General features: G+C 71.6%; 57 protein-coding genes (1 of these 57 only partly in view). 16 read left to right on the forward strand and 41 right to left on the reverse strand.

The window, feature by feature from the left end:
• Window positions 1-246: 246 nt before the first annotated feature.
• A complete protein-coding gene (locus tag ASF53_RS22125; RefSeq protein ID WP_056203958.1) occupies window positions 247-918 on the reverse strand; it encodes a GntR family transcriptional regulator in 672 nt (223 codons plus the stop codon).
• Between the two features lie 163 nt (window positions 919-1,081).
• Here ASF53_RS22125 and dctP point away from each other — a divergent pair, with 163 nt between their 5' ends.
• The 7 genes from dctP to ASF53_RS26065 all read left to right on the forward strand — a co-directional run bounded on the left by dctP (window position 1,082) and on the right by ASF53_RS26065 (window position 6,848).
• Complete coding sequence (dctP, locus tag ASF53_RS22130) at window positions 1,082-2,104, forward strand: TRAP transporter substrate-binding protein DctP (RefSeq protein WP_056203963.1); 1,023 nt, start codon at window positions 1,082-1,084, stop codon at window positions 2,102-2,104.
• Window positions 2,101-2,826, forward strand: coding sequence for a TRAP transporter small permease (locus tag ASF53_RS22135; RefSeq protein ID WP_056203965.1), 726 nt, complete (start codon window positions 2,101-2,103; stop codon window positions 2,824-2,826). The genes dctP and ASF53_RS22135 overlap by 4 nt, the downstream gene beginning before the upstream one ends.
• Window positions 2,823-4,175 carry a TRAP transporter large permease gene (locus ASF53_RS22140; protein WP_056203969.1) on the forward strand — a complete coding sequence of 451 codons (1,353 nt, stop codon included), beginning with the start codon at window positions 2,823-2,825 and terminating at the stop codon, window positions 4,173-4,175. Before ASF53_RS22135 ends, ASF53_RS22140 begins: the two co-directional genes overlap by 4 nt.
• A gap of 167 nt (window positions 4,176-4,342) precedes the next feature.
• Window positions 4,343-4,540, forward strand: coding sequence for a hypothetical protein (locus ASF53_RS22145; RefSeq protein WP_056203971.1), 198 nt, complete (start codon window positions 4,343-4,345; stop codon window positions 4,538-4,540).
• Window positions 4,541-5,232: 692 nt separating this feature from the next.
• A complete protein-coding gene (locus ASF53_RS22150; protein WP_056203974.1) occupies window positions 5,233-5,466 on the forward strand; it encodes a hypothetical protein in 234 nt (77 codons plus the stop codon).
• Window positions 5,467-5,533: 67 nt separating this feature from the next.
• Window positions 5,534-6,580, forward strand: a complete 1,047-nt coding sequence (locus ASF53_RS22155; protein WP_056203977.1) for a cysteine synthase A — start codon at window positions 5,534-5,536, stop codon at window positions 6,578-6,580.
• A gap of 112 nt (window positions 6,581-6,692) precedes the next feature.
• Complete coding sequence (locus ASF53_RS26065; RefSeq protein ID WP_156635778.1) at window positions 6,693-6,848, forward strand: DUF3309 family protein; 156 nt, start codon at window positions 6,693-6,695, stop codon at window positions 6,846-6,848.
• 16 nt (window positions 6,849-6,864) lie between these two features.
• On the opposite strand, the gene ASF53_RS22160 is transcribed toward ASF53_RS26065, so the two are convergent.
• Complete coding sequence (locus ASF53_RS22160) at window positions 6,865-8,340, reverse strand: trypsin-like peptidase domain-containing protein (protein ID WP_056203979.1); 1,476 nt, start codon at window positions 8,338-8,340, stop codon at window positions 6,865-6,867.
• Window positions 8,341-8,519: 179 nt separating this feature from the next.
• On the opposite strand from ASF53_RS22160, the gene ASF53_RS22165 reads away from it, so the two are divergent.
• From ASF53_RS22165 to sugE, 4 genes are all read left to right on the forward strand, one after another.
• Window positions 8,520-8,966, forward strand: coding sequence for a DMT family transporter (locus ASF53_RS22165; RefSeq protein WP_056203982.1), 447 nt, complete (start codon window positions 8,520-8,522; stop codon window positions 8,964-8,966).
• 112 nt (window positions 8,967-9,078) lie between these two features.
• Window positions 9,079-14,385: an alpha-2-macroglobulin family protein gene (locus tag ASF53_RS22170; RefSeq protein WP_056203984.1), complete on the forward strand. Its 5,307-nt coding sequence runs from the start codon at window positions 9,079-9,081 to the stop codon at window positions 14,383-14,385.
• A 1-nt stretch (window position 14,386) separates the two neighbouring features.
• Window positions 14,387-16,606, forward strand: a complete 2,220-nt coding sequence (gene pbpC / locus ASF53_RS22175; RefSeq protein WP_286134639.1) for a penicillin-binding protein 1C — start codon at window positions 14,387-14,389, stop codon at window positions 16,604-16,606.
• A 140-nt stretch (window positions 16,607-16,746) separates the two neighbouring features.
• Window positions 16,747-17,067 (forward strand): quaternary ammonium compound efflux SMR transporter SugE, encoded by a 321-nt coding sequence (gene sugE, locus ASF53_RS22180; RefSeq protein WP_056203987.1) that lies wholly within the window; start codon window positions 16,747-16,749, stop codon window positions 17,065-17,067.
• A gap of 9 nt (window positions 17,068-17,076) precedes the next feature.
• Here sugE and ASF53_RS22185 read toward each other — a convergent pair whose 3' ends face one another.
• From ASF53_RS22185 to ASF53_RS22195, 3 genes are read right to left on the reverse strand one after another with little or no spacing between them, the layout of a single operon-like run.
• Window positions 17,077-17,868 carry a helix-turn-helix domain-containing protein gene (locus tag ASF53_RS22185; protein WP_056203992.1) on the reverse strand — a complete coding sequence of 264 codons (792 nt, stop codon included), beginning with the start codon at window positions 17,866-17,868 and terminating at the stop codon, window positions 17,077-17,079.
• Window positions 17,869-17,919: 51 nt separating this feature from the next.
• Complete coding sequence (locus ASF53_RS22190; protein WP_056203995.1) at window positions 17,920-18,543, reverse strand: class GN sortase; 624 nt, start codon at window positions 18,541-18,543, stop codon at window positions 17,920-17,922.
• A complete protein-coding gene (locus ASF53_RS22195; protein ID WP_056203998.1) occupies window positions 18,540-20,756 on the reverse strand; it encodes a marine proteobacterial sortase target protein in 2,217 nt (738 codons plus the stop codon). The genes ASF53_RS22190 and ASF53_RS22195 overlap by 4 nt, the downstream gene beginning before the upstream one ends.
• A 244-nt stretch (window positions 20,757-21,000) precedes the next feature.
• Between ASF53_RS22195 and ASF53_RS22200 the strand changes: the two genes are divergently transcribed.
• Window positions 21,001-21,612, forward strand: a complete 612-nt coding sequence (locus tag ASF53_RS22200; RefSeq protein ID WP_056204001.1) for a histidine phosphatase family protein — start codon at window positions 21,001-21,003, stop codon at window positions 21,610-21,612.
• On the opposite strand, the gene ASF53_RS22205 is transcribed toward ASF53_RS22200, so the two are convergent.
• The 8 genes from ASF53_RS22205 to ASF53_RS22240 all read right to left on the reverse strand — a co-directional run bounded on the left by ASF53_RS22205 (window position 21,603) and on the right by ASF53_RS22240 (window position 30,502).
• Entirely contained in the window at window positions 21,603-22,334 is a 732-nt protein-coding gene (locus ASF53_RS22205) for a hypothetical protein (protein ID WP_056204004.1), read from the reverse strand. The two genes, ASF53_RS22200 and ASF53_RS22205, sit on opposite strands and share 10 nt — an antisense overlap.
• A 62-nt stretch (window positions 22,335-22,396) precedes the next feature.
• Window positions 22,397-23,410: a nickel/cobalt transporter gene (locus ASF53_RS22210; protein ID WP_056204007.1), complete on the reverse strand. Its 1,014-nt coding sequence runs from the start codon at window positions 23,408-23,410 to the stop codon at window positions 22,397-22,399.
• A complete protein-coding gene (locus ASF53_RS22215; RefSeq protein ID WP_056204011.1) occupies window positions 23,401-24,078 on the reverse strand; it encodes a DUF1007 family protein in 678 nt (225 codons plus the stop codon). Before ASF53_RS22215 ends, ASF53_RS22210 begins: the two co-directional genes overlap by 10 nt.
• Window positions 24,079-24,190: 112 nt before the next feature.
• Entirely contained in the window at window positions 24,191-24,649 is a 459-nt protein-coding gene (locus ASF53_RS22220) for a cytochrome c-type biogenesis protein (protein ID WP_056204014.1), read from the reverse strand.
• On the reverse strand, window positions 24,646-26,646 hold the full coding sequence (locus tag ASF53_RS22225; protein WP_056204017.1) for a heme lyase CcmF/NrfE family subunit: 2,001 nt from the start codon (window positions 26,644-26,646) through the stop codon (window positions 24,646-24,648). The genes ASF53_RS22220 and ASF53_RS22225 overlap by 4 nt, the downstream gene beginning before the upstream one ends.
• 46 nt (window positions 26,647-26,692) lie before the next feature.
• On the reverse strand, window positions 26,693-27,214 hold the full coding sequence (gene ccmE / locus ASF53_RS22230; protein ID WP_056204020.1) for a cytochrome c maturation protein CcmE: 522 nt from the start codon (window positions 27,212-27,214) through the stop codon (window positions 26,693-26,695).
• Window positions 27,215-27,376: 162 nt separating this feature from the next.
• Window positions 27,377-28,939 (reverse strand): c-type cytochrome biogenesis protein CcmI, encoded by a 1,563-nt coding sequence (gene ccmI, locus ASF53_RS22235; protein ID WP_056204024.1) that lies wholly within the window; start codon window positions 28,937-28,939, stop codon window positions 27,377-27,379.
• Between the two features lie 147 nt (window positions 28,940-29,086).
• A complete protein-coding gene (locus ASF53_RS22240; protein ID WP_056204026.1) occupies window positions 29,087-30,502 on the reverse strand; it encodes an ATP-binding protein in 1,416 nt (471 codons plus the stop codon).
• Window positions 30,503-30,606: 104 nt separating this feature from the next.
• Between ASF53_RS22240 and ASF53_RS22245 the strand changes: the two genes are divergently transcribed.
• The gene (locus ASF53_RS22245) at window positions 30,607-30,843 is read left to right on the forward strand and encodes a type II toxin-antitoxin system VapB family antitoxin (protein WP_056204030.1); all 237 of its coding nucleotides are present in this window, start codon (window positions 30,607-30,609) and stop codon (window positions 30,841-30,843) included.
• Window positions 30,843-31,241, forward strand: a complete 399-nt coding sequence (locus tag ASF53_RS22250; protein ID WP_056204034.1) for a type II toxin-antitoxin system VapC family toxin — start codon at window positions 30,843-30,845, stop codon at window positions 31,239-31,241. The genes ASF53_RS22245 and ASF53_RS22250 overlap by 1 nt, the downstream gene beginning before the upstream one ends.
• Before the next feature lie 4 nt (window positions 31,242-31,245).
• Here ASF53_RS22250 and ASF53_RS22255 read toward each other — a convergent pair whose 3' ends face one another.
• The 18 genes from ASF53_RS22255 to ASF53_RS22340 all read right to left on the reverse strand — a co-directional run bounded on the left by ASF53_RS22255 (window position 31,246) and on the right by ASF53_RS22340 (window position 44,693).
• Entirely contained in the window at window positions 31,246-31,923 is a 678-nt protein-coding gene (locus ASF53_RS22255; RefSeq protein WP_026105562.1) for a response regulator transcription factor, read from the reverse strand.
• A 38-nt stretch (window positions 31,924-31,961) separates the two neighbouring features.
• Window positions 31,962-32,333, reverse strand: coding sequence for a PepSY domain-containing protein (locus ASF53_RS22260; RefSeq protein ID WP_056204037.1), 372 nt, complete (start codon window positions 32,331-32,333; stop codon window positions 31,962-31,964).
• Between the two features lie 190 nt (window positions 32,334-32,523).
• On the reverse strand, window positions 32,524-32,763 hold the full coding sequence (locus ASF53_RS22265) for a hypothetical protein (protein WP_056204042.1): 240 nt from the start codon (window positions 32,761-32,763) through the stop codon (window positions 32,524-32,526).
• Between the two features lie 20 nt (window positions 32,764-32,783).
• Window positions 32,784-33,137 carry a hypothetical protein gene (locus ASF53_RS22270; RefSeq protein WP_056204045.1) on the reverse strand — a complete coding sequence of 118 codons (354 nt, stop codon included), beginning with the start codon at window positions 33,135-33,137 and terminating at the stop codon, window positions 32,784-32,786.
• Window positions 33,138-33,185: 48 nt separating this feature from the next.
• Entirely contained in the window at window positions 33,186-33,785 is a 600-nt protein-coding gene (locus tag ASF53_RS22275; RefSeq protein WP_056204048.1) for a hypothetical protein, read from the reverse strand.
• 33 nt (window positions 33,786-33,818) lie between these two features.
• Complete coding sequence (locus ASF53_RS22280; protein WP_056204051.1) at window positions 33,819-34,382, reverse strand: lysozyme; 564 nt, start codon at window positions 34,380-34,382, stop codon at window positions 33,819-33,821.
• A gap of 138 nt (window positions 34,383-34,520) precedes the next feature.
• Entirely contained in the window at window positions 34,521-35,603 is a 1,083-nt protein-coding gene (locus ASF53_RS22285; RefSeq protein WP_056204054.1) for a DUF2793 domain-containing protein, read from the reverse strand.
• A 24-nt stretch (window positions 35,604-35,627) separates the two neighbouring features.
• Complete coding sequence (locus tag ASF53_RS22290; protein WP_056204057.1) at window positions 35,628-39,536, reverse strand: baseplate multidomain protein megatron; 3,909 nt, start codon at window positions 39,534-39,536, stop codon at window positions 35,628-35,630.
• A 26-nt stretch (window positions 39,537-39,562) separates the two neighbouring features.
• On the reverse strand, window positions 39,563-40,027 hold the full coding sequence (locus ASF53_RS22295; protein WP_056204059.1) for an NlpC/P60 family protein: 465 nt from the start codon (window positions 40,025-40,027) through the stop codon (window positions 39,563-39,565).
• A gap of 7 nt (window positions 40,028-40,034) precedes the next feature.
• Entirely contained in the window at window positions 40,035-40,928 is an 894-nt protein-coding gene (locus ASF53_RS22300) for a phage/gene transfer agent baseplate hub protein (protein WP_056204062.1), read from the reverse strand.
• Between the two features lie 10 nt (window positions 40,929-40,938).
• Window positions 40,939-41,580, reverse strand: a complete 642-nt coding sequence (locus tag ASF53_RS22305) for a DUF2460 domain-containing protein (protein WP_056204065.1) — start codon at window positions 41,578-41,580, stop codon at window positions 40,939-40,941.
• Window positions 41,581-41,715: 135 nt separating this feature from the next.
• Window positions 41,716-42,342 (reverse strand): phage tail tape measure protein, encoded by a 627-nt coding sequence (locus tag ASF53_RS22310; protein WP_056204068.1) that lies wholly within the window; start codon window positions 42,340-42,342, stop codon window positions 41,716-41,718.
• On the reverse strand, window positions 42,342-42,572 hold the full coding sequence (locus ASF53_RS22315; RefSeq protein ID WP_056204070.1) for a phage tail assembly chaperone: 231 nt from the start codon (window positions 42,570-42,572) through the stop codon (window positions 42,342-42,344). The genes ASF53_RS22310 and ASF53_RS22315 overlap by 1 nt, the downstream gene beginning before the upstream one ends.
• A complete protein-coding gene (locus ASF53_RS22320; protein WP_056204828.1) occupies window positions 42,569-42,895 on the reverse strand; it encodes a gene transfer agent family protein in 327 nt (108 codons plus the stop codon). Before ASF53_RS22320 ends, ASF53_RS22315 begins: the two co-directional genes overlap by 4 nt.
• A gap of 2 nt (window positions 42,896-42,897) precedes the next feature.
• Window positions 42,898-43,308 (reverse strand): phage major tail protein, TP901-1 family, encoded by a 411-nt coding sequence (locus ASF53_RS22325; RefSeq protein ID WP_056204074.1) that lies wholly within the window; start codon window positions 43,306-43,308, stop codon window positions 42,898-42,900.
• Window positions 43,309-43,338: 30 nt separating this feature from the next.
• On the reverse strand, window positions 43,339-43,758 hold the full coding sequence (locus ASF53_RS22330) for a DUF3168 domain-containing protein (RefSeq protein WP_056204077.1): 420 nt from the start codon (window positions 43,756-43,758) through the stop codon (window positions 43,339-43,341).
• Complete coding sequence (locus ASF53_RS22335; protein WP_056204080.1) at window positions 43,755-44,096, reverse strand: head-tail adaptor protein; 342 nt, start codon at window positions 44,094-44,096, stop codon at window positions 43,755-43,757. Before ASF53_RS22335 ends, ASF53_RS22330 begins: the two co-directional genes overlap by 4 nt.
• 21 nt (window positions 44,097-44,117) lie before the next feature.
• Window positions 44,118-44,693, reverse strand: coding sequence for a head-tail connector protein (locus tag ASF53_RS22340; protein WP_056204083.1), 576 nt, complete (start codon window positions 44,691-44,693; stop codon window positions 44,118-44,120).
• Window positions 44,694-44,725: 32 nt separating this feature from the next.
• Here ASF53_RS22340 and ASF53_RS22345 point away from each other — a divergent pair, with 32 nt between their 5' ends.
• Window positions 44,726-45,505, forward strand: a complete 780-nt coding sequence (locus tag ASF53_RS22345) for a trypsin-like serine protease (RefSeq protein ID WP_056204087.1) — start codon at window positions 44,726-44,728, stop codon at window positions 45,503-45,505.
• Between the two features lie 147 nt (window positions 45,506-45,652).
• Window positions 45,653-46,501, forward strand: coding sequence for a S1 family peptidase (locus ASF53_RS22350; RefSeq protein ID WP_056204091.1), 849 nt, complete (start codon window positions 45,653-45,655; stop codon window positions 46,499-46,501).
• Window positions 46,502-46,507: 6 nt separating this feature from the next.
• On the opposite strand, the gene ASF53_RS22355 is transcribed toward ASF53_RS22350, so the two are convergent.
• The 10 genes from ASF53_RS22355 to cobN form a co-directional block, all read right to left on the reverse strand.
• Window positions 46,508-47,773, reverse strand: a complete 1,266-nt coding sequence (locus ASF53_RS22355; protein ID WP_056204831.1) for a phage major capsid protein — start codon at window positions 47,771-47,773, stop codon at window positions 46,508-46,510.
• 31 nt (window positions 47,774-47,804) lie between these two features.
• Entirely contained in the window at window positions 47,805-48,275 is a 471-nt protein-coding gene (locus ASF53_RS22360) for an HK97 family phage prohead protease (protein ID WP_056204094.1), read from the reverse strand.
• Window positions 48,276-48,333: 58 nt separating this feature from the next.
• Window positions 48,334-49,506: a phage portal protein gene (locus ASF53_RS22365; RefSeq protein ID WP_056204097.1), complete on the reverse strand. Its 1,173-nt coding sequence runs from the start codon at window positions 49,504-49,506 to the stop codon at window positions 48,334-48,336.
• A gap of 47 nt (window positions 49,507-49,553) precedes the next feature.
• On the reverse strand, window positions 49,554-50,819 hold the full coding sequence (locus tag ASF53_RS22370; RefSeq protein ID WP_056204102.1) for a DNA-packaging protein: 1,266 nt from the start codon (window positions 50,817-50,819) through the stop codon (window positions 49,554-49,556).
• Complete coding sequence (locus ASF53_RS22375) at window positions 50,782-51,210, reverse strand: hypothetical protein (RefSeq protein WP_056204104.1); 429 nt, start codon at window positions 51,208-51,210, stop codon at window positions 50,782-50,784. The genes ASF53_RS22370 and ASF53_RS22375 overlap by 38 nt, the downstream gene beginning before the upstream one ends.
• A 423-nt stretch (window positions 51,211-51,633) precedes the next feature.
• A complete protein-coding gene (gene cobJ, locus ASF53_RS22380) occupies window positions 51,634-52,395 on the reverse strand; it encodes a precorrin-3B C(17)-methyltransferase (protein WP_056204107.1) in 762 nt (253 codons plus the stop codon).
• Complete coding sequence (locus ASF53_RS22385; RefSeq protein ID WP_056204110.1) at window positions 52,392-53,189, reverse strand: precorrin-2 C(20)-methyltransferase; 798 nt, start codon at window positions 53,187-53,189, stop codon at window positions 52,392-52,394. Before ASF53_RS22385 ends, cobJ begins: the two co-directional genes overlap by 4 nt.
• Window positions 53,189-53,821 carry a precorrin-8X methylmutase gene (locus ASF53_RS22390; protein ID WP_056204113.1) on the reverse strand — a complete coding sequence of 211 codons (633 nt, stop codon included), beginning with the start codon at window positions 53,819-53,821 and terminating at the stop codon, window positions 53,189-53,191. Before ASF53_RS22390 ends, ASF53_RS22385 begins: the two co-directional genes overlap by 1 nt.
• The gene (gene cobG, locus ASF53_RS22395) at window positions 53,818-55,101 is read right to left on the reverse strand and encodes a precorrin-3B synthase (protein ID WP_056204116.1); all 1,284 of its coding nucleotides are present in this window, start codon (window positions 55,099-55,101) and stop codon (window positions 53,818-53,820) included. The genes ASF53_RS22390 and cobG overlap by 4 nt, the downstream gene beginning before the upstream one ends.
• Window positions 55,098-55,629, reverse strand: the 3' end of a protein-coding gene (cobN, locus tag ASF53_RS22400) for a cobaltochelatase subunit CobN (protein WP_056204121.1). 2,900 nt of this gene lie beyond the right edge of the window; the window shows 532 of its 3,432 coding nt (coding positions 2,901-3,432); its start codon lies beyond the right edge, outside the window; its stop codon occupies window positions 55,098-55,100. The genes cobG and cobN overlap by 4 nt, the downstream gene beginning before the upstream one ends.

The raw sequence follows: 55,629 nt of genomic DNA on the forward strand, positions 1-55,629 counted from the left end.
GCACGGTTATGCTGCCGGCGAGTGGTCGGGGTCCACATGGCACGTCCAGATCAGGCTTCAGCACCCTTCTGGAATCACCGCCATCCCGGCCACTCAACCCCGGCCAGACATTATCGGACGGGCTCTTAGCCCGGCCAGAGAACCAGCGGTAGAACTGCCGCTATCCGGCCCCGCGCCTCGCGCCTCGCGCCTCGCGCCTCGCGCCTCGCGCCGGGATTCAGGATCGGACGGCTTCGAAACAACCCGTCACGCCGCGCTGTGATCCAGCGCCCGCAGGTTCGCCACCAACTCCGAAAACCCGTCGCCCTGGATCAGCACGTGGCGGCGGAGCTGATCGGCCGCCGCGGCGCCGTCGCTGGCGAGGATCGCGGCGACGACCGCCTCGTGCTCGGCGAGCGACTGCGCCACCCGGTGGCGGGTGCGCAGTTGCAGCCGCCGGTAGGGCGAGAGGCGGCGGTGCAGCGCCAGCGACTGCCCGCACAGGAAGTCGTTGCGGCAAGCGCGGTAGATCACCGTGTGGAAGACGTAGTTCTCGCCGTAATAGGCCTCCGGATCGCCCGCGGCGGCGGCCCGTGCGCAGGCGGCGAGCGCCCCCGTCAACTCCGCTTCGAGCTCCGGCGTGAGGCGGCGCGCGGCGAGCCGGCCGCAGGCGGCTTCCAGCTCAGCCATCGTCTCGAACATCTCAAGGAGATGGCCCGGCTCGGGCGCGCTCACCACCATGCCGCGGCGCGGCTTGGTCTCGACGAGGCCGGTGGCGGCCAGTTGCAGCAGCGCCTCGCGGATCGGCGTGCGCGAGACGCCGAAGCGCTCGGCGAGTTGCGTCTCGTCGAGGCGCGCGCCGAGGGCGAGGCGCCCCTCGACGATCTCGTCCTCGATCGTCTGCCGGAGGCGCTGGGTCTGGTTCATCGGTCGAGTCATCGGCGATTTCCTGCCGATCCATATTCACGGGCGTTGACAAAATATGCAAGATGGCGCGATCTTGCATTAAATGCTGCGCTGAAACGTATATTGTGCGCTGCACAAAAGTCCGCACGAACGGACGAGCAGAATTCCGCGAAAGCGGTATTGGGAAGGAAACGCCATGACGCTGAACCGCCGCCACCTTCTCGCGGCCGGGCTCGCTGCGCCCGCGCTGCTCAAGCTCGGAACCGGCCCGGCCCGGGCCGCCACGACCCTGAAGCTCTCGCATCAGTTCCCCGGCGGCTCGATCGACGAGGGCGACTTCCGCGATCGGATGTGCCGGAAGTTCGCGGCGGCCATCAAGGAGCGCTCGAAGGGCGGGATGGAGGTGCAGGTCTATCCCGGCTCCTCACTGATGAAGACCAACGCTCAGTTCAGCGCCATGCGCAAAGGGGCGCTCGATCTCTCGCTCTACCCCTCGCCCTATGCGGGCGGCGAGGTGCCGGAGATGAATATCGGCCTGATGCCGGCCCTGGTCTCCTCCTATTCCCAGGCGCTCGCCTGGAAGGATGCGCCCGTCGGCCGCAAACTCACCGAGATCCTGGATGCCAAGGGCATCGTGCTGGTGTCCTGGGTCTGGCAGGCCGGCGGCATCGCGAGCCGCGAGCGCCCGCTGCTGACGCCCGACGACGCCAAGGGCATGAAGGTCCGCGGCGGCTCGCGCGAGATGGACCTGATGATGAAGCAGGCCGGCGCGGCCACGCTCTCGCTGCCGTCGAACGAATCCTACGCCGCGATGCAGACCGGCGCCTGCGACGCCGTGCTGACCTCCTCCACCAGCCTGATCTCGTTCCGCCTGGAAGAGATCTCGAAGGCCCTGACCTCGGGCCGCGAGCGCTCCTACTGGTTCATGCTGGAGCCGATCATGATGTCGAAGATCGTATTCTCCGGCCTGCCCAAGGACCAGCAGGATCTTATTATGGCCGTCGGCGCCGAGCTCGAGAGCTTCGGCCAAGAGGGCGCCAAGGCCGACGACACCCGCGTCGAGGAAGTGTTCGGCAAGGCCGGCGCCAAGGTGGTGCAGCTCGACGAGGTCAATCTCGGCAAGTGGCGCGACATCGCCCGCGACACCGCCTGGAAGGACTTCGCCAACAAGAACGCGAGCTGCGCCGAGTTGCTCAAGCTGGCGGAGAAGGTCGGATGAGCCACGCCTTCGACGCGGCCTCGGCCGCCTCCGAGACGAAACGCGCCGAGGAGCCGCGGATTCCGGGCCTGCTCGGCGTGATCGAGCGGACCACGCGCCGGCTCAACCACGTCATCCTGGTCTGCGGCGGGGTGGCGCTCGTCGCCGCCTGCCTCGTGCTCAGCTACTCCGTCCTGACCCGCTACGTCTTCCACGAGCCGACCGAGTGGCAGGACGAGACCGCCGTGTTCCTCATCGTCGGCGCGACCTTCCTGTCGGCGGCGGGCGTCCAGGCCAAGCGCGGCCATGTCGCCATTGAGGCGCTCACCGGCCTGCTGTCGCCGGGCGTGAACCGGGTGCGGCTGATCTTCGTCGACATCGTCAGCCTCGCCTTCGTGACCTTCTTCGCCTGGAAGAGCTGGAGCCTGTTCCATGAGGCCTGGGAAGACGGCCAGATCTCGCAATCGACCTGGGGGCCTCCGCTCTGGATTCCCTACCTGCTGATGGCTGCGGGCATGAGCCTGCTCGCCGTCCAGTTCGTCCTGCAGATCACCGAGGCCGTCCTCTACGGCCCCCGCGCCGCCGGCTGGGCCAAGCCGAAGATCGGCATCGGGGCGGACGTCAACCGCGACATGCGCGACCGCCCGGATCTGACGCCCGAGGAGCCGGATCCCCTGGAGAGCACGATCACACCGACAGCGGCCCCGGTTCGGCCGATCACGACGAGGGGAGGCAAGGCATGAGCACCGCCGCGATCGGCTTCCTCTATGCCGGGGCGACCCTGGGGGCGATGCTCTCGGGGATTCCCATCGCCTTCGCCCTCGGCTTCGTGGCCTTGGCCTTCATGTACGTGTTCATGCCCGCCGCCTCGCTCGATACGGTGGCGCAGAACGTCTACGAGGAGATGGCCTCGATCACGCTGCTCTCGATCCCGCTCTTCATCCTGAAGGGCGCGGCGATCGGGCGGAGCAAGGCGGGCCAGGATCTCTACTCGGCGATGCATGCCTGGATGCACCGCATCCCCGGCGGCCTCGGCATCGCCAACGTGTTCGCCTGCGCCCTGTTCGCGGCGATGGCCGGCTCCTCGCCGGCCACCTGCTCGGCGATCGGCTCGGCGGGGATTCCGGAGATGCGCCGCCGTGGCTACTCGCCGGGCTTCGCCGCCGGGATCATCGCAGCGGGCGGCACGCTCGGCATCCTGCTGCCGCCCTCGATCACCATGATCCTCTACGCGGTGGCCGCCGAGCAGTCGCTCGGGCGCCTGTTCCTGGCCGGCATCGGGCCGGGCTTCCTCCTCGTCGTGCTGTTCGCCAGCTGGTCGGTGTTCCGCTTCCGCTCCGAATTCGCGGCGGCCAAGCTCGCCTACGAGCGGACGGGCACGCAGCATCCGATCCTCAAGGAGGACAGCTACAGCATGCGCGAGCGCTTCTCGACGCTGCCGCGGGTGCTGCCCTTCGTGGTGCTGCTCACCGGCGTCATGGTCGCGCTCTACGGCGGCTACGCCACGCCCTCCGAGACCGCCGGCCTCGGCGGCCTGCTGGCGCTGGCGCTGATCGCGGTGATCTACGGCGTGTGGCGCTTCCGCGATCTCGACCCGATCCTCACGGCGACGCTGCGGGAATCGACCATGCTGATGCTGATCATCGGCATGTCGCTCCTCTACGCCTACGTGATGAGCTACCTCCACATCAGCCAGGCGGCGGCCCAGGCCCTCGTCGCGATGCAGCTCTCGCCCTGGCTCCTGCTCGCGACCATCCTGGCGCTCGTCATCGCGCTCGGCTTCTTCCTGCCGCCGGTCTCGATCATCCTGATGACAGCGCCGATCATCCTGCCGCCGCTCAAGGATGCCGGGTTCGATCTCGTCTGGTTCGGCGTGGTGATGACGATCACCATGGAGATGGGGCTGATCCACCCGCCGGTGGGCCTGAACATCTTCGTCATCAAGAACATCGCCCCCGACATCCCGCTCAAGGACATCATCTGGGGCACCCTGCCCTTCGTGATCCTGATGGGTGTCGCGATCGTCCTGCTCTGCCTCGTGCCGGGCATCGCCCTCTGGCTGCCGGACCTGCTCCTGCCCACGACCCGGTAAGACCCGCGCCCGCACGCGGAAAGATGTTTTCGCGGAAGAAAAACCCTCCGTGCCCCGGCGCGGAGGGTTAATCGTTTCTTGGCGGCTTCAGTAAAACTCGCCTTAACTTTCCCGCGCGCAGGATCGCCGCCTCACAGCCGCTTCCGGCACCGGACGGGAGACGATCCGTGACGAAGCCCATCGCCGACACGAAGCCCGCTGAGGATGCCGCGGCTGCGCCGCCGCTGAGCCCGAGCGTGCGCCGCCATCTCGGCAAGAGCCTGCGCAACCACTACGCCGACAGCCTCACCGAGCCGGTCGGCGAGCGCCTCGAAGCGCTCATCGGCCGCCTGGACATGCCGCAGGATCGGGCGACGCGCGGCTGACGCCCCGAACACGGTCCCGCCAAGCCGAAAAACCCCGACCGCAACGGGCGACCGGGGTTCTTGAACGCTGTGGTGCGGGTTTGCGCGGGAGCGCGGCGCTCAAAAGCGCCTCACGAAACGCCCGGTTGCCGACCGTGGGCCTTCGCTCAGGACGGCACGGCGGGTGTCGTCTCGGGAGGTCCTCAGTCGAGGGCGACGGCGACCAGGGAAAACAGGCCGGCCAGCAGCAGGTTGCAGGCGATGAGGGCGACGACCGTCATGGATGGGGTTCGCGACTGAGAGAGAATGGGGCAGGCATCGAAGGCGGCGGAGGAAGCCGCCGCGCGAGAAACGTCTAGCGGGTGAAGCTTGACGGAGTGCTCATCCTGCCTGATTGCGGCGCCGAAGCGGCTCGGTTCGCCAAAACCGGTGCAGGAACATCACAGTTCTCGACCTGCGGCCAAATTGCACCGTCGCGGTTGAACCGGACCTGAACCGAAAGCACGTGGTGATCGCCGGAGCCGGCCTCCGATTCTCCCGGATCAATATCCCGAAAAGCGGGCGCTGCGCGGCCTGATCGGCTTCTGCCCTGCCCTCGACACCCCGGAGCGATGAAGGCCGACACGCTGTTTCGGGCACCGCTTCTCAATATTGCTAAGATTTCGTTAACCGATTAGGCTGGCGGCGTCCCGTTTTCGAGACAGGAGCCGGCCATGATCTCCCTGAACGAGACCTTCCTCACCGCGGCCGGCCTTTTCGGGCGCGGTGTATCTGCGGCATCGGCAGGCAACCCGGCAGACCCGCAGGACTTTCGGGATTTCGACGGGAGCGAGATCGCGCCGCATGGCGAGGACGGAACGCCGTCGCAGGACGACGCCGAGGCGGATGATCCCTTCTTTACCGCGGTTGCCGACGCCTTGCGCGAGGCGGGCTACCTGGATTCCTGAAAATCGGTTGGTTAAGCCTGCCTGATCCGCCGCCCCGCGCGGGCGCTCAGGAAGGCCGCCGCACCGCATGTCCGCATCCCCTGCCGTCTCGCCCGACGTGCTCGCCGCCATCGGCGGCACGCCCCTGATCCGGCTGCGCCGCGCCTCTGAGGAGACCGGCTGCACCATCCTCGGCAAGGCCGAATTCCTCAATCCCGGCCTCTCGGTGAAGGACCGGGCGGCGCTCTCGATCGTGCGGGATGCCGAGGCGCGCGGCCTGATCCGGCCCGGCGGCACCATCGTCGAGGGCACGGCGGGCAATACCGGGATCGGCTTGGCGCTGGTGGCCTCTGTCCGCGGCTACCGCACGGTGATCGTGATTCCGGAGACGCAATCGGCGGAGAAGAAGGAGACGCTGCGGCTCGCCGGCGCCCGGCTCGTCGAGGTGCCCGCCGTCCCCTTCGCCAACCCGAACAACTACGTCCACGCCGCCCGTCGCCTCGCCGAGCGGCTGGCGCAAACGGAAGAGGCCGGCGCCTTCTTTGCCGACCAGTTCGACAACACCGCCAACCGCCGCGCCCATATCGAGGCGACCGGCCCCGAGATTTTCGCGCAGACCGGCGGCGCGGTCGATGGCTTCGTCTGCGCGGCGGGCACCGGCGGCACGCTCGCGGGCGTGGCCGAGGCGCTGCGGGCGGCCAAGCCCGGCGTCAAGATCGCCCTGTCCGATCCCGAGGGCTCGGCGCTGTACGCCTATTACAGCACCGGCACGCTCAAGGCCGAAGGCTCCTCGATCACCGAGGGCATCGGCCAGGGCCGGGTGACGAAGAATCTCGAAGGCTTCACGCCCGATCACGCGTTCCGGATTCCCGATGCGGAAGCGCTCGGCATCATCTTCGCCCTGATGCGCGAGGAGGGCCTGTCGCTGGGTGGGTCGTCGGGCATCAACGTGGCGGGCGCGATCCGACTCGCCCGCGAACTCGGGCCCGGCCACACCATCGTGACGATCCTCTGCGACGGGGCCGCGCGCTACGCCTCGAAACTGTTCAACCCCACCTTCCTGAGCGAGCGCGGCCTGCCGATTCCCGCATGGCTTGCAGAGACCGGCGGCGCTTTACCGGATTGGCGGGCCTGAGGCCCGAGACCCTCCGGATAAGTCCCGAGCCGGCTGAACGAAATCGCCGGCAGAAGCGTTGCTGTTGGCGCTCAGGCAAAGGGGTCTGGGCGGACCAACGAGGCTTCCGCCGATGACCATCACCACCATTCTCCTGATCCTGCTGATCCTGTTGCTGTTCGGCGGCGGCAACTTCTACGGCGGCGGTCGTTTCCGCGGACCCGGATTCGGCCTCGGCGGCCTCCTGATCATCATCCTGATCGTGCTGCTGGTGACCCACCGGATCTAAGGTCCGGCCCCACGCCTCATCGGGCGCAGGTGATCGCGACGACCGCGCCGAGAACGGGCGCGGCCGCCCCGCCCAGCGTGGTCGCAGCCCCCTTGCCGGCATCCGTCGACGCGTCCTTGCCCACTCCGGCGGGCAGGCCGCTTTCGCTCAGGAACGCCGCGACGGCCTTCCCCGGCACGACGGCGTAGCGCGTCGGCGGCATCACCCCGGCGATCAGGCGGGGCGCGGTGGGAAAGCGGGCGACGAGTCCGACGACCCGGCCCGACCGGTCGAGCACCGGCGCCCCACCGGCGCCGGGCTGGAGCGGGGCGTAAACGCCTTCAGACGCGGCGCTGGCGGGCGCGACGCTCGGGCGCCCCTTAGCCTGCGCGCCGAGCACGAGCAGGGCCTCGCCCTCGCTCACCGGCTCGGCGCGGAGTTGCGGCGGCGCGCCGCCCGCGAGCCCCTCGGCGGACAGCAGCGCAAGGCTGCCCGCCGCGTCCCGCCGCTCGATCCGGGCCGCGGCACCGCCGATGCGCGGCGCGGCGCAGGATTCGAGGGCAGAGGCTGCCGTCAGCACCCGCCCACCGCCCAGCAGCAGGCCGGTCGCGGCCGGGCGCGCCTCGGCCTGCGCGGCGGGCAGCGGCATTGCTGCGGGCGCGGCCGCCAAGCCGGCAGCGGGCGCGCGAGGGGCCGGGGCGGTGGCCGCCGTCGGCGCGGTGGAAGCCGGCGCGTCCTCAGGGAACGGTGAAAAGTTGTTGGCCACCGCGATGACGAGACGATCGACCATATCCGCCAGTGCCCTGTCATAGCCGAGGGTGAAGCCGCGGATGCCCTGGGGGCCTTCGGCGTAGCGGATATAGGAGCGCCCGCCCGCGGTCTCGGCGGTGATGACGATGAAATCCGGCTTCTTCAGCTTGTAGGTCACCTTGCGGCCGGGCATCGCGGCAATGGCGCGCTCGAACAGGGCGTCGAGGCTGGTCTCCCTTTGCGGGAACGACTTGGTGTCGAGGGTCACCCGCCCGTCGGCGCTCTGCCAGCGGGTACCGCCGGGGATCGCGCTCTTTCTCGGCAGCAGCGCTTCCGGCACGCCGACCACCACGCCGCTCGCCGGATCGGGCTGGACCCTGAAGCGCGCCGCCCGCCGGGCCTCCTCCGCCTCGCGCTTGAGCGCCGCGCGCTCCGGCGGCGTGAGCAGGCCGGTCGGAGCGCCGCTCGTGCGGGTCTGGTAGGTCTGAATCCCGTCGAAGCTACGCTTGCCGAAAGCCCCGGTCGTCACGCCGTTATAGTCGCCGGTCCAGACGAGCGAATCTTGCAGCCCCCGCCGCTCCGCCTCGGGCAAAGCCTCGAAGGCGGTGCGCGCCGCCTCGAAGGCAGGATCGGGCGCGGGTTGGGGGGCAGCGGGGGGCTTCGGCCGGGCCGGGGCGGCCGGTGGGAGGGGTCCTTGCGCGAGTGCGCCCGTCGCAAGTCCGGCGGCGAGCAGGGCCGGCAGGCCGGTGCGAAAAGCTTTCATCCGTCCCGTCATCACCACTGCCCGATTCGCCGTAGGGGCGATGATGCCAGCCGGAGCGGGCTCCCCACAAGCCGCGGCGCACCGCCGTCCTGCGGGATCGTGATCGCAGGCCGGTGGACGGACCGGCCGCGGGCCACAGCTTTGGCGCAGGAGTTCACGGCTTTCGGAAGGGCGCGGCTTTGCTGCAGATCGGATTGTACGGTGCGGCGGCGCTCGCGGGTGTCGCCTTCGTGGTTCAGCAGGCGGTCAATGCCGGGCTGAGGGGCGGACTCGGCTCCGGTCTCTGGGCCGGCTTCGTCAATTTCACCGTCGGCGGCCTCGCCGTGGGCCTCCTCGCGCTGACCTTGCGCGAACCCCTGCCCTCGCTCGACGCGGCCGCCCGCGCCCCCTGGTACGCCTGGACCGGTGGCCTCCTCGGCGCGGTCTACGTCGTCGGGGCGATCTTCCTGATTCCGCGCATCGGCGCCGCCGCGGTCGTCGCCCTCCTCATCGTCGGGCAGATGCTGATGTCGCTCGCCCTCGACCATTTCGGGCTGCTCGGCGTGCCGGTCCATGAGGCGAACCTGCCGCGGCTCGGCGGCGCGCTGCTTATGCTGGCCGGCGTCGCCCTGATCTGCCTCTTCTGAGGTCTGTCCTCGCCGATGGCTCGGAGTGAGCGTTGCGGCCGGCGCGGCAAGTGATAGCGTGCCGGCCGCGGGCGCCCCTGCTTCGGGCGCACCGGTCGGAGGAGACGCGCGCATGTCCCAAGGCAACAGTCTCGGGCCCCTCGGTGCGACGTTGATCGGCGCGATGCTGCTCGGTGTCCCGGCCCTGGCCCAGTCTCCGCGTCCGGCCGCGCCCCCGAAATCGGCGACCGCACCGGTCGCGAAAACCTTCGTGCGCGAGGCGCTGGCGAGTGCGGGCGTCCGGTTGGAGACGGCGCTCAAGAGCGAGGCGCCCCCCGGCGCAAAGAACGCCGCGCAATGGCGGCGCGAGGCGGAGGTCGCCGCCCAGAGCGAGGGCGGGGAGCCCGACGCCGAACTCAACGCCCGCGCCGCCGCCGTCGCGGCCGACCCGAACGATGTCCGCAACTGGCTCGACTACGCCAACGCGGCCATCGCCGCCGGCAACGACGAGGAGCGCGCCGACTATTCCGCCCGGTACAAGCTGAAGGGCCGGGCGAGTGCCGCCGCCTATCAAGGCTATCTCCGTGCCCGGAACCCGGCGGACGAGGCGCGGGCGCTGGCCCGGCTCGGCGAGATCCAGGCGGCCCAATCCGAGTGGCGATCCGCCTTGGAGGCCTACCGGGCGAGCCTCGCGATCCGGGACGAGGCGCAGACCCGCGCGGCTTACGAGAAGCTGCGCGAGGAGCACGGCTTCCGCATCCTCGACTACAAGGTCGATTCGGATGCCGCCGCGCCGCGGGTCTGCTTCACCTTCTCGGAAAGCCTCGTCCCGAAGACCGACTACGCGCCCTACATCGCCGTCTCCGGCGCGACCAACGCCGCCGTCACGGCGGACGGCGCCCAGGTCTGCGTCGATGGGCTGAAGCATTCCGAGCGCTACGCCTTCGTGGTGCGCCAGGGCCTGCCCTCGTCGGTCGGCGAGAATCTGCTGAAATCGGCCGATTACGAGGTCTACGTTCGCGACCGCTCGCCCCAGGTGCGCTTCACCGGCCGCAACTACGTCCTGCCGCGCACCGGACAGGCCGGCGTGCCGCTGGTCTCGGTCAACGCCGACAAGCTCGATGTCGAGGTGCTGCGCATCGGCGACCGCGGCCTGCTGCCCGCGCTCCGCTCGGAGGACTTCCTGAGCCAGCTCAGCGGCTCGACGGCCAAAACCATCGCCGACCAGAAGGGCCAGCGCGTCTGGAAGGGCACCCTCGACACGGCCAAGGCCGAGACCAACCGCGAGGCGGTGACCGCTTTCCCCGTGCTGCAGGCGGTCGTCAAGCTGGAGCCCGGCCTCTACCTGATGCTGGCCAAGCCCACCGGCACGACGGATTCGTCGGACGAGGAAAACGGCGGCTACGAGACCCAGGCGACGCAGTGGTTCGTCGTCTCCGATCTCGGGCTCACCGCCTTCAAGGGCCGCGACGGCGTGCACGTCTTCGCCCGCTCGCTCGCCAGCGCCAAGACCGTGTCCGGCGCCGAGATCCGGCTCGTTGCCCGCAACAACGACGTGCTGGCGGTCGCCAAGACCGACGGCCAGGGCCACGCCGCCTTCCCCGCCGGCCTCGCCCGCGGCGAGGGCGGGCTCGCGCCCGGCCTCGTGGTGGCGCAGGTCGGCGACGATTACGGCTTCCTCGATCTGGCGCTCGGCGCCTTCGATCTCTCCGACCGCGGGGTGAAGGGCCGCCCGGCGCCCGGCGGGGCCGAGGCCTACGTCTTCCCCGAGCGCGGCGTCTACCGTTCGGGCGAGACGGTGCAGCTCACCGCCCTGTTGCGCGACCCGCAGGGGGCGGCGGTGGCCGGCCTGCCGCTGACGCTGGTGGTGAAGCGGCCCGACGGCGTCGAGTATCGCCGCGCGGCGGTCGCCGACGAGGGGCTCGGCGGGCGCTCGCTCGCCCTGCCGCTGATGGCCGGCGCGATGCATGGCACATGGCGGGTCTCGGCCTATACCGATCCGAAGGCGCCGCCGGTCGGCGAGGCGAGCTGGCTCGTCGAGGACTACGTCCCCGAGCGGCTGGAGGTGAGCCTCACGCCGAAGACGCCGACGCTGACCCGCGGCGAGCCGGCGACCATCGACGTCGCCGCGCGCTACCTCTACGGCGCGCCAGGCTCGGGGCTGGAGGTCTCGGGCTCGGTCGCGGTGCAGGCCGCGGCGAATCCCGGCATCAAGGGGCTCGACGGCTTCTCCATCGGCCTCGACGACGAGGCGGTGGAGGCAACGACCGCCGAGATCGATGCCAAGGCCACCACCGACGCGCAGGGCAAGACCAGCATCACCGTGCCGGTGCAGGAGGTGGCCGCCCCCCGCGCGCTGGAGGCGAAGATCACCCTCGCCGTCGGCGAGCCGGGTGGCCGGGCGCTGAGCCGCAGCGTGACGCTGCCGATCCTGCCGGCCCAGCCCGTGCTGGCGATCCGCAAGAACTTCGGCGGCGATCTCGCCGAGAACGCGACCGCCACCTTCGACGTGGTCATGGCCGCGCCCGACGGTCGGCGTCTGCCCCAGGACGGCGTGACCTGGACGCTGTCGAAGGTGGATCGGACCTATCAATGGTACCGCGCCGACGGGCGCTGGAGCTTCGAGCCGGTGAAGTCGAGCCGGCGCATCGCCGACGGGCGCGTGGCGATGGCCGCCGACGCCCCCGCGCGCATCGCCGTGCCGGTGGGCTTCGGCCATTACCGCCTGGAGGCGAGCGTGCCGGGCCAGCCGCAGGCGGCAGCCAGCGTGTCCTTCACCGTGGGCTGGGGCGGCGCCGAGAGCGCCGACGTGCCCGACCTGCTCGACCTCACCCTCGACAAGGGCGCCTACGCGGCCGGCGAGCGGCTGCGCGCCCGGCTCGCACCGAAATTCGCCGGCACGGCGACGCTCGCCATCGTCAGCGACCGGGTGCACGAGATCCGCGACGTGACGGTGGCGGAGGGCGGCACCACCGTCGATATCCCGGTCAAGGCGGAATGGGGCGCGGGCGCCTACCTCGTCGCCACCGCCTATCGACCGCTCGACCAGGCGGCGAAGCGCATGCCGGGCCGGGCGCTCGGGGTGGCGTGGTTCTCCGTCGACAAGGAAAAGCGCGGCCTCTCCGTCTCGATCGAGGCGCCGGAGAAGGTGCGCCCCCGCGGCACGCTCACCGTTCCGGTGAAGATCGCCGGCCTCAGCTCCGGCGAGGAGGCGCGGGTGACGCTGGCGGCGGTCGATGTCGGCATCCTCAACCTGACCCGCTACGAGGCGCCGAACCCGTTCGGCTACTTCTTCGGCCAGAAGGCGCTCGGGCCCGAGATCCGCGATCTCTGGGGCTACCTGATCGACGGCATGCAGGGCACGCTCGGCGCGATCCGCTCCGGCGGCGACGGCGGCGCGACCGAACTCGCCGACGCGCCCCCGACCCAGGCGCCGCTCGCGCTCTATTCAGGCGTGGTCACGGTGGGCGCCGACGGCACGGCCAAGATCCCGCTGGACCTGCCGGCCTTCAACGGCACCGCCCGGCTGATGGCGACCGCCTGGACCAAGGCCAGGGTGGGCCAAGCGCAGGCCGACGTGATCGTCCGCGATCCCGTGGTGCTCACCGGCACCCTCCCGCGCTTCCTCAATGTCGGCGACCGCTCGCGCTTTTTCGTCGCCCTCGACAATGTCGAGGGGGCGGCCGGCGACTACACCGTCGATCTCGACCTCACCGGCCCCGTCGTGGTGGCGGGCGAGGCGGTGCACGCGACGATGCGGCTGGAGGCCGGCGCCAAGGGGCAGCTCGTGATCCCGATCACCGCCGCCGGCCCCGGCACGGCCCGGCTTGACCTGAGCCTGACCGGCCCCGGCATTCAGGGCAGCGCCGGCCAGTCCTTCGCGCTTGGGATCAATCCCGGCACCGGCGCGCTCGTGCGCCGCACCCTTCGCCCGCTGGAGCCCGGCGCCGGCCTCGACCTGACGCCGGACCTGCTCGCCGACATCCTGCCCGGCACCGGGGCGGTCTCCGTCTCGGCCAACCGCCTCGGCGGCATCGATGTCGCCGCCCTGCTCCAATCGCTCGACCGCTACCCCTATGGCTGCTCGGAGCAGATCGTCAGCCGGGCGATGCCGCTGCTCTACGTCAACGCGCTCGCCGCGACAGAAAAGCTCGGCCTCGACGGGAAACTCGACGAGCGGGTGCGCGGCGCGATCGAGCGGGTGCTGGCGCGCCAGGATTCGAGCGGCGCCTTCGGTGCGTGGTCCACGGAAAATGCCGGCGATACGTGGCTCGACGCCTACGTCACCGACTTCCTCACCCGCGCCCGCGAGCGGGGCTTTGCCGTGCCGCAGACGGCCTTCAACAGCGCCCTCGACCGCCTGCGCAACACGGTGGCCAACACCAGCAACATCGAGAGCGGCGGGATGGACCTCGCCTATGCCGCCTACGTGCTCGCCCGCAACGGCCGGCCGGTGATGGGCGATCTGCGCTACCTCGCCGACACCAAGCTCACCGAGTTCACCACGCCGCTGGCCCGCGGCCAGCTCGCCGCCGCGCTGGCCCTGTTGGGTGATCGCGGCCGGGCGCAAAAAGGCTTCGAGGCGGCGCTGCAATCGCTCCGGGCCGAGCGCGACAAGGGCACTTATCGCTCCGATTACGGCTCGCGCCTGCGCGACGGCGCCGCCCTGCTGGCGCTCTCGGCCGAGACCGGGTTCTCGGGCGAGACGCTGCAACCGGTCGCCGCCGTGCTCGGCCAGGAGCGGGCGGAGGGCCGCGCCACCAGCACCCAGGAGAATGCCTGGATGGTGCTGGCCGCGCAAAGCCTCGCCAAGGAGTCGGACAGCCTTTCCCTGACCGTCGACGGCAAGACCGAGACCGGACCGCTCTCGCGGCTGTATCGGGCGCCCGCCCTGGAGGCGCGGCCGGTGCGGATCGTCAATGCCGGCCGCGAGGCGGTGCCGGTCGCGATCGGCGTCCAGGGCAACCCGATCGCCCCGGAGCCAGCGGCCTCGCAGGGCTTCACCGTCGAGCGCAGCTTCTACCGGCTCGACGGCAGCCCCGTGGATCTCGGCAAGCCGCTGCGCCAGAACGACCGCCTCGTCGTGGTGCTGAAGGTGACCGAGGCCAAGGCCAGCGACGGGCGCCTGCTGCTGGTCGATCGCCTGCCCGCAGGGCTGGAGATCGACAACCCGAAGCTCCTCGATGCCGACGCGCTCGCGGGCCTCAGCTTCGCCAAGTCCGAAGTGGCGCCGGTCCATACCGAGTTCCGCGACGACCGGTTCGTAGCCGCCTACGACCGTAGGTCGGAGCAATCCGCCTTCTTCTCGGCGGCCTACACCGTGCGCGTGGTCTCACCCGGCAGCTACGTCCATCCGGCCGCGAGCATCGAGGACATGTACCGCCCCGAACGGTTCGGACGCACCGCGTTCGGATCGATCGAGGTGACCTCGGCGAAGTGAGATGAGCCGCCGGCAACCGAACCCTCCCCCCTCTGCGGGGGAGGGTGCCTGCGGAGCGGGCGGGAGAGGGGCCGGCGCGACCTCTCCGGAAAGCGTGCTCCCCTCACCCGACCCCCTTCGGGGGCCACCCTCTCCCGCGGAGGGGAGAGGGAAGCGTGTCGGCGCTGTCTTTGCCGCCGTCTTCACCGTTGTGCTTCTGCTGGCGGGCGCCCTCTGGCGCTACGCCGCCACGCTCCCGCCCCTCGACCTGACCCAGGCCTCGCTCCGCTCCACCGTCATCCTCGACCGGAAGGGCCAGTTGCTGCGCCCCTTCGCCACCGCCGACGGGCGTTGGCGCCTGCCCGTCACCGCGGACGCGATCGATCCGCGTACCCTCGCCATGCTCAAGGCCTACGAGGACCGCCGCTTCGATCACCATCCCGGCATCGATCCGGCGGCGACGGCCCGCGCCGCGTGGCAGTGGCTGGCGCACGGAAAAATCGTGTCGGGCGGCTCGACGCTGTCGATGCAGGTGGCCCGCCTCGTCGAGCCGCGCACGGAGCGCTCGCTTCTGGCCAAGCTCCGGCAGATGGTCCGCGCGGTCGAACTGGAGCGCAGCCTCGGCAAATCCGGCGTGCTCGACCTCTATCTTGCGCTCGCCCCCTATGGCGGCCCGGTCGAGGGGATGCGGGCGGCAAGTCTGGCCTATTTCGGCCGCGAGCCGGCCCGGCTGTCATTTGCCGAGAGCGCACTCCTCGTCGCCCTGCCGCAGTCACCGGAGGCGCGCCGGCCCGACCGCTTCGCCGCCAACGCGCGGCGCGCCCGCGACCGGGTGCTCGACATCGCCGCGGAGCGCGGCGTGATGACCGACGCCGAAGCGCAGGCCGCCAAGGCCGAGCCGGTTCCGGCACTTCGAAAGCCGTTCCCGATGCTCGCGGCCCACGCCGCCGAGCAGGCTCACGCCGCCGACCCGGAAGCGCGGGTGCAGCAGCTGACACTCGACGCGCGCCTTCAGGCGAGCCTGGAAGCGTTGGCGACGGAGCGCACGGCGGCCGCCGGCCCGGCGCTCTCCGCCGCGATCCTTGCCATCGACAACCGCACCGGCGCGGTGCTCGCCCATATCGGCAGCGCCGGCTATCTCGACGCCGCCCGCGCCGGCGCGGTCGATGCCACCCAGGCGGTGCGCTCGCCGGGCTCTGCGCTCAAGCCCTTCATCTACGCGCTCGCCTTCGAGAACGGGCTCGCCCACCCCGAAACCCTCCTCGATGACCGCCCGGCGCGCTTTGCCGCGAACTACGCCCCGGAAAACTTCGACATGGGGTATCGCGGCACGGTGACGGCGCGGGTCGCGCTCCAGCAATCGCTGAACCTGCCGGCGGTCGAACTCCTGGACGCGGTCGGCGCCGCCCGCTTCGTCGCGCGGCTGCGCGGGGCCGGCGCGACGATCCTGCTGCCGCGCGACACGGCGCCGGGCCTGCCCGTGGCGCTCGGCGGGCTCGGCATCACGCTCACCGATCTCGCCCGGCTCTATGCGGGGCTCGCCCGCGCCGGCACCGTGCCGGTGCTGACCCATCGCCTCGACGGTCCGCCGGCCGCGCCCGAGCCGGAGCGGCGGGTCGCCGACCCGGTCGCGGCTTGGTACGTCGCCGACACCCTGCGCGGCGCCCCGCCCCCGGAGAACGCCCTGCCCGGCCGGATCAGCTTCAAGACCGGCACCTCCTACGGCTACCGCGACGCCTGGGCGGTGGGGTTCGATGCCCGCGTGACCATTGCCGTCTGGATCGGCCGCCCGGACGGCGCCTCTGTGCCGGGCCTCGTCGGGCGCAGCCACGCCGCGCCGATCCTGTTCGACGCCTTCGCCCGGTTCGGCGGTGAGCCGGAGGCCCTGCTCCGCCCCCGCGACGCGCTGGTCGTCTCCACAGCCGCCCTGCCCCCGCCGCTGCGCCACATCCGCCGCGACGCCCCGAAAACCTTCGCGGCGACCCTCGGCGTGCCCCTCAAGATCGCCTACCCGCCGGACGGGGCACGGGTCGATCTCGGCCTCACCGAAGGCGCGCAGGCGCGCCTCGCCCTCAAGGCTTTGGGCGGCCAGCCGCCGCTGACCTGGATGGTCGATGGCCTGCCGGTGGCGGAGGCGATGCGCCGGCAATCGGAATGGAGCCCGGACGGCGCGGGCTTTGCCCGGATTTCGGTGATGGACGCGGCGGGCGCCAGCGACAGCGTGGTGGTGCGGCTGGAATAGCGCCCGGCGATGTTTTCGCGCGGCCCCGCACGTGACTCTTCGATCCTCCGCTTTAGGTGACCCGCCTGCGAGGCAACGTCCTCCCCCATCCAGGGGCCGAAGTCCGGGACGGCCCGGCTCATGCGCCCCATGAGGTTGCCGTGGCCTGGATCGTTCTCGTCGTCGCCGGTTTGCTGGAGGTCGTCTGGGCCTTCGCGATGAAGCAGTCGGAGGGCTTCTCCCGCTTCTGGCCCAGCGTCGTCACCCTCGTCGCGATGCTGCTGAGCGTCGTCTGCCTCGCATGGTCGATGCGCAGCCTGCCGCTCGGCACCGCCTACACGATCTGGACCGGCATCGGCGCCGTCGGTGCCTTCATCGTCGGCATCGCCTTCCTCGGCGAGGCGATGAGCGCCACCCGCATCCTGGCGGCACTGCTGATCGTCAGCGGGCTCGTGCTGATGAAGCTGTCGAGCACGGCCTGAGGCCGAGTCTCAGCCTTCGCAACCGGGAAACACCGCGAACACATCCTCGCGCACCCGGTCGAGGATGCGCCGATAGGCCGGCTCGCAGGCCATGTCGGCGGTGATGCGGCCATACTGCGCGCCCTCGGCCAGCGCCCCGCGCTCCGGCACCAGAGCGAGCGGGGTCGCGGCCGGAGTGAGCTGCGTGCCGCGGCCGGAAAACAGGGTCGTCAGGATGCCGAACATCTCCCCCTGGATCGTCGGACGCCCGAGCACGGCGAGGCGGTACTGCCCCTGGAAGTTCGTGACGAGGTAGATCTGGCCCGATTGGTTCGGCACCGAGACGGTGCCGGATTGGGCGAATGGCGCGTCGAGCCGCTCGGCCTCGCGGAAGACGAGCCGGGCGCTGTCGGTATCCCAGGCGATCTCGGTGCGGTAGGCGAAGATCGCCCCCGCCTGCCCGAAGGAGGGGCGGAGCGTCAGGTAGCGCCCGGTCAGGAAGGCCACCGCCTCACGGGTATAGGAGCCGAACTCTTCCGGCGCGTGCCGGGCCTTCTCCGGGGAAGCGACCGGCGGTGCGGGGGCTTGCACCCGCAGGGGAAGGCCGAGCGCCTCTTCCAGGCGCAGGGTGGTGGCCAGCGTGAAGGGCCGGCGGCCCGACAGCGCCTTTTCGAGGGTCGAGATGCTGATGCGGGCCGCGTCCGCCAGCGCTTGGCGCGACATCCGGCGGCGGGCGAGCGCCTCACGCACAGCGTCCGCGATGGCGCGGCTCTGCCCGGCGGGCAGTTCGGTCTCGGGGTGATCGGCCTCGATCAGCGACATCGCGTGCGGTTCCGGACGGATCCGCACAGAACCGCACGGGTGAGGGAGGCGTCAAGGCTCGGCGGTCTCGTCGAGCACCGCCTCCACTAGCAACCGTTCCGGTCCCGGCGTCACCGCGTCGAGCGGCCAGCAGGTGGCGAGCACGAGGCGGTGGCCCGGCGCATCCGGATCGAGGCCGGAGGCGTCCCAGCGCACGACGCGTTTCCCCGTAACCCGGAAGCGGGCGGTAACCCCATCGCGGCGCGCCACTTCGATGGGATCACCGACGGCGAGCCGGCCGAGGCTGCGGAACTGGGTGTCGCGATGGGCAGCGTAGACCGCCGTTCCCGGCTCGCCCGCCTCCGGCGTGCCCTCGACATGGCCGGGCCCGAAGGCCAGCGCCTGCCCGCTCGATCCGGCCAGCACCACGTAATGCTCGCCGAGCCGCGGGAAGCCGATGCGGGCAACCGGCACCGTGTCGGCCCAGGGCCAGGGGCGGGCCGGCACGCCCTCGGCCAGGGTGCGGGCGAAGGCCCGCTCCAGCAGCACCTGCGCCAGAGCCGCCTTGGCCGGAATCCAGGCGGCCTGCACCAGGAGAACCAAGCCGGCCGCGACGAACAGGAGGGCCGGAAGGGCGGCAAAGCCCCTCCGACCCGAGCGCCGCGATGCGGCGCCCTGTCGTGCGATCCCGTTCACGCTGCGACCCGGCGGCGGGAGAGGACGAGACCGAGCGCCAGCAGCAGCGCCCCGAGCCATGCGCGGATCTCGAAATCCGTCGCAGTCTGCGGCAGCGCCACCGCGTGCGCGGCGGCCATCTGCGTGGCCGGGGCCGCGGCGCGGCGCTGGCGCGGCGGCGGGGGAAGCTGCGGAGCCTCATCCTGCGTGCCGAACACCGTCTCGAAATCCCAGCCGGCCGGCAGGTTGAGCGGCAGTTCGGTGCTGGCGAGGCGCATCCCGGCCGGCCGGCGCGGGGTGGCGTCCACCGCCACCAGCGAGGTCAGGCGCGTCGTCAGCCCATGGTCGAGGGCCAGCCGCAGGATCGCCGCGTCGGCCGCCTCCGCGTTAAGCCCGCCGGTCAGACGCGCGGTCTCGGCCTCGGCGATCTTCGCCCGCGCCCAGAGCTTGCCGATGCCGGTCCCCTCCTGCGCCGCATCGAGGTGCAGGCGCGTCTGCCAGGGCTGGCCGCCGATCCGGCCGGTGAGGGTCAGGGTGCCGCGAGCCTGCCCCATCCGGGCCGAGAGGGTGAGCGGCTCGCCGCGGTACAGGTCGGGCAAGCGGGCCGGCGTCACGTCGATGCCGGGCTCGGAGAAGGTCGCGGTCAGGTCGGTGACGGCGGGGCTTTCCAGCTTCACCAACAGGGCGCGCATCCGCTCGGTCACCTGATCGGGCGTGTCGATCTGGGTGAAGCTGCCCTGCCCGAGTTCGGCGGCGTGGCGCATCAGGTAGCCGTTCGGGGCCGAGCCGATGCCGACCATGAACAGCCGCGAGCGCCCGCGCTCCGTCGCGATGGCGGAGAAGATCTGCGCCTCGTTGCCGATGGCGCCGTCGGTGAGGAACACGACCTGGCGCAGGCGCCCCGTCTCCTCCGGCGTCGCGTCCCGCAGGGCGGCCTGGAGCGGCGCCAGCATCTCCGTGCCGCCGCTCGCCTGGAGCCCCGCCACGAAGCTCTTGGCGCGGGCCAGATGATGCGCGTCGGCGGGCACCAGATCCGGGAACAGCGTGTCGAAGCTGTGATCGAAGCGGATCACGTTGAAGCGGTCGCCTGCGCCCAGCCGGTCGAGACCGATGAGCAGGCTCGCCTTGGCTTGGCGCATCGAGGCGCCGCCCATGGAGCCGGAATTGTCGATGACGAACACCACGTCGCGGGGCACGGGCGCGGTCGGGCTCGCGGTCTCGGGCGGGGTCACCACGGCGAGAACCGCCTCACCGCCGGCCACCCGCTCGCGGAACAGGCCGATCGAGGGTGCCTCGTCGGGGGCCGCATTCCAGGTCAGCTCGAAATCGCGGTCGGCGGCCGTGGCGCCGTCAGCGAGCGTGATGCGGCGCTCGCTCGCGGACAGTTCCTCGACGCGGACCGCGTGGGTGGCGCTGCGGACTTGGCCCAGCGGAAAGCCGGCCTTGAGATCGATGGTGAGCGTCAGCGGGTTGATCGGCGCGTGGCGGGCTGGGTCGAGCACCGGGGCCGCGATCACTTCACGGTCCGGGACGGGATCGGCGGCGGAGCCCCGCTCGACGACGGAGGTCACCGCCGGGGGAGCGGGGCTGTAGCGCGGGGCGGCGACGGTCGGCAGACGCAGGGCGTAGGTGCCGGCCGAGGACCGCACCGGCTGCTGGTATTCGATCTGCACCAGCACCGTCTCGCCAGGGCCGATATTGGCGATTGCGTTGGTGAACAGGTTGGGCCGCTGCTGCTCGGTGAGCGCGGCCGCCTTGCCCTCGGCCTTCGCCGCCTCGTAGACGCGCCGCGCCGCCGCGCGCTCGCGGATGTCGGCGACGATGACCCGGTCGCCGACCACGAGCTTCATCGTATCGACCGCCGCATCCTCCGGCAGCGGGAACAGATAGGTGCCCTCGACCCATTCGGTGGTCGTGTTGCGGAAGGCCTGGGTGATCGTCGCCCGCGCGGTCGGGCCGCTGACGGTGATCGCGGCGTCCGCCTTCAGGCGGGGCGCCTCGACGGGCGCACCGCCCTCGAAGCGCAGCAGCAGCGTGCCGCTACCCTCTTGGGCCCTCGAATCCTGTGCCCTCACATCCTGTGCCCTTGCCGGCGCGATGCCGGCGATGAGGGCGAGTAGGAGGGCGATCAGCGGCCCGAGCAGCAGGTTGCGCGTCAGGCCCAGCGCCGGGGGCGCGAGCGCCGAGCGAGGTTGCGGAGGGTGTGGGAGCGGGAAGAGGGGAAGCGAGAGCATGGGAGCCTCCATCGGCGGATGCCGGCCCGGTGGCCGGTTCCTGCCAAGGCTCCTCCAGCGGGCGCTCCGCCGCCACGGGACGCTTCGCCCACCTTCGGCCCCGCTCCGCACCCGAGCGGCCCGCGATGTCCGGAAAGCGGCGCCATTGCCCGCTTATGGTGACGCTTCGTCCGGATCGGTGCGGAGATCGGGCGCGGCGTCACGGCCCGCTTCCCGCGGCGCGCGAACCGCCTACATCGGGGCGATGTCTCGCTCGACCCTGCCGTCCACCACCCGCATCGTCTGCATCCGCCACGGCGAATCGACGTTCAACGCGCATCACGAGGCGACGGGGCGCGACCCCGGCCATATCGATGCCCGCCTGTCCGAGCGCGGCCACGCCCAGGTCGCCGCGGCCCGCAAGGCGCTGCGCGCGATTCCCTTCGAACTCGTCGTCACCTCGCCGCTGACCCGGGCACTCCAGACCACCGCCGGGATCTTCTCCGACCATCCGGCGCGGCCCGACGTGCTGGTGGAGGTGCTCCACCGCGAGTGCCAGGAGAGCAGTTGCGATATCGGCCGGGCGGCCTCGGTGCTGGCGCAGGAATTTCCGGCCTTCCAAGTCGGCCATCTGCCCGAGACGTGGTGGTACGCGGACGGCGAGGCCGGGCCGGAGGGCTGGCATGTCGAGCCGCGGACCCTGTTCGACCAGCGCGTCTCGGGGTTTCGCGATTGGCTGCGGGCGCGGCCGGAGCGGACCATCGGGGTCGTCGGCCACTGCACCTTCTTCTACCACCTGACCGGGCGCTGGCTCGCCAACTGCGAGGCGCTCGACGTCGACCTCACGGCGGAGCCGCGCCCGCGCGCCTATGGCTGAACTTTTGCCCGCGCCGCTTCCAGGCGTTCGCGGGCGGAGGGCAGGTCGATCTCCGGGGCCTGCCGGCCGATTCTAAGCGCCGTGTCGAGGAGGCCGAGCGCGATCCGCCACGTTCCATCTGCGAAGGGGGCCGCCCCCTCGGCCACCTCGGCGGCGCTGCGCGGGTCGTCGAAGGCGCGCAAAGCCGCTGTGGCGGTGCGCGACACGGCGGAGGCGCGGGCGCCCGCGATCCAGGCGTGGCGGCTGGCAGCGGCGTGGGACAGCGCGCCGCCCTGCATCTCGGCGGCACGGAGCGCAACCATGACCGCTTGCGGGTCGGAGGCCGTCTCGCAGCGTGCGGCGAGCGCCGGCAATCCCGCCGCGTCGAGCAGCGGCGGAAGGATGCGGCGGGCGCTCTCGAGCGCGAGGAAGGCGGTGCGGGCGGCCTCGACCGCGGGCGCATCCGCCGAGCCGGAGAGCCGCAGCACGAACGCCATCAACCCCTGCCGCTCGGCCTCCGGCATGGCGTCGTTGAGGCCGAGCGCGTAGGCCGCGAGCGGACGCGAGAAGCAGGGCGGACAGTCCCCGCTCGCGGTGATCGCCCGGTAGGGCAGCCCCGCCGCGACCATCGCCGCCTCGTTGATGCAGGTGCCCCCGTCCGGTCCGGGGAAGGCGTGCGAGCCCTTCAGGAGCCGCCAGTTGAGGAGGGGCGCGAAGGCGTCGAGGGCGTGGTGTTCGCTCAAGCAGGGCTCCTCCCGATCCGAGAGAAGCTTGCACAGCTTCGATGGCCTTGGCGAGAGGGCGTTTAGCCACCCAAGCCAGAGGCCAATCCCGACAGCATGGCGAGCCCGAGCACCAGCACGAAGGCGCCGGCCAGCAATTCGAGCCCGCCGACTGCCAGCGCGCCGGCCTGCCCGCGCCCGCCCGCGAGCCGCAGCGCCAGGGCCTTGGCGAACACCGCGAGGCTTGCGAGCGCGCCGGTGGTGAGCGCGGTGCCGAGCGCCATGGCGAAGGTCGTGGCGATGCCGGCGGCGAGCAGGCCTTGTGCGGCGCAGAACACGAGGATCAGCACCGCCCCGGCGCAGGGGCGCGAGCCTGCGGCGAGCACCACGCCCGCCCGCTCGCGCCAGCCGCCGAGCCGGTCGAGGGCGGCGGCATCGGTCAGGTGGGTATGGCCGCAACCGGGGCCGCAGGCCTCGGCCGGCGCATCGGTGGCGAGGCCGGCGAGCCGCCCGGCCTTGCGCCACGTCACCGCGGCGCCGAGCGCCGCCACGAGGGCGAAGCTCACGGTCTCGATCAGGGTGCCGGCCCGCGTCATCCCGGCAGCGGTCGTGCTGAGGACGAGGACGCCGACCAGCACGATGGCGATGGCCACAAGCGCCTGAAGCAGGGCGGCGGCGGCGCTCAGGGCGAAGCCGCGCCGCAGCGTCCGCTCACCGGCCACGATGTAGCCGGCGATCACCGCCTTACCGTGGCCGGGACCGGCGGCGTGGAACACGCCGTAGGCAAAGCCCATCACGATGAGCGGCATCCAGGGGCCGCCGGCCTTCAGCGCCGTCACGGCCGCGCGGAGATGGCTGGAGAAATTGGACTGGACCGCGAGCAGCCAGCCGCCGAGCCCGGTCGTTGCGGGCGCGGCTTCGCGAAAACCGATGCCGAAGGGCGAGCGCGGCGGCGGCGCGGCGGGGGGGCCGAGCGCCCAGGCGATCCCGCCGAGGATGCCGGCGGCCGTCAGCACCGCCCCGGCGGCGAGCGCCAGCCGCAGCGGCCACCGGCTGCCGGCCAGACCTGCGGGGCGCAGGGCGGCGGTCAGGGACATGCGACGATGGCCCGGTTGGCGAATTGCTCGCCGTAATTCGACGCGGCGGTGAGCGCTTCGAACATCGCCTCGGTCATCGACTGGCCGGCGGCGGCCACCGTGGGTTCGGTGTTCTTCGCCCGCGTCACCGTCATGCTGCAGCCGGGGGCAGCGCCGGCGAGGCGCAGCGCGTCGGCGCCCTCGGCGAGGCTGAAGGCGATGAAGTAGGTCGGATCGTAGACCTCGACCGCCGCAACGCCCTTACCCTGGGCGGCGGGGGTCTTGAGCGGCAGCAGGAAGCTCAAGGTGAGCTTGCCGCCCTCCATGGCCATCCGCGCCTCCTGCGGCTCGGCGAAGGCCTGCTCCTTGCCGGCCACCTTGAGCTTCGTGAAGTAGGCGAACTCGGCGAGGTTGCCGGCATGCTCCTTGGCCGAGCCCTGAAGCTCCTCGGGCGAGACCTTGCCGTCGCCGTTGGCGTCGAGACCCTGCGTCAGGAAGGCGGTGTATTCGGGGTCGAAGGTCCAGGCATGGCGGATGCCGGTGACGCGGCCCGCCTCGTAGGCGAGTTCGGCCTTGGCGGTGATCCAGACATGGGGGTGGGCCCAGGCCGGGCGCACGGTCGCAAGACCGGCGGCAAGGCCGAGCGCGGCGGCAAGGGCGCGATATCGGAGAGAGGCGGCGATCGGCATGGCGCTCGGGGGAGGCTCGCGGCAGGTCGGGCGGTGACGACGATGGGCCGGATCCTGCCCGTCCGATCGGGCGAAAGCAGGGCGCCGGGGCGCCTCCGCCGATCCCCTCGCGCTAGGGCCGCTTGAGCAGCGCCTCGACCTCGGCCTTCTCCGCATGGGAGAGGTCGTCGGCCTTCGGCGGGCGGCGGCGCGACAGGCGCCAGATGCCGAAGGCGCCGAAGCCCACCGCGAGCAGCGGGCTCAGCCAGAGCAGCAGGGTGTGCCAGCCGAAGACGGGGCGCAGCAGCACGAATTCGCCGTAGCGGGCCACGACGTAATCGATGACCTGGCCGTTGCTGTCGCCCTCTTTGAGCCGCTCGCGCACCAGCACGCGCAGATCCTTGGCGAGCGGCGCGTCGGAATCGTCGATCGACTGGTTCTGGCAGACGAGGCAGCGCAGGCCTTCCGAGATGTGCCGCGCCCGCGCCTCCATGGCGGGGTCCTTCAGCACCTCGTTGGGCTGCACCGCGAGCGCAGGGAGCGCAGTGAGGCTTAAGCAGAGCGCGAGGATCGTGGAGCGAAAGCGGGTCATTCGGCGGGCACCGCGGAGGGCGGCAGCTTGGCGCGCGCCTTGACGGGGGCGCCGACACGCATGCGGCGATCGGTGAGCGAGAGACCGCCGCCCGCCGCCATGATGAGCGAGCCGATCCAGATCAGCAGAACCAGCGGCTTGTAGTAGAGCCGCATGCCGATCGAGCCGTCGGGCATCACCTCGCCGAGGCTGGCGTAGATCTGGCTGACGCCGATCGTCTTCAGGCCGGACTCCGTCACCGTCATCCGACGCGAGGGATAGAAGCGCTTGCCGGTCTCGGCGGTGCCCACATAGTCGCCCGCGCGGTTGCGCAGGGTCAGGAAGGCGGTGGTCTCTTCGAAATTCTCGCCCTTGGTCGGGCCGACGCGGTCGAGGGTGGCGACGTAGGGGCCCGAGGCGACCTGACCGCCCGGCCGGATCGTCGCGAGCCCTTCCGTCGCCCAGCCCTGCCCGGCAATGCCGAGCACGACGACGCCGACGCCGGCATGGGCCAGAGCCGTGCCCCAGGCCGAGCGCGGCAGGCCGATCGCCCGGCGCCACGTCGTGCCGAAATCGCGCGTCCGGTTGTGGCCGTAGCCGCGGGCACGCGCCCAGATCTCGAGCACGGAGCCGATGATGAGGTAGGCGCCGAAGCCGAGGCCGACCGGCGCCATGACCGGACCGCCCCAGGTCCAGGCCGCCGCACCGAGGGCGACGACGAGGGCGACCGCAAAGGCGGCGAGCAGGCGCTGTGCCGCCGCCGCGGCATCGCCCCGCTTCCACGCGAGCGCCTGCCCGAACGGCACGATCACAAGGAGCGGCAGCGCCAGGGGGATGAAGGTCCAGTTGAAGAAGGGCGGGCCGACCGAGATCTTTTCGCCCGTCAGCATCTCTAGCAGCAGCGGATAGAGCGTGCCGACGAACACCGTGGCGCAGGCCGCGACCAGGAACAGGTTGTTCATCACCAGCGCGCCTTCGCGGGAGATCGGCGCGAACAGGCCGCCCTGGCGCAAGCTCGGCGCCCGCCACGCGAACAGGCTCAGCGCGCCACCGATGAACAGCGCGAGGATCGCGAGGATGAACACGCCGCGGCTCGGGTCGGAGGCGAAGCTGTGCACCGAGGTGAGCAGGCCGGAGCGGACGATGAAGGTGCCGACCAGCGAGAGCGAGAAGGTGAGGATGGCGAGCAGGACCGTCCAGACCTTGAGCGCGTCGCGCTTCTCCATGACGACGATGGAGTGCAGCAAGGCCGTGCCGGCGATCCAGGGCATCAGCGAGGCGTTCTCGACCGGGTCCCAGAACCACCAGCCGCCCCAGCCGAGTTCGTAATAGGCCCAGTATGAGCCCATCGCGATGCCGAGCGTCAGGAAGCTCCAGGCGATCAGGGCCCAGGGCCGCACCGCCCGCGCCCAGACCGCGTCGATGCGCCCCTCGATCAGCGCGGCAACGGCGAAGGCGAAGGTGACCGAGAAGCCGACATAGCCGAGATAAAGCAGCGGCGGATGGATCGCGAGGCCGAAATCCTGCAGTAGCGGGTTGAGGTCGTTGCCCTCCAGCGGCGCCGGCGCGACGCGGGCGAAGGGGTTCGAGGTCGTGATGATGAACAGCACGAACACGAAGGTGACGCTCGCCTGCACCATCAGCGTGTTGGTGCGCAGCACCGGCGGCACGGAGGTCTTGGCGGTGGCGACCCAGGCGCCGAACAAAGCGAGGATCAGCACCCAGAGGAGCATCGAGCCCTCATGGTTCCCCCACACGCCGGAGATCTTGTAGATCAAGGGCTTGGCGGTGTGCGAGTTCTCGACGACGTTCTGGACCGAGAAGTCCGACGTCACATGCGCGTAGGTCAGCGCGCAGAAGGCGAACAGGATGCAGGCGAAGGTGCCGAGCGCGGCGGGCCCCGCCACCTCGCGCAGGGCCGCATCGCCCGAGCGGGCGGCCCAGGCGGGCATCACCGCCTGCACCAGAGAGAGCGCCAGCGCGAGCGCCAGAGCGTAATGGCCAATCTCGACGATCACCGGCAGTTCCCTCGCGCGGTTTCGGTCCGGACGGTCATGGAATCTTTCACCGCTCGCTGCGCTGGCCCAGGGTGGCGTCGGCCGTCTCGGGCTTCGCTGCATCCTTCGGGGCTACCTTAGGCGCGTCCTTGCCCCCGCCTTCCTGCCAGCGTCCCTGCGCCTTCAGGGCGTCGGCAACCTCGCGGGGCATGTAGTTCTCGTCGTGCTTGGCCAGCACCGTGTCGGCCCGGAACACGCCGCCGACATCGAGCGTGCCCTCGGCGACGATGCCCTGGCCCTCGCGGAACAGGTCGGGCAGCAGGCCGCGATACTGCACCGGCACCGTGGCGTTGGTGTCGGTCACCGCGAATTCGACGTTCTGGTCGGGCCCGCGCTTCACCGAGCCGTCCTTGACGAGACCGCCGAGGCGAAAGCGGGTGCCCGGCGCGACGCCCTGCGAGGCCACATCGGCGGGGGAGCGGAAGAATACGATCGACCCGCTCATCGCCGACAGGATCAGCCCGAGCGCCAGCGCCAGCACGGCGCCGCAGGCGGCGATGAGGATCAGGCGGCGGCTCTTGCGGGTCACGACGGTTCCGTCCCGGTTCGTCGGCTTCTTCTCGTTCCTTCAGGCCGGCGAAGGCCTGTCGGCGGTCCGACGTCTGCTGAGGATCAAGAGACCGGTTTCGGCCCGCCCGCCTGCGGGGTCAAGGTTGAACGGGCGGGACCGATTGTCAGGGGCCGCCTTCCGCTACGGTTGAGCCGGCGTCAGACCGAGCTCCTTGCCGAGCGCGTCGAGGCGTTCGACCGCGTTCGGGTTGGCGGCGAGCGCCATCTTGGCCCGGTCGAGCGCCTGGCTGGCCGCGGCCCGGTCGCCGATCACGCCGTAGGAGCGCACGAGCCGCATCCACTCGTCGGCGCTGCCACCCTTGGCCGCGAGCCGACGGTCGAGGCTGGCGACCATGCCGCGGATCGCCGCCTCGCGCTCGGCCGGCGGCATCGCCCGGATCGCGTTGGCGGCAGTGTCGGGCTCGGCCGCATTCTTCTCGCCGGGCTTGTCGCCGTTCTCCGCCTTGGGCGGGGGTGCCCCGGCCGCGGCGAGGCCGAGTTCATGGGCCTGCGCATCGAACCGCGCCTGCGCCTCCTTATCGTCGGGAAACGCCTTGCGCCCGCGTTCCAGCGCGTCGAGCGCCTTGTCGCGCTCGCCGAGCACCGCGTGCGAGCGCACGAGGCGCAGCCACTCGTCGGCGCTGCCGCCCTGCTTGGCCAAGCGCCGTTCCAGCCCCTCGACCATGCCGCGGATCGCGTCGATCCGCTCGGAGGGCGGCAGAGCCTGGATGTTGCTGCCCGGCCCGGCTACCGGCGCCTCGGACATCGCCCCCTCCCTGGCGCCGTCCTTGGCACTATCCCCGGCGCCCTCCCCTTCGGCCTTCGGCGCGGCCATGGTCTCGCCCTTCAGCCGGGCCAGGTTGTCACGCACCGCCGGCAGCCAGGGTGCGTCCGCGGGAGCGGAGGCCGCCATCGCTTCCAGCCGCCGCACCGCGCCGGCCACGTCGCCGGACTGCTCGTCGCCGCGGGCGAGATAGAATTGCGGCTTGGCCGCCTTCGGATCGGCGGCGAGCGCCCGGCCCAGCACCTTGCGCGCCTCCGGCGAGACCGTGCCGTCGGCCGCCGCGACCAAGGCCTCGCCCCAATCGGACAGGGCCTGCGCGTCCTCGCCCTTGAGGCGGACGAGCGCCGCGTAGGCGCGGGCCGCGTCGTCGAACCGCCCGAGCCGCATATAGACCGGCCCGAGCACGCTCCAGCCGCGGACGTCGTCCGGGTGGTTGGCGAGCCGCGCCTCGATCTGGCCGATGGCGGTCATCAAATCCTGTGCGCCGGCCCGCGTCGCCTTGCGGTCGGCGTCGGTCTGCGACGGGAGATTCGGAGAGCCGTAGAGGCCGTAGACGACGAGCGCGACGAGGGGGATCGTGGAGAGCGCGAAGGCGGAGGCCGCCCGGCGCTGGCGCAGATGCGGCTCGGCGATCGGCGCGGCGCCCGACCCGTCCGCCCGCTCCTCGCGGCTCGCCCGCAGCAGCCGGCGCGCAGCCTCGGCGCGCGCGGCCTCGGCCTCCGCCGGGGCGATGAGGCCGCGGCCGAGATCGCGCTCGATCTCGGCGAGTTGGTCCTCGTAGAAGCCGGTCTCGGTGGCGAGCCCGTCGCCACCCTCCGCCTCCGGACCGACCCCTTGCCGGCGGCGGCGCGACATCGGCCAAAGCAGCGCGAACACGGCTGCGCCGGTCATGGCCGCCAGGATGAACCAGATCGCCGTCATCAGACCCAAAGTTTTAAGCTCGGCCCCGTGTAGAGCCCGAGCGGGGCCCGCACGACATCGCTTCCGGGTGACACGTCGTCACGCGCAAGCGAAGCATGGCCATAACACAGGCGTGCCGGTGCGTAACCTTGGCGAGGCCGCCGCCACTCAGCGTTGTCCGCCCCCCGCGGGCGCATCGCCCGGCACCTCGATCACCGCACGCAGGCCCCCGAGCGCGGCGGCCTCCAGGCGGAAGCGGCCGCGATAGAGCGCGGCCAGATCCGCGACGATCGACAGGCCGAGCCCGGAGCCGGGCTTGGTCTCGTCGAGACGCTGGCCGCGCTTGAGCACCGCCGCGCGGTCCTCTTCGGGCAGACCCGGCCCGTCATCCTCTACCGCCACGAGGAGATGGGGATAATCATGTTCGGCCGTCGGCGCGGCGGAGATCGAGACCCGGCCCGTCGCCCATTTCGAGGCGTTGTCAACGAGGTTGCCGATCATCTCCTCGAAATCCTGCTTCTCGCCGCGGAAGCGCAGACCCGGCGGGACGTGGACCTCGTAGGCGATGTCCTTGTCGCGGTAGATCTTGCCGAAGGTGCGGACCAAGCCGGCAAGGGCCGGCTCGACCTCCGTCGAGGTGCCGAGGGTGCCCGCGAGCGCGGCGGCGCGGGCGCGGTCGAGATGGTAATTCACCTGATCACGCATCACCGCCGCCTGCTCGCGAATCTTCTCCGACAATTCCGGCGGGGCGTCGCTGCCGCCGGCCTCGTTGACGATGATCGAGAGCGGGGTCTTCAACGCGTGGGCGAGGTTGCCGACCTGGGTGCGGGCGCGCTCCAGGATCTCGCGATTGGTCTCGATGAGCAGATTGATCTCGCCCGCGAGGGGGGCGATGTCGCGCGGATACTCGCCGTCGATCCGGTCGGCCTCGCCGCGGCGGATCGAACCGAGCGCCGTGCGCAGCTTGCGCAAGGGCGCAAGGCCGAAGCGGATCTGCAGCAGCGCGGTCGCCGCGAGCGAGAAGCCGAGCAGGCCGAAGGTCATGAACAGCGAGAAGCGGAAGCGCTCGACGTCGTTGACGATCTCGTCCGCCGGTCCGGCCACCCGAACGGTGTAGCGCCCGTCGACCCCGACATCGACGTCGCGCTCGACGATGCGCAGGCTGCGGTCGTCCTGGCCCCGGCCGTAGCCCTGGCGGATCTGGCCGACGGTCGCCGTGCCGGCCTGATCGGGCCCTTTCAGCGGCACGCCGACGAGCGAGCGCGAGGTGCGCAGGTCCCGCGGCTTCGCATCGGGCCGCCCGACCTGCCAGTACCAGCCCGACAGCGGGAGGTCGAAGCGCGGATCGCCGAGCGAGAAGGAGCGCGTCTCGGGGTCGCTCGGCGAGACGAGATCGGTGGCGAGGTTGTTGGCGAAGACGAGCAGGCGGCTGTCGAAGGCGCGCTCGGTGTTCTCGCGGTAGAGCGTGGTGAGGATGAAGGCCGCGATGACGAGGATCGCGGTGCTCGACAGGAACGAGGAGACCGCGAGCCGCACCGCGATGGAGCGGCGGCGCAAGGGGAGCCAAGCGAGGCGGTCGGTCATGCGTCCTGGCTCGAATTTCGGCTCACATCCCGCCTCGCAAGCGGCGGCCCGGGCATGTACATCATGCAGACCGACTTTCTACACCGTTCCTCGACGAGACGCCCATGGCCCTGCACATCCGCGATGCAGAGACGGACCGCCTCGTTCGTCTCCTGGCCGAGCGAAAGGGCGTTCCGCTCACCGAGGCCATCAAGGTCGCCGTGCGCAACGAGTTGGAGCGGGAGGCACAGCGGCCGGGCCTGTGGGAGCGACTGAGACCGCTGCACGAGCGGGTGGCCGCGCGGCCTTCCACCAACCTTGAGGCCGACAAGGCATTTTTCGATGAGTTGAACGACGAGTGATGTTCGTCGACGCCTCCGCCCTCATCGCCATTATCACGGAGGAGCCGGAGGGACGCGCCCTCGCCGCCCGTCTCGAAAGGGTGGAAGCCGCCATCACCTCGCCGATTGCCGTCTACGAGGCTGTCCTCGGCATCGCTCGCAAGAAGCAGGGCGGCCTCAAGGCGGCCCGAGCGGATATCGAGATGCTGCTCGGCCTCGCACAGATCGGTCTCGTGCCGATCACCACGGAGGATACGGACCGGGCCCTCGAAGCCTTCGAGCGCTATGGAAAGGGAACGGGACATCCGGCCCGCCTCAACATGGGCGACTGCTTCGCTTACGCGGTCGCGCAGAGTCACGGCGTGCCGCTTCTCTACAAGGGCGAGGATTTCGCCCTCACCGATCTTGGCAGTCAATGAGGCTTCACCCTCGCCCCGGCGGCTGGTTCGGATCGATCAGGTAACCGAGCCCCCGCACCGTCTGGATCAGGTCCACGGCGAGCTTCTTGCGCAGGCGCCCGACGAACACCTCGATGGTGTTGGAGTCGCGGTCGAAATCCTGGTCGTAGAGGTGCTCGGTCAGCTCGGCGCGGGAGACGACGCGGCCGGTGTGGTGCATCAGGTAGGAGAGCAGCCGGTATTCGTGGCTCGTCAGCTTGATCGGGGCGCCGTCCACGAAGACCCTGCCCGAGCGCGTGTCGAGGGTGACGGGACCGCAGGCGATTTGACTGCTGGCATGACCGGCCGCGCGTCGAAGAATCGCGCGCACGCGGGCCATCAGCTCCTCCATGTGGAAGGGCTTGGTGACGTAGTCGTCGGCGCCCGCGTCGAAGCCGTCCACCTTGTCGGACCAGCGGTCGCGGGCGGTGAGGATGATGACGGGGGTCTTCACCCCGGCCCGGCGCCAGTTTTGGAGCACGGTGACGCCATCGGCCTTGGGCAGGCCCATATCGAGAATGATGGCGTCGTAGGGCTCGTTCTCGCCGAGATAGCCGCCCTCCTCGCCATCGAAAGCCTTGTCGGCGACGTAGCCGGCCTCTTCCAGCGCGGCGACGACCTGCCGGTTGATGTCACGGTCATCCTCGACCACGAGCAGACGCACGGTCGGTTACTCCTCATCCCGGCGGCGCACCGCCACGGTTACCAATGCCCGCTCACCTGTCCCGATTGGGCATCGACCATGACGTGCATGAAATGCCCGTCGCGACGCAAGGCCGTCAGCAGGTAGACGAGGCCCGCCTCGTGCCGGCACAGGCTGGCGCGCTGGATCTCGGCCCGCGGAATGATCTGGCGCGCCGCGCGGATCGCGGCGATGGGCGGCACGACGCGCTTTTCGGCCACCGCCTCGCGCAGGTCGGCCGGCGACAGGCAATCGTCGCCGCGATTCAGCGGCTGCCGCTGCGCCGGGACGGGCGCGAGGGCACCGGTTTCCTCGGCGAGCGGGCCGACCGCCCCCGCCGCGAGGACCGCGGCGGTCGAGACGACGATCAACAGGGCGAAAGCTTGGCGCATCGAGGGTGACTGTCGCGCCAGCGCACTGAATGCGCCCTGAATGTTTGCGAGCGCGGGCGCATTCGGTGAGGAAGCGGCCGTCGAAGATGTCTTGCGGTCGAGGGCCATGTCCGGGGTCGGCGATGTTGCCGGGGACAAGGCGGGATCGCCGCCGTGGTTCCCGGGGCATGACTGCGCAGGGCCACCTGCCTCAGGCCGCCCCTTCGGCACCGGCGTGAAGGCGGCGGTCACCGCAGACCCGCAGGGTCAGGCTCGCCAGATCGCCGCTGTCGATGGCGTCGAGGGCGGCCCGGCGCAGGGTGATCAGCGAGAACTCGAAGCCCCGGCGCGCCGCCTCCAGGCGGCCGGCGGCGGCACGGGACCGGCTTCGGCGCGAGGCCTGCGACCTCGCTCCATCCGGGCCGGTGGCGGAAGAAGTAGGGGCAGGCATCGAAGACTCCCTGTGATCCGTCAAAGATTCGGCCGGTTCTGCAACTCGCCGATGCGCCGCAGGAGATCCTCGAACCGCTCCCGAGCCCGCTCGTCGCTGCGCGCGACCGCCCGAGCGGTTTCGCCCGTGAGCCGGACCAGATCCTCCAGCACGCGGGTGCGGCTCTCCAGGGCGGCGGCCACCGCCGCGTTGGTCTGCGAGGCGCGCTCCAGCGCCGCAGCGGTGGCACCGGTCTCGGCGATGCGCGCTTCCAGCACGCGTAGGCCGTCCCGGTAGAGGTGGAGGCAGGCCAGCCCCAACAGCACCGCGACGATCCAGCCGGCGCCCCCGTCGGCGAAGAGGAGGCGCGCGGCTTCCGCTGCGATCTTGTCCATTGCACCGCCTCCCGGATGGTCGGCTCCGGTCTTCGCGATACCGGACGATCAGACGCCCTTGCGGGCCCCTCGCGCGGGCCCTTGCCCCAGGGTGCGTTCCAGAGCGGGTTCGAGGGTGTTGCCGGTGGTCGCCGCCGCCTCCAGGGGCAGGGACCGGAACACCTTCTCCGCGACCCCCTCGCCGCCGCCCGCTGCCTGGATCAGCCAGGCTGGTGCCTGATCGAGCGCCCGCTGCACGGCCCGCGCGATCACCGCCGAGCCGACGGAGACGGTCAGCCTGCGCCCGCGGACGGCGCCCGCAACCGCGTTCAGAGCGTAGTCGGTGGCGTTGCGCACGAGGCGCTCGACCAGCGCCTCGGTGACGAGGAGGCGCAGAGGCCCGCCGAACCGCGCGAGCACCGCCGCGAACGCGGCGACGAGCACCGGCGTCAGCAGCGCGGACAATCCCTGGACGAGCGCCACGACGGCGTCGCCCCAGGGCAGGACCAGGGCGGCGTCAACGACGGGCAGCGCCGCCGCGTGCGCTGGCGCGCAGCAGCCGAGCAGGAGGAGCAGCGGCAGAACGGGCCTGATGAGGAAGACCCTGGCCATGGTTCGGGCCAGGCTTCGAGCGAAGTCGTTGTTGAGCGGCACCTTGGTCGGAATCATGGGAGCGATCCTTTTGGGGGCGAGGGAAAGCGTTCAGCGGCCGGCGCGCAGCCAATCCCGCAGGCGTGCGCGCCAACCGCGCCGGGCCACGGGCGGCGAGGACGGGCGTTCGACCGAGACGGAGACGGGCTGCGCGTCACCGCGCCGGGCGCGCGGCAGGGCGGTTTCGTAGGGCATACGGAACTGGTCGAATTCGCCCTGTCGGCGGGGGATGATCGCGGCCGGGCGGTTCCACATCAGGATCGCTTCGCCCGCGCCCGCCCGGTCGCCGGCCCGCAGGCGCCGCAGCACAGTGGAGCGCCGGAACGCCGCCGGGCCGATGTTGAAGCAGAGCGAGACCAGCGCGTCGAAGGCGTGCTGCGGCAGCGGCTCGGGGATCGCCTCGGCAACGGTGCGGACGAAGGCCGCCACGTCGCGGGTGAAGATCGCGTCCGCCTCCCCGGCATCGATGCGCAGGCCCGCCCGTGGCACCGGCGGCCCGGCGGCGGCGGTGTGGCCGATGCCGATGGTCCAGACCCCCACGCTGTCGCGGTAGGCTTCCAGCCGCCGCCCCTCCCGGGCGATCAGCACGGCGCGGCCGACGGCACTGAGGTCCATCGTCAATCTCCGGGGTCGAGGGGATGGGTCGAGAGGGCGGGGCCATCGCGCGATGCCGCATGAGCGGCGGCGCGGGTTCCGGCTTTGGCCGAGGCGCCAAGCGGAGCGAAAGCCCTGTCGAAAGGCAGGCGCGGCGGCCTAATCCAGGCCCTCGAACAGCAGCGAGAACAGGATGTTGGTCGTGGGCTGCGCCCCGCTGCTCGCCACGATCTTGAGGCACCAGCGGTCCGCCGCCTCGAAGACCGCGCTGTTGACGAGGTCCGCCGCTTGGTTGGAGCCGGCCCCGGCGATCGTGCAGGTCAGGGCCGTGCCGGTGAACAGGTTCTGGAGCGTGACGGTCCAGCTCTGGCCGGCGCCCGGCGCGCCCTGCGTTGCCACCCGCAGATCCCGGAACCGCCCCCGCCGGCCGACGGCGGCGTAGACCTCGCTCTGGTGGCCGCCGACGAGGGCGTTGGTGAAGTACCGCGTCGCCCCGGCCGTCACGGTCCCCGGCCCGCTATTGCCGGCGATCACCTGCGCCGTCAGCACCGGCACGTCCGCGACGGTGATCCGGCCGGGAAAGGCGACCCGCCCCGTCGCGCGCGCGATCCGCAGCGCCTCGAACCAGTCGCCGCCATTCGGGGAGACTTTCACACGGAGGTCGTCGTCACCGGTCAGGCCGATCTCGGCGCGGGCGGAGAACCCGGTCTGCATCAGTAGGGAGAGGGTGTTGCCGGCCGCCTGCTTGTTGAGGGTGTAGCGCAGATCGCCGCTGCCGCCCTCGGCGACCGTCAGCGCGGTCCAGAGCGCCTTGTTGAGCTTGGCCGCGAAGGGATTGTCCGCATCCGCCCCGGTGCCGAGGCCGAGGCGGGTGAGGTTGTGCAGGGCGCTGATCGTCGCGCGGAACGGCATCCAGGCCGAACCGGTGAAGGTGTAGAGTTCGGCCTCGTCGGCGACGTAGGCCGTCCAGCCCGCAAGTGGCTTGAGGGACAGCCACGCTCCGTCCTGGAAGCGGGCGATGCGGCCGGCCCAGCCGGTCCAGGCACCGCTCGGGTTGCCCGAGGCGATGAGGTAGCGGTCGCCCTCGGCGGGGCTCGCGGGCGGAGCGGCTCGGTCCTTGTCGAGGACGGCGAGCTGCACCAGCGCGTCGAGCAGCGCCAGGGCCTCGTTGTGGGTGACGTGCTTCTGCGCCTGCCCGCCCGCGATCAGCGGCAGGGTAAGGCTCGGGGTCGTGTCGGCCATGGGCCACTCCGTCAGTATCGGATGTCAGACGGTCCGCAGGCTCACCCGCGCCCGGCGGGCGGGGCCGGGGCCGGCCAGCGGGCCGATCGGCACCAGGGCGGCGTCGATCTCGGTGCGGCGCGTGCCGAAATCGGCGATCTCGTCGGCGCTCGCGTAGAGCGCGCTCGTCGTGTCGGTGCTCAGGCTGCGCAGAATCCGCCCATCCTCGGCGAGGATGTCGAGGCGGTAGGCTTCGGCCCCCTCGCCCAAAGGCACGTCGGCCGGCTCCCAGGCATCGGCATCGCGCCGCGCGCGCCGCGTCCAGTGGAAGCGGATGCCGCCGGCCTCGCGCCGGGCGCGTAGGTGAACCGGACTCAAGGGAAGGAAGGCGGTCAGGTCCGCTGTCGCCGCGAAGCCGACGAAGGCGGGATCGGCCGGATCGCGCTCCGCCGGGCCGACCCGGTAGAGGAAGCGGCGGCCGGCCTCATCGAGCCGGTCGACGAGGGGCCGGACGGCGCCGTCATCGAGGCGCACGATCAGGCTGCCCGCGCCCGCCGGCCGGCCCGCGGCGGCCTCGCTGCCGGCCAATCCCCGCAGCAGCCCTGAGAGCCGCCACGTCTCCGCCTCGACCAGCTCGGCTTTCGCCGCGGACAGGATCTCGACCGCCCCGTCCGCGCCGATCACCGCGAACAGGTTGCCCCCGCCCAGCGCGGCGGCCTCGCCGATGCTGCTCAAGCCTTCCGCGTGGCGCAGGGTGACATTGAGGCGGGCATTGCGGTCGAAGCGCCAGAGCGGGCCCGGCGGCAGCGAGGTCAGCGTGCGGCCGAGGCAGGCCGGATGGTCGATTGTGCGATGGAGCGCGAACGGCGCCCCTTCGTCTGCCGAGCGCCAGACTGCGACGGCGCCGGGCCAGGGATCGGCCGAGACCGCGAGATAGGAGAGCGGCACCGGATCGCCGTGCTCCACCGGCAGGACCAGCGGCAGGGCGAAGACTGGCCCCGGCACGGCCGGCGGCCTCCGACCTGTTCTCAGAGCCAGCGTGGCGGGTGCAGGATCGGGTCGGGGCAACGGCGCCGCCCGTGTCTCGATCCGCCGGCCCGTGGGTGCGTCGTCGATCCGCACGATCCGGTGAAGCGTCCTACGGTTCTCGTCCGGAAGCGCCACCACGTCGCCGGGCTCCAGATCGATCCGGCGCGGGCTCACCCCGAAGGCCGCCGTGTCGCGACCCGCGAGCGCGGCATCGAGGACGGCCTCCGCCAAGGCCTGCACCGCGTCGCGCCGGGTGACGATGGCCGCCTCAACGCGCACCTCCTGCCGCCGCGCGCCGGCCGCGCGCGCGGCGGAGGCGGTGGCGCGGCGGTAATCCGGACTCTCGCCATCGGAAAAGCCGATCGCTACGGAGCGCGGCAACTCGCTCTCCTGCGCCCGCACCCGGCGCAAGGGCGCCGCCTCGCCCTCGCCGAGAACGAAGTCGCCCGCGTCCAGCACGGCGGGCGCGCTCTTGCGCCCATCGCGAATCCGCAGGGCCCCGGCGGAGACCGAGACATCGAGGTTGAACAGCCGGGCGAGCGGCTCCAGCGCCTCGCGGGCGGAGAGCGGCCGGTCGAGCACGGCGCCGTCGAGGAAGCCGGCGGCGTCGATGTCGAGGGCCGCGTCGATGCCGAGATCGCTCAGGATCGCCGCGATCAACCGGTCGAGTTCCAGCCCCTCGATCCGGCCGGTGATCCAGTGGCCGAGCGCCCAATTGGCGGCGTCCGACCACACGGTGGTGAAGTCGGGGAAGGCCGGAAAGGGTCGCGCATCCCAGGCCCAGACGTAGGTGTCTTCGGCCGGGATCATCCGGCCGCCATAGAGGGGCGAAACCGGATTGTGAGCCGGCTCAAAACCGTCCGATTCAGGATCAAAGCGCGCGAGGATCGCGTCGAGACCGCGGGCCTGGATCAGGTCGTCGCGGCCACCGCGGGAGAAGGGCGGGACTGCGTTCTCCGAGGATTTCGGATCGGGGAAGACGTTCGGCCCGTTGGTGCCGCGATCGACCGCCGGAACGCCGATCTCGGTGAGCCAGATCGGCTTGGCGCCCGGCACCCAGGCCGTCGGCCCGATCTCGACGCCGCCCGCCCGCTCGACATGCGGGTTCGACCACCATGCGACGAGATCCTTGGCCCGGAAGATCCACGGCTTATTGTAGGCGCCGTCGGTGATCGGCGTACGGCGTTGCGCGGCGCGATCCTCGGGGCTGGCATAGTACCAGTCGAACGCCTCGCCCGCGCCGAGCCGGTTCTTGAGATAGGCGCGGTCGTAGACGCTCGCGGCCTCCGCCGCGTCGCGGTGGTCCGGTCCGTCGCGCCAATCCGAGATCGGCGGGTAGTAGTCGATGCCGACGGCATCGATGGCGGGATCGGCCCAGAGCGGATCGAGGGGGAAGCGCACGAAGGCGCCGCCCTCGCGGACATGGGCGCCGTACTCGGTCCAGTCGGCGGCGTAGACGAGGCTCACAGCGCCGCCGAGGCGGGCGCGGACCTCGGTGGCGAGGCGCCGAAGCTGCGCGACCGCCGGATAGGCGCCGTCCGGTCCGCGCACCCGCGTAAGGCCGACGAACTCGCTGCCGAGGACGAAGCCGGCGAGCGGCGTCCCCGCCGCCGCCCAGCCGGCGGCGAGGTCGGCATAGTGCAGGATCATCGCCCGGTAGCCCTGAGGCCCCTCGAAGAAGGCTGCGACCTGATCGGCCGCGCCGCCGGTGCCGTCCGGACTGCCGGGCCGGTCGGGGGCGGGATCGCAGGTGATGCGTCCGCGCCAAGGATAGGCCGGCTGCGTTTCGCCGGGCCGGTACGGGTCCGGCAGGGTGTTGCCCGCCGGCACGTCCATCATCACGAAGGGATAGAGCACCACCGCGAGACCACGGCGGTTCAGCTCCGCCACCAGCCGTCCGAGCCCGGCATCGGACGGCGTACCACCATAGGCGGCGGTGTCACCGGCGCGGGAAACTGGCTGCGCGGCGGCGCGGCTCAGCCCGGCGACGGCCCAGGGCTCGCCCGTCGTCGCCTTCGCCGTCGCATCGACCCGCGGCGTCACGGTGCATTGCCCGGCGCGCAGATCGTTGCCGAACCAGCTCGTTACCACCGAGACGCGCTTCAACCGCGGGCACAAAGCCTGGAGCGCGTCGAGGGAGGCGACGATGTCGCTAGCGCCCTGAAACTGGAAGCGATTAGCCGGCTTCGTAGCGCCGAAACCTGCATCCTCGCTAACGGCGAGCGGATCGAGGCCGAACTCGGTGGAGCCCGGAATCAGGCACACCGCGCGGATCTTGCCGGCCAGCCCGGCGACGGGGCGGATCACCTCGAAGGCGAATTGCGGGATGCGGTTGCCGAAGGCGGCCAGCGGCAGCCGCTCGAACACGATGTAGGCGAGCCCGCGATAGGCCGGTGCGTCGTCCGCGCCCTCCTTGGCGACGATGAGCGGATCGGGTGCCTGCGTCGCGGAGCCGGTATGAACGCGCCAATTGAGCGTCGTCAGATCGAGTTCGCTGCCATCGGCCCAGATCCGACGCACCAGGGCGATCTCGCCCGCACAGAGCCCGACGGCGAGATCGATGAAGTAGCTGTAGGCGGTGCGCACGGTTTTCGGACCGCCCGCTCCGCCCTTCGAGCCGGAGGACGAGCGTTCCACGGTGGTGTTGGCGACCTCGAGCGGGCGTGTCGCCCAGATCAGGGTGCCGCCGATGCGCGCCCGGCCGTAGACACGAGGCACCGGCGCGCCCTCGGTGGAGGCGAGGCCGCCGAGTTCGGTCAGCCGCGGCCCGTCCACGAAGCGCGGGCTCGTGCCGGTGCCGAACAGCGCGTCGTCGAGCGCCGCGCCCCCGGCCGCGCCGGCCACGCGCCCGATCATCCCGCCGATGGGGCCGCCGAGCGCATTGCCGACCGCCTCGCCGGCGGTTTGCAGGACGAGCGTTGTCATGGCGGAGCCTCCGGCGAGCGGGTGTTTCAGGGCGGATCGGGAAAGCGGAAGACGTGGGCGAGGTGGCGCCGCCACCACGGTGTGAGCGTGACCTCGGTCACCGCCGCACCGTCATGGGCATGGATCATCGCCGCCGGCCCGGTGGCGATAGCGTAATGCTTTGCCGGCAAATGTGCGCGAAACGCGAAGAGAAGGACGTCGCCCGCACGGGGCTGATAGGCGCTCAGCGGCTCGGCAATCGGCACGAGGTGCCGCCGCGCGGCGGCGAGGAGCGGGTCGGCCCCGTCGAGGGCCGATTCGGCCCAGGTGGCGGCATAGGGCGGCGGCTCCTCCGGCTCGGGACCGAGCACCGCGCGCCAGACCCCGCGCAGCAGGCCGAGACAATCGCAGCCGACGCCCTTCAGCGAGGCTTGATGCCGGTAGGGCGTTCCGGCCCAGGCGCGGGCCTCCGCCACGATCCGCTCAGCGAGCGGCGATGCATCCTCATCCATGACGGCCTCATCGGAACAGGCTGGAGCCGTCGAGGCGGGCTCCGGCCTCAGGCCCGGAGCGCAGCACGAAGTCGTTGCCCGGCATGTGCGGAAACCCCTGGAAGTTGAGGGTGTTGGCGAACTTGTCGCGGCATGCGGCGAGGCTCTTGTCGCAGCCGGCGACGAGGATGAAGGCGTCACCGGCTGCGACCGGACGCGGCGGCGGGTCCCATAGGTCGAGGAGCGTCGCCGCGCCGTCGCGGCGATGGCCGCGTAGGTTTGCGGCGTGGCCCGCATTGGCGCCCGTATCCCAGGTCAGGCGCCCGCCGGAGAACCAGCCCGGCGTGAACGCCCCCGTCAGCACAACGGTGAGCCGGCCGGGATCGGACGCGGCCTGCACGGTGCCGGTCGCGCGAAAGCGCGAGTCGGCGAGATCGACGCGGCAACGAGCATCGCCGAGTTCCGCATCGCAGGCCGCGCGAAAGCTGCATCCGGCCGTGACGTCGAGGCGGTGCATCAGCCCACGTAACTCGGCGACGAAGGCGCCCCCCTCACGGCGGATCTCGCCCAGGGTCGCCACGTCGAGGAGCAGGCGCGCCTCGGGCTCGGCCCAATCGACCAGCCAGGTCTCGACCCCGGCCCCGTCATAGAGCCCCGCCGCGACGTCGGCCTCCGTGATCCCGGCCGAGGTCAGCGCGCCCGCCACCTCGCCACCGCCGACGGCAAAGCCCAGCTCCGCGCTCGCCTCGGCTGCCTCGAGCCCGCTGCGGGCGGCGTAGATCACGCCACTGAGGACGAGATCGCGGTCGTGGTCGGTGAAACCGAGGACGAGGCCGTCGCGGCGGCGCAGGGCCCAGCAGCGGCAGAGCGTGGTCGCGCCGCCCTTGAGGCGAGCGGCGAGACGGGGCGGAACGGCGCGCATCGGCTTCCCCTCAGGGCAGGATCTCGATCAGCGGGATTCGCGGCACCTCGCCGGCGGTGAAGGCGGCGAGATCGATGGTGAGTTCGTCGGTGTCGAAGCGGACCGGCACGTCGAACTCGAAGCCGGCGGTCACGGCGGCACCCGGCGGCGGCACCGCGTCGGCGGCGAAGGTGACTTGACCCGTCGCGGAATCGACGGAGAGCTTTGCGGCCGCCACCTCGGCACCGCTCACCGCCACGCGCACGCTGCCGGCCACCGGCTTGGCGATGGCCCGGCGGTAGGCGTCCGGCCCGCTTCCGTAGGTTTTGGCGAGGGCAAAGATGCGGGTCGTGCCGTCGCCGGTGCCGATCCGCTGATCGGTCGGCGCGGGCGGCCGCGAGGGCGGGCCGGAGCGGTGATCGACCCGGTCGCGGTAGCGGAAGCCGTAGAGTCGCCCGCGCCGCTCCTCGAAGAAGCCGAGCACGGCGTGCAGGGCATCGAGGGTGCGGATGCCGAGCCCGGCATCGTAGCGGCGGCGCGAATCCGCCCAACGGCTGTTGCGGTGCTCGCGGCCCGAGGCCAGCGTGACGATCTCGGTGCGCCGCACCGGGCCGCCGCTGCCGCGCAAGGCGACATCGAGGGGAAAGCGGATTTCGTGGAAGTCGGACGGCATGGCAAAAACTCCGAAGTCCGGGCGCGAAGAGCGCCCCGCGGAGCGGCCTCGGCTGTGCCGAGGCGTCGAGCGAAGCGAAAGCCAAGGCCGCGGAGGCGGCCGCCGGCGCTTGAGGCAGGACAGGAAACGTTGTGATCACAACGCCCTGCGCCCGCGCGCCACGGCGCGGGCGAGACGGGCGGCGACCTGGGCCTCGGAGCGGCGGAAACCTTCGATGTCCGGGGTGGCGATGTTGACGGTGACTGCGACCGGCCGCTCGGCTCCGCCCGCCGCGACGCCGAGGCGACCGTCGCTGCCGCGCCGGAGCGGCAGGATCGCCTCCGGCCCGGCCTCGCCCATCAGGCCGGTGTCGCCCCCTGGGCCGGCGAGGGGAAAGTAGGTCGGCGCCGCCACGACCCCGCCGGCCGCGAAGGGGCGCACCCGTCCTCCACCAAGAACCCCGCCGAGCCGGAACGGCACGATCCGCCCGTCCGAGACGAGGCCGCCCTTGGCGAGCGCCGTCGTGCTGCCGCCCCCTGAGGCCGCGCTCAGCAGGCTGTTGACGAGGCTCGTCACCCCCGTCTTGACGGGAGCCAGCGCCGCCTTGACCGCGACGTTGGAAAGCTTGCTCGCCAGCGAGGCCAGCACGCCGTCGAGTTGGCGCCCGGCATTGAGGTTGCGGTCGAAGGCCGAGGAGAGGCTCTGGCCGAAGCGCTGGGCCAGTCGGTCGAGGGTCTCGAGCTGCCGGGCGCGCTCGGCCGTGCTGCGGTCGCTGTCGGTCATCAGAAAATCCCCGCATCGGGATATGCGGCGAGCAGCCGGTCGAAATCGGCCCGGCTCGGCGCGTCGGGCACCGGGCGGGTCAGGCCCACGGCGGCGGCAAGTTCACGGGGCGTGGCGGCCCAGAGGTCGCGCGGGCGCCAGCGCAGGGTCGCAAGACCGAGCGTCAGCACCGCATCCCACGGGAAGGCGGAGACGGGCGTCTCCGGCGCGTGACTTCCCGTAGGGCTCAAGGGTCCGCGGGCGGAGCCTCGCCGAAGGCCGCGACGAGCGCCTCGCCGAGCGCTGCGGTGATCGCAGCGAGGCCGCCATCGAGCGGCAGGCGGGCCACCGCTTCGTCGTCGAGGGCGTGACCGCCGCCGCGCAAAGCCGCGCCGAGCAGCGCGATCACGTCGCGGGCAGCGAGCCGCCCACCGGCAAAGCGCTCGGCGAGGCCGGCGAGATCGCCCGCGCCGAGGGCGTCTTCCAGTTCGGCGAGAGCGCCGAGGGTGAGGCAGAGCGTGTAGCGCTCGTGTCCAAGGGTCAGCGGCACCTCGCCGCGTCGGCGGTTGGCCATCGTCATGCCCCCGCGAAGCTCAACGGGCCGGCGGAATCGAGGGCTATGTCGAAGGTCACCTCGCCCGCATGCTCGCCGCGATATTCGAGGCTCGTGATCTGGAAGAGACCCTCGATCGTGCCGAAATCCGGCACCACGATCTGAAACAGGCCGATCACGCCGTCGAAGAACATCTGCCGCAGGCGCGCATCGGAGGCCTCGTCGCGGAACACGCCCGAGCCCGCGACCGCGGCACGGCGCACGCCTGCGCCCGCCAGCAGCTCGCGCCAGCGCCCGGCGGAATCGGCGTTGGTGACGTCCACCGTCTCGGCGTTGAAGGCGAGTTGCCGGGCGCGCAGGCCCGCCACCGCGACGAAGCCGCCGGCCCCATTACTGACTCGGACCAGGAGTTCCCTGCCCTTCTGTGCGCTCATGCTCGCGGCTCCGGCGTTCTCGGGGAAAAGTCAGGCGGCGACTTCGGTCACCGCCTCGAAGGAGAGGGTCGCGCGCGCCTCGCCGGAGCGCTCGTCGCGCAGCCCGGCGAGGCTCTTGAGGCGCAGGAGGACGAGGGCGTGGCCGCTCAAGGTGAGGTCGGCCTCGTCGAGGCGGGCGGCGATGCGCTCGGCCACCTCCAGGGCCGAGCGGGCCGAACCCGGCTTGGCGAAGACCGTAAGCGCGAAGGCGTGTCGGTGGCGCCGCGCGCCATCGACGGAATCGTCGCTGATTTCGCTCGGTCCGAACAGCGCATAGACTGGGGCGGCGCCCCGCGGCGGCTCGTCGTAGAGCTGCAGGCGGCCGCCCATCAGCGCAGCGAGCGGCGGATCCGCGGCAAGGTGCGCGAGAAGGCCGGCGCGCAGGGCCAGCAGGGGGCTCGATCGCGTCACGGGGAAGCCTCCTCGATCACCTCTTCCACCTCGCAGACGAGGTTGCGGCGGCGCCCGTCGGGGTCGTCGGCTGCGCGGATCGCGAAGCGGCGGGGTCCGTCGGCGAAGCGCATGGCCGGGGTGACGCCGGGCCGGTAGCGCAGGCCGACGCGGTAGAGGCCGGGCCGGTCGGTGCGACCGCCGCGGGCGGCGGCGGCGCTGCCGAGCGATTCCAGCGAGCCCCACAGCACGGGTCCGGCGACGTAGCGGCGGAGCCGGCCGCCGAACCCGTCGGGCTCGTCCACCGGCACTTCGAGCACGAGGCGCCGCCGCCGCGCGCCGAGCGACCTATGGGTCATGGTCGATCTCCGTGAGTGAGGTCAGAGCCGCATCCGGCGGCAGGCGGCGGCGAGCCCCGCCGCCTCGGGCGGCAGCGGCCGGGGCGCGCCCTCGCGGCCCGCATCGCCGCGGTTCTCGAACCAGTCCGCGATCGTCAGACGCAGAGCCTGAACCAGCGGCTCGGGAGCCGGCGGTCCCTCGCCGCCACAGCCAGCAGCGACCTCGACCAAAGCCGAGGCCGTACCGAGTGGCGGCAGATCCGGCCCGAACAGGAGGCAGGGCGCCTCCCATGGATCGGGGCCGACACGGATCGGCCCCGGCTCGATCTCCGTGAGGGTGCCGTGCGCATCGACGAGCCCGGCGCGGAGCACGGTGACGAGCGGGCTCAGCGGCAGCGGCACCAGCCCGAGCCGGGGCCAGGCCGCCAGCACCACCCGGAAGCGCGCGGGCCGCAGCAGCCGGCGGGAGGCGGCCTCGACCGCGGCCCGCGCCGCCGGGATCAGGCGGGCGAGCAAGGCGTCCTCCGCGGTCTCGTCGGAGTCGAGCCGGAGATAGCCGCGCATTTCGGCCACGCTCACCGGCTCGACGCCGGTCTCCTCGACGCGTATCGGAGTCATGTCAGCCTCTCCTGAAAGCGTTTTCGCAACCGATGCGCGCGCCGAACCCATCTCTTCCGCGCGCGACGCGCGTATCTCTTTCGCGCACGGCCCGCCTTGCCCTCGGAGCGGCGGCCCTCGCGCTCGGGCTCGCAGCGACACCAGCGACCGCCATCGTCGGCGGACGGGAAGGCGCGGCGGTGCCGGGTGCGGCCTCGGCGGTGATGGTGCTGACCTCCGGTGGCGGGGTCTGTTCAGGGATCGTCGTCGCCCCGGACGCGGTGCTCACCGCCGGCCATTGCGTGGCGGGCGTCGGCGAGAACCGTGTCCACTACCGTGACGAAACAGGCCGCCCGGTGCTGGCCGAGACCGCCGCCCGCCTCCTGCATCCGGCCTATGACGGCGACGCCATCCGCGGGCGCACCCGCTCCATCGACCTTGCATTGCTGCGCACCCGCGAACCTCTCCCGGCCCGGTTCGTGCCGGCCACGTTGAGCGCCGCGATGCCGCGGGCGGGCCAGGGCCTGACACTGGCCGGCTACGGCGCCGCGCGGGGCGGCGACCGGCGCTCCATCGGCCGCTATCGTGGCGCAACGCTCGCCGTGGTTGAGCCCTACGGCCCGAGCCGCATCCTGGTTTGGATGCAGGCACCGGGCGCGGGCGGCTGCCAGGGTGATTCCGGCGGGCCGATCCTTGAGGGCGGAGCGGTGGTGGCGGTCGCCGCCTGGGTGAAAGATGCCTGCGGCGGCCTGACCCAAGGCATCCTGCTCGGGCCGCAACGGGACTGGATCGACCGGACGCTCGCCGGCTGGGGCGCCTCCGCGCGCTGGTGACGTCCGTCACCGATCGTGATCCGGCCGCCATGGCCCAGGAGGAACCGGACCTTGGCCGCCGAATTGCCTTCGGATACGCTTCAACCGGCCTGGGATTCGTTCATGGAATCCGGCGCTCCGCGCCTGGGCCTAAGGAGAACAAAAAAGATGGTTGCGAGCCCTCTTCGCGCGTGCGTGCTCGGTGCCTTGCTGGGTCTCGTTCCCCTCTCGGCGCAGGCCGTGGTCGAGGGTCGCACCTCCCGCGATCCCGGCGGGCTTCGCGCCTCGGTGGTGCGCATCGAGAGCACGCAGGGTGAGATCTGCTCCGGCACCCTGATCGCCCAGGACATCGTGCTGACGGCGGCCCACTGCGTGATGCACAAGGCCGGCTACAACGTGGTCGTGGTCGATCCGAATTTCCGCCAGCGCCGCCTGCGGGCGGTCGCGGTCTCGATGCATCCCGAATTCGTGCCCGGCACGACGCCGGAGGAGCAACCCGGTATCGACCTCGCCCTGATCAAGCTGGAGCAGCCGGTGGGCGCCGGCTTCCGCCCGCTCGATCCCCGCGGCGGTTCGATCACCACGGGCGACAACGTGGATATCGCCGGCTTCGGCGTGCTCGCCGAGAACCGCCGCAACACCGCGCGGACGCTGCGCACGGCGCATCTCGTGTCGATCGGCTCGTTGCAGGTCGCCAACCGCGTGACGGTCGTGACCGACTCGCGGCGCATGGCCGAAACCGCCGGCGCCGGCGCCTGCCTGGGTGATTCCGGCGGCCCGATCCTGCGGGGCGGCCAGATGGTCGGCGTGGTGAGCTGGTCGAGCGGCGCCATGCGCCAGGACCGGCGTGCCCGCACCGCCTGCGGCGGCTTCACCGCCGTCACCCCCACCGGCGAGCACGCGAGCTGGATCTCCTCGCGCACTGCCGAGATGGAAGCGATGACCGCCGACATGGCCGCGGCGCAGGCCGGGCGCACCGAATGGATGGCCCGGCCCGCCCGGCGTCGGGCGTACTGAGACCGATCAGGCGAACCGAAGCAGCTTGATCGCGCCGAAATCCTGCACCCCGCCGCCGACGCGCTTGGTGGTGTAGAACAGCACGTAGGGCTTGGCGGAATACGGATCGCGCAGGGTCCGCAGGCCCACGCAGTCCACGACGAGGTAGCCGCGCTTGAAGTCGCCGAAGGCAATCGAGTGGTTGCCGGCGGCGATGTCGGGCATCGCCTCGGCTTCAACCAGGGAGAAGCCCATCAGCGTCGCGGCCCGATCAGCGGCGAGTGGCGGCTGCCAGAGGTAGTTGCCGTCCGCATCCTTGAACTTGCGGATCGCGCTCTGCACCCGCCGGTTCATCACGAAGCTTGCGCCCTGGCGATAGCCGGCGCGCAAGGCGTAGATCAGATCGAACAACACGTCGCTCGGGTTGCTCGCGGGGAAGGCGCCGGCCGCCCCCGTTGCGATGAAGCCGAGCTTGCCCGAAGTCCAGTTCGCGTTGGCTACAGTGTCGTAGCTGAGAAAGCCCTTCGGCCGACCGACGCCGTTGCCGGTGACGAAGGCGACGCTCTCCTGCTCGGCGAAGGCCGTTTCGACCTCCTCCGCGAGCCACGCATCGATGTCGAGCACCGCGTCGTCGAGCAGCGTCTGGGTTGCCGCCGGCATGGCGTAGAGTTCCATCGCCGGAAAGCTTAGCTCGGACAGGTTCGGCGCGTCGGTCTGCGGCCGGGGCGCGGTCTCGGCGACCCAGCCCGCGGCAGGACCGTTGACCGAGACGGCGCGCTTGTACTGCCCGCCGGAGACGGCCCGCACCGTGGCGATGGCGCGGATCGGCGAGATCTCGGCGAGCCGACGCAGCACCTCGCGTTCGATCGTCGGCGGCACGAGGTAGCCACCATCCGGCCCGGAGCCGGCGGAGAGGGCCTTCTCTTCCAGCCGCTTGAGGCCGGCGCTCTCACCGGCGCGAACATAGAGGTCGAAGGCCGCCTTGTGCTCGGTGGCGGAGGCATCGCGCGCCGGTTCCGCCCCGCCGAGCGGCGGCCGGGCGCGGTCGAGGCTGATCCGGTCGAGGCGGCTCTTCGCCTGATCGAGGGCGGCGTCGATGCGGATGAGCTTTTCCTCCGTTACCACATCCGCGGTCAGCCGGGTCTCGATCTCGGAGAGGCGGACGTCGTTGGCCTCCTTGAACGCCTCGAAGGCGCGGGCGAATTCATCGAGCACCGCCTCGGTGCCGAAGGTCGCCGCCTTGTTCTCGGGCAGGCCCGTGGGGGCCTTGGTCTCAAAACGCATCTCGGTCATGGCATCCTCATTGGTGAAGGAAGGCGGAAACTCAGGCGCGCGCCGCGTGCGGCGGGGCCGCAAGGCGCAGGCGCGGCGGGATGAAGGGGCGCGGCGCTGCGGCGCGGATCACCCGCGCGTCGGGCTGCAGCGGGAAGGTCACCAGCGAGACCTCCCAGAGATCGACGGCGAGCAGCCGACGCCCGCCGCGCTCGGGCGACGCCCGCACGACGCGAAAGCCGATGGAGAGCCCATCGAGTGCCCCCTCGCGCATCAGCGCGTCGATCTCACGGGCGCGCTGGACCGCGAGGTTGAGCCGGCCGGCAACGCGCAGGCCCCGGCCATCCTCCTTGAGGGAGAGCCAGGATCCGATCGGCTCGGCCGGATCGTGCTGCCACAGCATCCGCACCCCACGCGCGCCCCGCCGGGCGAGGCTCGCGGCAAACGCCCCCGGCGCGACGGTGTCGCGGCCGAGATCGGGCACGCCGAACAGGCTGGCGTAGCCGGTGAAATGGCCATCCATGACAAGACCTCGATCAGAGGAAGTGAAGAGTGGGCTCTGCCCGAATCTCGCTGGGGCCTCAGGCCGAAGAGCGGGGGCCTTGCCCCGATTCCTGGCGGGCGTAGCCGACGGCTTCGCGCTTCTCGTCCACCGACAGGAAGTCCGCGCCCTGAACCCGGCGCCAGAGAGACTCGCGCTCGGTCGCCAGGGCTTCGACCGCGTCGAGATCCGGCTCCAGCCGAGCGGGGCCGAAGGCGGGCTCGAGCCAACGGGCCAGGGAATCGGCCGTGCGGCGCACCAGCGGGATCACCGTCTGGCGGTAGAAGGCGCGGTTGGCCTCGGCGTCGTTCGCGTGGGTGTTGTCACCGGGCAGGCCGAGCAACAGCGGCGGCACACCGAAGGCGAGCGCAATCTCGCGGGCGGCTGCCGCCTTCGCCTCGACGAAGTCCATCTCCTTCGGCGACAGCGAGAGCGGGCGCCAATCCAATCCACCGTCGAGGAGGAGCGGACGGCCGGCATTGGCGCTGCCCTGGTAGCTCGTCTCCAACTCGGCCTTGAGCCGCGTGAACTGCGTGTCGCTCAAGGCCGCGCCGGTCGAGGGCGCGAAGACCAAGGCACCGGAAGGGCGGGCCGCGTTATCGAGCAGTGCCTTGTTCCAGGCGCCGGCCGCGTTGTGGATGTCGAGCGGCACGGCCGCCGCCTCCATCGGCGAGAGGCCGTAATGGTCGTCGAGCGGATTGAACAGCGTCAGGTGTAGAATCGGCGGCACGGCGCCGGCCTGCTGGTAGCGAAGGCGCTGGCCCCCGACAGTGTACTCGTAAGCCGCAGGCCAGCCATCGGCCCCGGCCACAACCTGCATCCGGTCCGGGCGCAGGGAGAAGAGTTCTCGAGGGTGGCCGTCGATCTCGACCGCTTCGATGTAAGCGTTGCCGGACACCAAGAGATGTCCGTAAATCCCATCGAGAAAGCGCATCCCGCCTTCGCGGGGATTCGGTCGGGCGAGCAAATCCAGCAACGGATGCGCGTCCTCGGCGCCGGCCAGCGTCAGCGGCAGAGAGGCCGCGGCCTCGGCCACCAGCCGGACCGAGCGGTGGACGACGGCGTTGCGCTGGAAACCTTCGCGAGCCAGGGCCGCGTAATCGCGCGCGGTCCAGACCGCTCGGCCTTCGCCATAGAGGGCAAACGCCGCGCTCGCCTTCGTGTCGGGGACGAACCCGGCCGCCTTGGCAAGCCGCGCGATGAATCCAGGCATGGCACGCCTCCCACTTGCAATGTTTCACGTGAAATTAACCCGGGCCGTCAGAGCCGGCGGATGCGCGGCTCAACGGACGGCGCGAGCATCAGGTGGGTGAGCGCCCAGACCAGCGCATCGAGCCGATCCGGCGAGCCGCCGCCGGGCAGACCGCCGGGACCGAAGGCGCACATCTCGTCTTCCAGTGCTGGCAACGGGCCGACATGGCGGACGCGCCCCTGAGCGTAGAGCAGAGAGACCGGCTCAGCCCGCAGCAGCTTGCCGCGCGTCGCCCGCACCGTCGCCACGGGAACGTTCGGGTCGGCCTCGGCCAACACCGCGACGACCATCTCGCCACCCTGGTTGATCTCCGCCACCAGCGCGTCGGCCGCCAAACGGTGATACAGAGCCAGCGCCGCCCGCGCCCAGATTGCGGGTGCGGCCTGTTCCAGGGTGGCATCGGCCAGCACGTAGGCGGTTCCGTCGGCCGCGAGCCCGGCCGCAATGATGCCGCAGGCATCGGCCCCGACACGGGACGAAGCCGGCGGATCGACCGCGACAGCGATGCGGTGCATGGGCGGCGCCTCGGAGACGCGCGCCCGCTCGATGGAATCGCGGGTCCAGAGCGCATCCGGCCGATCCTCGATCAACTCGCCGTCGAGTTCCTGTCGTCCGAGCCGGGTACCGGCATAGCGACCGACCACCTCCTCCAAGAAACTCGGCGCGAGGTTCTGGGCATTGTCGGCGGTGCGTGAGCGCGTCACCACCGTGCGCGGATCGGCGAGGAGCCGGCGGATCAGTGGCACCGGACGCGGCGTGGTGGTGACGAGACCGCGCGGACGCGTCCCGAGCCGCAGCCCGAACTGAATCATGTCGTAGGTCGCCCCGGCCTCGCGCCACTTGGCGACTTCGTCGGACCACACGGCGCCGAATTGCGGGCCCCGCAGGGAATCCGGCTCTTCGGCCGAGAAGGCGAGCGCCACCGCGCCGTTGCCGAACACCACCCGCCGCCGCGACGGTTGCCAGACCGGCGGGGGCCCGCCGAGACGCGGAAGCGCGAGAAGTCCGGACGGCCCCTCGATCATCACGTCGCGCACATCGGCGAAGGTCTCGCCGACAAGCGCAATCCGTTCGACCGGCTCGGGCGTGAACACCGGATCGCCCAGGGCGAGGCCGCGCACCCATTCGGCGCCGGTCCGGGTTTTTCCGGAGCCGCGCCCACCGATCACCGCCCAAGTCGTCCAGTGTCCCGGCGGCGGAAGCTGGTCGTGCCGCGCGAGATGAAGCCAATCGGCCTCAAGCAGGCGCAGATGGTCCGGCGAGAGACGGGTCAAGAACGCCGTCATCCGGCTCCGCCGCCGCGAATGCAGCATAGCGGAGCGCGATATCCGTGCGCATCGCCACGAGGTCGGCGGTGGGCAGGGGTGGTCGGCTGGCTTCACCATCCGTCCGTCCCTCCCGCGCGGCCCGATCGGCCGCCTTGATGTCGTCGAGCATGTTCTTCAGACCGCCGAGATCGCGCAGGACTTTTGCGGAATCCAACCCGGCTGGCGACGTCTCGGCATCGAGCGCGGCATCGAAGCGTGCGATCTGCCGCTCGATATGCGCGCGCAACTGCACCCGCAGCCGCCGGGTATCCGGCACGCGTTTGCGGGTTTTCTTGGGGTTTGGCCTCGAAGGGGTGCCCGTCGCGGGCGCGCCGCGTGGCTCGGAGGGTTCCGGCATCGCGGTGTCTCCATCCACACTTCTTGAGCGTGCCCTTTACCTACACGAGGAGCGTCGCGGTGTCAATCTATAAATTCCTATCTAGGCCGATTAAGAGGAATTTGGTCCGAAGGGATGAGCCCGCGGCGGGCGATTGCCGCCGTTCCAAACCCGTCCGCCTATGAATTTTTCCATAGAACAGGAACGCTAACGGAGCCTCATTAGTAGATAAGCCAAGGAGTGCGCGTCACCGCCTCCATCACACGGGAGACAGCACGATGCTGAAAGGTGGTCTTCTCTGGTTGATCGGCATTCCGCTGCCGATCATTCTTCTGCTGTGGTTCTTCAACGTGTTCTAAAGCTTGGGACGCGCCGGCTTCGGGGGCTTAAACCTCGGAGCGGCACATCCCTCGATTGAAGGAGCACGCAGCGGAAGTATCCGCGTCAGAGCGTGACGCTCCGCGGCGTGTAGACGAAAGGCAGGCGCCCTTCCCGCTCGATCAGCCGTGTCGTGGCCGCGCCGATGATGACCATGGTCGCCATGTCGGCCGGCGCGGTGCGGGCGTCATCGAGGGTCAGCACCCGCAACGTTTCGTCCAGCCGGGTCACGGCGCGGGCGAAGATGACCGGCGTCGAGAGCGGAAGAATCTCGGCGGCGAGCGCCAGCGCCCGGCCGAGTTGCCATGGCCGCGCCGACGAAATCGGATTGTAGAGGGCAACGCAGAGCCCCGCCCGCAGCACCGCCTCCAACCGGGCGGTCACGACGTCCCAGGGCTTGAGGTTGTCGGAGAGCGAAATCGCGCAGAAATCGCCGCCGAGCGGTGCGCCGAGACGAGCGGCGGCGGCGAGCATCGCGGTGATGCCGGGCTCGACCCCAATATCGAGATCGCGCCAAGGCGCCGGGCCGTGCTCGACCGCCTCGAACACGGCGGCCGCCATGGCGAACACGCCGGGATCGCCGCCTGAGACCACCGCGACATGCCGGCCGGCCACGGCGAGTTCCAGGGCGTGGCGGGCGCGGTCCACCTCGACCCGGTTGTCGCTGGCGTGACGGGTCAGGCCCTCACGCTCGGGCACGCGGGCGACATAGGGGATGTAACCGATCAGGTCCTGCGCCCGGTCGAGGGCGGCGCGGGCGGATTCGGTGAGCAGGCGCGGATCACCCGGCCCGAGGCCGATGATCGTCACGCTCCCGGAGGCGCTCACGGGCGCCGGCCCTCGCCGGGCACCAGCACCATGGAGAAGTAGGGCGCGACGTCGTCCTCCTTCTCGGCCAGCGGCACCACCCGCTCGCCAGCCATGGTGCCGCGCTCGACATAGACCGCGCGGGCGAGAAAGCCGGTCTCGGCCAGCACGCCGCGCACCTTCGGCAGGTGGCGCCCGAGCTTCATGATCACGGCGGCATCCGTGCCCTTCAGCCGCTCCACCAGCGCCTCGCGCGGCAGCGTCGCGGGTAGGATGGTGAGCACGTCGTCGCCCCAGGTGATCGGCGTGCCGGCCCGCGTCCAGCAGCCGGACATGCCGGTGACGCCGGGGATCACCTCGACGGGGAAGCGGTCCTTCAGACGCCGCCACAGATGCATGAACGAGCCGTAGAAGAAGGGATCGCCCTCCGACAGGATCGCCACATCGCGTCCGGCGCCGAGATGGTCGGCCAGTCGTCCCGCCGCCTCGTCGTAGAAGCCGGCCAAGGCCGCGACGTATTCCGGGTGATCGGGGTGAAGCTCGGTGGTGTAGGGATAGGCCAGCGGAAACTCGCGGGTCGGGTCGCACATCACCGCATCGGCGATGGTGCGGGCGTTGCCGCGCTTGCCCCGCTTGCAGAAGTGGACGAGCACGGGGGCGTGCTCCAGCACCCGCATCGCCTTCACGGTGAGGAAATCCGGATCGCCCGGCCCCATGCCGACGCCGTAGAGCGTCCCGGTTTTGGCCGTGGCGGGGGTCTCGCCCGCGCCGTCCGTGGTCTCGGCCGGCGCGTCGATGCGCACGCTCCCCTCCATCACTCGATCTCGTTCGCGAGTGCGTTGACGGCAGCGGCCGTCATCGCGCTGCCGCCGCGGCGGCCATGGACCACGACGAAGGGCACGCGCCCGTCCCGCGCCAGTGCCTCTTTGGATTCCGCCGCGCCGACGAAGCCGACGGGGATGCCGATCACCGCCGCCGGGGGCGCCACACCCTCATCCAGCAATTCGAGCAGGCGGAACAGGGCGGTCGGCGCATTGCCGACGGCGACGATGCTGCCGGGCAGCTTTTCGCGCCACAGCTCCATCGCGGCCGCCGAGCGGGTGGTGCCCAGTTCCGCCGCCAGCCCCGGCACGCGCGGATCGCCGAGCGTGCAGATCACGTCGTTCTTCACCGGCAGCCGGGTCCGGGTCACGCCGTCGGCGACCATGCGCACATCGCACAGGATCGGCGCGCCGGCCTTCAACGCCGCCTCGCCGGCCGCGGCGAAATCGTCGGACATCTCCACGTCGCGCGGCAGGTCGGTCATGCCGCAGGCATGGATCATCCGCACCACCACGCGCTCGGCCGCACCGGACCAGCGGGCGAGGTCGGATTCGGCGCGGATCATCGCGAAGGAACGCGCGTAGATCGCGCCGCCGTCGCGGATGTAGTCGTGGCGGGCACTCATCTCACGTCGTCCTGAAACACGGGGTCCAGCGCCGGAAGTCCGGCGGCTGCGGCCTTCCTTATCCGGTCCAGCGCCGCCTCGAAAGCGAGACGCGTTGCCGGCTTGGCAGAGGGGGGCCCGGCGAGCACCACGTCGTAGGCGCCGTCGCGGCCCACCAAGGTGAGATCGGCGGGGCCCGGATGGGCGCAGCCCTTGGCGCAACCCGAGACATGAGCGGTGAGCCCGGCCAGCGGGGCCAGCGCCTGCGCCAGCCGCGCGGCGTGGTCGGGCACCGGCGTCGTGCCGGAGCGGCAGGCCGGCGCGCCGGGGCAGGCGGCGACCCTGCGGCGCGGATCGTCCGGCGTCACGATGAAGCCGGCCTGCGCCAACTCGGCTTGAAGGGTGGCGGCGCGGCTCGCGGGAACGAGGAGAGCGAGGCCGCGCTCCGCGCTCAACCGCACGTCCGCGGCACCCGCGAGCGCCGCGACCCGCTCCAGCCGGTCGGCGGTGCAGCGGCCGAACGGCGCCTGGACGAGGAGCGCCCCCCTGTCCGCGGTCAGGGCGGCGAGCCCCGGCGCGGCGGGCGCCGGCGCGGCTGCGAGCGGCGTCGGCACGAACGGGAAGAAACCGGCCACCGCCGCGATCACGGCCCGTCCGTGGGCATCGAGATCGCGCACCCGCCGTCCGCCGATCTCGGCGAAAGCGACGAGCGCAAGGCCGATGGCGCTCGCTGCTTGCCGCTCGGGCAGCACGCCGCAGCGCAGGGGGCCGCCGTCAGACGCGAGGCCGAAGGCCACCTGCTCCGGCCCTTCGGCGAACAGAAAAAAGTCGGCCTCGACCGCGCCGAGGCCGTGGGCGCCGCCGCCATCGATCGCCACTAGCGTCTTGGCCGGCAGGCCCGGCACCGCGAGCCCCGCTGCCTCCACCGCGCGGGCGAGCGCCGGCACATCGATCCGTTCCGTGGGATCGAGTCCGGCGAGCGGCGCCGTCAGCGTCAGGCGCTGCGGGCCGCCATCGTCGCGGGTGTCGCCGAGGCCGGCTTCGGCCAGGGCGCAGGCGAGCGGCGCGGCGCTCGCCTCGCTGACACCGCGGATCTGGAGGTTGCCGCGGGCGGTCACGTCGATATGGCCGTTGCCGTGGGTCCGCGCCCCATCCGCCACCGCACGCAACTGCGCCGACGTCAGGCGCCCGAGTGGGGGGTGGATGCGGGCGAGCAGCCCGTCGCCGGTCGGCATCGGCCGGGCGAGCGAGGGGCACCAGCCGCGGCGGGCGCCCTCGGGCAGGGTGCGGCGGGCGCTCATTCGGCGGCCAGCAGAGCGTCGGCCGGGGCGGCGTTGCGCCGGCTCTGCCATAGGCCGCGGGCGCGCAATTCGTCGAAGCGCTCGAGGATGGCGCGGGTCGCCTCCGGGTTGGCCGCCTTCAAGGCGTCGAAGGTCTCCGGGTCGGCGATCCAGGCGCCGTAGAGCCGGTCGAGATCGGCGCTCGACACGGCATCGGTCGCGGCGGCGAGCACGAACACCGCGTCGATGCCCTGCGCGAACTCCTGCGCGCCGCGGTAGCCGTGGCGGAGCTGCGCCGCGATCCAGCGCGGATGGCCGAGCCGGCCGCGGATCAGCCGGGCGACATCCTCGCGGGCGGTGCGGGTGCGCGGTGCCTCCGGGTTCGAGACGTCGAGGCTGTAGAGCGCGGGTGCCCTCCCCTCGGACGAGGCCGCGGCGAAGAACCCACCCATGGCGTCGGCGGCGGCATCGCCGTCCATCAGGTCGCGCTCGGCGACATCGAAGGCGTGGACATAAGCATCCGCCGCCGTGACGCGGGCGGCGAAATTC

Source organism: Methylobacterium sp. Leaf123, assembly GCF_001423405.1.
Taxonomy (GTDB): Bacteria; Pseudomonadota; Alphaproteobacteria; order Rhizobiales; family Beijerinckiaceae; genus Methylobacterium.

Coding starts and splice junctions, on each gene's coding strand:
- ASF53_RS22355 (WP_056204831.1), bottom strand. CDS start 47,773: ATGACCGAGATGCGTTTTGAGACCAAGGCCCCCACGGGCCTGCCCGAG.
- ASF53_RS22160 (WP_056203979.1), bottom strand. CDS start 8,340: ATGAAAGCTTTTCGCACCGGCCTGCCGGCCCTGCTCGCCGCCGGACTT.
- dctP (WP_056203963.1), top strand. CDS start 1,082: ATGACGCTGAACCGCCGCCACCTTCTCGCGGCCGGGCTCGCTGCGCCC.
- ASF53_RS22345 (WP_056204087.1), top strand. CDS start 44,726: ATGCGCGCGCCGAACCCATCTCTTCCGCGCGCGACGCGCGTATCTCTT.
- ASF53_RS22385 (WP_056204110.1), bottom strand. CDS start 53,189: ATGGAGGGGAGCGTGCGCATCGACGCGCCGGCCGAGACCACGGACGGC.
- ccmI (WP_056204024.1), bottom strand. CDS start 28,939: ATGACGGCGATCTGGTTCATCCTGGCGGCCATGACCGGCGCAGCCGTG.
- ASF53_RS22170 (WP_056203984.1), top strand. CDS start 9,079: ATGTCCCAAGGCAACAGTCTCGGGCCCCTCGGTGCGACGTTGATCGGC.
- ASF53_RS22305 (WP_056204065.1), bottom strand. CDS start 41,580: ATGCCGTCCGACTTCCACGAAATCCGCTTTCCCCTCGATGTCGCCTTG.
- ASF53_RS22300 (WP_056204062.1), bottom strand. CDS start 40,928: ATGCGCGCCGTTCCGCCCCGTCTCGCCGCTCGCCTCAAGGGCGGCGCG.
- ASF53_RS22265 (WP_056204042.1), bottom strand. CDS start 32,763: ATGCCTGCCCCTACTTCTTCCGCCACCGGCCCGGATGGAGCGAGGTCG.
- ASF53_RS22350 (WP_056204091.1), top strand. CDS start 45,653: ATGGTTGCGAGCCCTCTTCGCGCGTGCGTGCTCGGTGCCTTGCTGGGT.
- ASF53_RS22220 (WP_056204014.1), bottom strand. CDS start 24,649: ATGACCCGCTTTCGCTCCACGATCCTCGCGCTCTGCTTAAGCCTCACT.
- ASF53_RS22310 (WP_056204068.1), bottom strand. CDS start 42,342: ATGACCGACAGCGACCGCAGCACGGCCGAGCGCGCCCGGCAGCTCGAG.
- ASF53_RS22140 (WP_056203969.1), top strand. CDS start 2,823: ATGAGCACCGCCGCGATCGGCTTCCTCTATGCCGGGGCGACCCTGGGG.
- ASF53_RS22200 (WP_056204001.1), top strand. CDS start 21,001: ATGTCTCGCTCGACCCTGCCGTCCACCACCCGCATCGTCTGCATCCGC.
- ASF53_RS22280 (WP_056204051.1), bottom strand. CDS start 34,382: ATGGACCTCAGTGCCGTCGGCCGCGCCGTGCTGATCGCCCGGGAGGGG.
- ASF53_RS22365 (WP_056204097.1), bottom strand. CDS start 49,506: ATGCCTGGATTCATCGCGCGGCTTGCCAAGGCGGCCGGGTTCGTCCCC.
- ASF53_RS22250 (WP_056204034.1), top strand. CDS start 30,843: ATGTTCGTCGACGCCTCCGCCCTCATCGCCATTATCACGGAGGAGCCG.
- ASF53_RS22215 (WP_056204011.1), bottom strand. CDS start 24,078: ATGCCGATCGCCGCCTCTCTCCGATATCGCGCCCTTGCCGCCGCGCTC.
- ASF53_RS22240 (WP_056204026.1), bottom strand. CDS start 30,502: ATGACCGACCGCCTCGCTTGGCTCCCCTTGCGCCGCCGCTCCATCGCG.
- ASF53_RS22325 (WP_056204074.1), bottom strand. CDS start 43,308: ATGAGCGCACAGAAGGGCAGGGAACTCCTGGTCCGAGTCAGTAATGGG.
- ASF53_RS22270 (WP_056204045.1), bottom strand. CDS start 33,137: ATGGACAAGATCGCAGCGGAAGCCGCGCGCCTCCTCTTCGCCGACGGG.
- ASF53_RS22150 (WP_056203974.1), top strand. CDS start 5,233: ATGATCTCCCTGAACGAGACCTTCCTCACCGCGGCCGGCCTTTTCGGG.
- ASF53_RS22275 (WP_056204048.1), bottom strand. CDS start 33,785: ATGATTCCGACCAAGGTGCCGCTCAACAACGACTTCGCTCGAAGCCTG.
- ASF53_RS22295 (WP_056204059.1), bottom strand. CDS start 40,027: ATGGATGAGGATGCATCGCCGCTCGCTGAGCGGATCGTGGCGGAGGCC.
- ASF53_RS22375 (WP_056204104.1), bottom strand. CDS start 51,210: ATGCCGGAACCCTCCGAGCCACGCGGCGCGCCCGCGACGGGCACCCCT.
- ASF53_RS22285 (WP_056204054.1), bottom strand. CDS start 35,603: ATGGCCGACACGACCCCGAGCCTTACCCTGCCGCTGATCGCGGGCGGG.
- ASF53_RS22195 (WP_056203998.1), bottom strand. CDS start 20,756: ATGCTCTCGCTTCCCCTCTTCCCGCTCCCACACCCTCCGCAACCTCGC.
- ASF53_RS26065 (WP_156635778.1), top strand. CDS start 6,693: ATGACCATCACCACCATTCTCCTGATCCTGCTGATCCTGTTGCTGTTC.
- ASF53_RS22340 (WP_056204083.1), bottom strand. CDS start 44,693: ATGACTCCGATACGCGTCGAGGAGACCGGCGTCGAGCCGGTGAGCGTG.
- ASF53_RS22290 (WP_056204057.1), bottom strand. CDS start 39,536: ATGACAACGCTCGTCCTGCAAACCGCCGGCGAGGCGGTCGGCAATGCG.
- ASF53_RS22320 (WP_056204828.1), bottom strand. CDS start 42,895: ATGGCCAACCGCCGACGCGGCGAGGTGCCGCTGACCCTTGGACACGAG.
- ASF53_RS22260 (WP_056204037.1), bottom strand. CDS start 32,333: ATGCGCCAAGCTTTCGCCCTGTTGATCGTCGTCTCGACCGCCGCGGTC.
- pbpC (WP_286134639.1), top strand. CDS start 14,387: ATGAGCCGCCGGCAACCGAACCCTCCCCCCTCTGCGGGGGAGGGTGCC.
- ASF53_RS22245 (WP_056204030.1), top strand. CDS start 30,607: ATGGCCCTGCACATCCGCGATGCAGAGACGGACCGCCTCGTTCGTCTC.
- ASF53_RS22125 (WP_056203958.1), bottom strand. CDS start 918: ATGACTCGACCGATGAACCAGACCCAGCGCCTCCGGCAGACGATCGAG.
- ASF53_RS22390 (WP_056204113.1), bottom strand. CDS start 53,821: ATGAGTGCCCGCCACGACTACATCCGCGACGGCGGCGCGATCTACGCG.
- ASF53_RS22360 (WP_056204094.1), bottom strand. CDS start 48,275: ATGGATGGCCATTTCACCGGCTACGCCAGCCTGTTCGGCGTGCCCGAT.
- ASF53_RS22335 (WP_056204080.1), bottom strand. CDS start 44,096: ATGACCCATAGGTCGCTCGGCGCGCGGCGGCGGCGCCTCGTGCTCGAA.
- cobG (WP_056204116.1), bottom strand. CDS start 55,101: ATGAGCGCCCGCCGCACCCTGCCCGAGGGCGCCCGCCGCGGCTGGTGC.
- ASF53_RS22135 (WP_056203965.1), top strand. CDS start 2,101: ATGAGCCACGCCTTCGACGCGGCCTCGGCCGCCTCCGAGACGAAACGC.
- ASF53_RS22185 (WP_056203992.1), bottom strand. CDS start 17,868: ATGTCGCTGATCGAGGCCGATCACCCCGAGACCGAACTGCCCGCCGGG.
- ASF53_RS22155 (WP_056203977.1), top strand. CDS start 5,534: ATGTCCGCATCCCCTGCCGTCTCGCCCGACGTGCTCGCCGCCATCGGC.
- ASF53_RS22210 (WP_056204007.1), bottom strand. CDS start 23,410: ATGTCCCTGACCGCCGCCCTGCGCCCCGCAGGTCTGGCCGGCAGCCGG.